This window comes from Dactylosporangium sp. NPDC049140 (assembly GCF_040648435.1).
Genome location: NZ_JBEZDS010000022.1, coordinates 1 through 45,259, shown reverse-complemented (window position 1 = coordinate 45,259; position 45,259 = coordinate 1). Strand labels below are relative to the sequence as shown.

Below are 45,259 nucleotides of genomic sequence, written 5' to 3'. Positions count from 1 at the left end.
GGCCCGGAAGCGGGCGGCTGGCCCGGGTGCCCCCACGCGGCCGGTGGGCCCGACGCGGCCGGTGGGCCCGACGCGGCCGGTGGGCCCGACGCGGGTGGCTGCCCCGGCTCGTGCCATGCCGGCGGTCCCGAGGCGGGCTGGGCGGCGGGCGGGGCCGACGCGGGCGAACCCCAGTCGGAGGGCGTCGACGCAGCGCCCGGCGCGGTCCAGGGGGCCGCGCCCGAGGTCGGGGCGGCCGGCGGCCCGGACGCGGGCTCGGGCGAGGACGGCGTCCCATTCGGCGGGAGTTCGCTCATGGGGCAACTTTATCCACGGTACCGTCGGGACAGGTCATGAGTGCCAGCGCACAGCCCCGGCTTGCTGGCCGGCAACCCTCGCGTTCGCGGCGGGGTGCCCCGGGTGATGACACGGTCCGGCACGCGGTGTGTCCGGGCAAGCGCGAGCGGAGGGGTCTACCCGTGTCCGAAATTCTCACGCCCGGCGAGGTCAAGCTGTCCGACGGCCGGTCCGTCGACTTCGCCAACCTCGACATCGCCGCGACCGCGCCGTGCCTTCGGGTCGTCGCGGACGCGGTCGCCGAACTGCTGCCCTACTACGGCAGCGTCCACCGCGGCGCGGGCGCGCTGTCCGAGCGGTGCACGCGGGAGTACGAGCAGGCGCGCGAGACCGTCGCCGACGTCCTCGGCCACGGGCCGGGCGACACGGTGATCTTCACGCGCAACACCACGGACGCGTTCAACCTGCTCGCGCGGGCGGCCCCGGCGGGCACCACGGTCGTCACGTTCGACGCCGAGCACCACGCCAACCTCCTGCCCTGGCGCGACACGATCCGGCTGGCGGCGCCCCGGTCGCCGGAGGAGGCCGTCGAGGCGCTGGACTCGTGTCTGTACCGCCGGCAGAACCCCGACATCCTCGTCAGCGTCACCGCGGCGAGCAACGTGACCGGCGAGGTGTGGCCGGTGGAGCGGCTGGCCGAGGTCGCGCACCGCCACGGCGCCCGCATCGCCGTCGACGCCGCCCAGCTGGCCCCGCACGCGCCCGGGCGCCTCGCCGGCCTCGGCGCGGACTACATCGCGTTCTCGGGGCACAAGCTCTACGCGCCGTTCGGGGCGGGCGTCCTCGCCGGGCGGGCGGACTGGCTGGACGCGGCCGAACCGTACCTGGCCGGCGGCGGCGCCAGCGCCCACGTCGCCGACGACGGCACGACACGGTGGGCCACCGGCCCGGCGCGCCACGAGGCCGGCACCCCGAACCTCATCGGCGCGGTCGCGCTCGCCACCGCGCTGCGCACGCTGCACCACCGCGACCTCGCGGCGACCGAGCAGGCGCTGCTGCACCGCCTGCGTACCGGCCTGGCCGCGCTGCCGCACGTGGAGGAGCTGCGCCTCTTCCCGGCCGCCGCGGAGCGGGTCGGCATCGTCTCGTTCACCGTGCCCGGCCGCGACCCGGGCGAGCTCGCCACGACCCTCGGCCGCGACCACGGCATCGGGGTGCGCGCGGGCCTGTTCTGCGCGCACCCGCTGACCCGCCGCCTGCTGTCCGAGGCCACGGCCCGGCTCACGGGTACACCCGAAACAACTGGGGCGGCCGGGTGCGAGCCGGGCGCCGACCAGGCGATCCGGGCCAGCTTCGGGATCGGCACCACCGAGGGGCACATCGACCGCCTGCTGGCCGCGCTCGGGTAACCCGGCATATACGAAATATCCGATAAGTCGCGGCGCGAAGCGCCCGACTTATCGGCGGCCGGGCGCAAGCGTCAGACTTTTGGCCGCGCGGAGTCGATCCGACGCCGCGCGGCGAGTCGATCCGACATTGCGTGCGAGGCCGCCCCGAGGTGGTGCGCACGGAGTGCGGTCTGACGTGCGCGGGCGAAGGCGTGGCCTGGCGTTGCGCAGGCGAGGTGCGGCCTGGCGTTGCGCCCGGAGTCGGCTTCGGAGTGGGTGCGACAGCGTCCGGCGGTCGGGTCAGTCGGACAGGCGTACGCGGACGCGGCGGTTGGCCTTGCCCTTGCTCTCCACCTTCACGACCTGCAGGCGGCCGATCTGCGCCGTCGACGCGACGTGCGTGCCCCCGTCCGCCTGGGTGTCCAGGCCGATGATGTCGACGATGCGGATCTCCTGCTCCTCGGCCGGGATCAGGTTCGACTGGGTGCGGATGATGTCGGGCAGGGCCAGGGCCTCCTCGCGCCCGAGCACCTTCGTCACCACCTTGCGGTCGGCGATCACCTCGGCGTTCACCAGCTCCTCGAGGCGTGCCTTGAAGTCCGGCGGTACCTCCGGCAGGTTGAAGTCCATGCGTGCCTCGGCCGGCTCCATCGAGCCGCCCGTCACCAGGGCGCCGAAGTCGCGGAACACGACCCCGCACAGCACGTGCAGGCCCGAGTGGGTGCGCATGAGCTTGGTGCGCCGGTCGTCCTCGACCGCGCCGGTCACCTCGGTGTCCACCGGGGGGAGCGGGTCGCCCTCGACGGGCAGGAGGTACAGGTCGTCGGCCTTGCGCGTGCCGGCGATCCGTGTCTGGACGCCCTGCCAGAGCAGGACGCCGTGGTCCGGGGGCTGGCCGCCCCCGCCCGGGTAGAACGCCGAACGGTCCAGCACGATCCCGTCCTCGGCCGACGCGTGCAGGACCTTGGCGGTCCAGTCGCGCAGCGTCGGGTCGGCGAGGTCGAGCCGGTACGTGCGGCCGTGATGTGTGACACCCATGAAAACCGACTATATGCGGCGGGTCGGCCCCGCCCAGCACCACGAAGTAGTCATGCAATACAGAATCCGTCGGGGGCCGTTCTGATACGCGTCACGGGCTCGGCCGTTCGGTCACTCCTGGCGGGCCGATCGAGGGGTCAGGCGTTCAGGAAGTCCGAGATCCGGCTGCGCAGGTCGGCGCGCTGGGTCCACAGGATGCCGGGGCGGTCGTAGATGTGCAGGTCGGCCTTTGGCAGGGCGGCGGCGAGCTGCTCGGCGACGACGGACGGGTGCAGGTCGTCGCCGCGGCAGCCGATCACCAGGCACTGGGCGCTCACGGCGGCCAGGCCGGCACGGTCGTCGAGGGCGGCCTGCTCGGGCAAGCCGGCCAGGCCGGCGGCGAGGCCGTCGCGCATGAGCTGGTCGAGCCGCTGGCGCAGGAACGCCCAGACCGGCGGGGAGTTGCGCAGCTGGGCCGGGACCTCCTGGGAGATCACGTCGGCCACGGCGGCGGCGTCGCCGACCTCGATCGCGCTCAGCAGGGCGGTCAGCCGCTCGTGGGCGGCGGCCGGGCGGGGCGTGTCGAGCACGGCGGGCAGGAAGAACACGACCCGCTCGAAGCGGCCGGGGTTGTCGGCGAGCAGCCGGGTCAGCGCCCCGGCGCCCAGGCTCACGCCGAGGGCCCGGGTGGCGCCGGCGAGGTCGGCGATCGCGCGCAGGTCGCGGGCCAGGTCGAGGTAGGTCCACGTGCCCCCGGGCGCGGCCGACTGCCCGTGGCCGCGGAACTGGAAGAACACCTTGCGGCCCCGCACGGCGCTGCCCAGCGGGCGGGTCTCGGCGATTCCGCTGCCGAGGCCGTGCGCGAACACCGTCACCGGGTCGCCCTCGCCGGTCACCAGCTGCTCCAGCTCGACGCCGTGCGGCGTGGCGACCAGCTCGGTGGGCGGGGCGGGGAGGGTGGGGCGGCCGGTCTGTGGGCCCCGGGTCACGGGCGGCCGGAACCGGTCGGGGCGCCCGTCCGGCGGGGGCGGCCAGCGGAAGTCCATCACCAGGAGCCGTGGCCGTCGACCGCGTCGCGCAGAGCGGGGCGGATGTCGAGCAGGTACACCGCGAAGATCCCGGCCGCGATGAGCGAGAAGATGCCGAGGTAGCCCAGCTGGAGGTTGGGCGAGATCGCGGTGAGCAGCTCGCCGCCGCCGATCAGGGCCAGCCAGATCGACTTCGACATGGTGCCGATCGCCGGGAAGGCGTCGGTGCGTTGCACCACGCAGTGCAGGAAGGCTGCGGCCCCGAGCACCAGGCAGAAGATCCACACGGTGATGGAAATGTAGTTCTCGACCTGGGCGTAGAAGATCGGGACGGCACTCACCATGCAACGAGCTTAAGCCGAAGCCCTCCGGCCCGTGTACGACGGTGCCGGAGGGCTTCGCAGAATCGGTGTTACTTCTTCGGGGCGGCCTTCTTCGCCGCGGTCTTCTTGGCCGCGGCCGTGGCCGCAGTGGCGGGAGTGGCCGGCGTGGCGGGCTCCTCGACCGTGGTGACCTCGGCGGTCACGGCCTTGTGGGCCGGCTCGAGCTCGACCCGGGCCTCGGCGGTGCGGGCGGTGCTGACGACCTTCTCGCCGCGGGCGACGAGCTCGGTGTAGACGGCCAGGGCCCGGTCCTGCGCGATCTGGGCGCCCTGCTGGGCGTTGGCCAGCAGGTTCGCGGCGTTGCGGCGCGCGGCGCCCCGCAGCCGGTCGAGGTTGGTGTCGGCGACGGCCGGACGCAGCTCCTCGACCCGGGCGCGCAGCTGGGCGACCTGCTCCGGCAGCTTGCGCAGCTGCTGGTAGGCGAGGTCACCCGCGCCCGCGGCGGCGTAGAGCGGCGTGGGGATCTTGCGCGTGGTCTTCGTGGTGGTTTCGGTGGTCACTGCGACTCCTCGTGGGAACGTGTCGGCTCGGCGTCGGGCGCTTCGTGCGTCGCGCCAGGCTGTTCGGCGCCATCGGTACCCCGGACGGCTTCGTCGGCCGGGGCCGGGTTGTTCCGCGCGTTCTCCCGGCGGAACGTTTCGTAGATCTGGGTGAGCGACTGCTTCTGGGCCACGGTGAGATCACTGTCCGCGGCGATCGCGGCCAGCACGTCGTGACCCTCGCGCTCCAGCAGCCCGGCCCGCAGGTACATCAGCGGGGTCGAAACCCGCAGTGCCCCGGCGAGCTGAGCCAGGACCTCGGCGCTGGGTTTCCGCAGGCCGCGCTCGATCTGGCTCAGGTACGGGTTGCTCACCCCGGCCTGCTCAGCGAGCTGCCGGAGCGAGATGCGCGCGTTGCGGCGCAGGTCACGGATGAACCCACCCAGGTCGCGCGGCTCTTCGGTCACGCTTACTGACGGTAGCGCGCAGTGCTAGCTGTTGCAAGCAAAACGCTAGCTCTGGTTAGCGTGAACCCGGTCACCGCCGCTCACCACACCGAGCGAACCACGCCCACCTCGCGGCCGCCGCCGAAAACCGGAACCTGGCCCGGGAGGTTCACCCCGAGGCGCGCGAAGGCCGCCGCGAGCACCGGCAGCCGCGCCCGCATCCCGCCGTCGTCGATCTTGAGCGCGACCGCGCCGACGCCGGGCAGCGCGGCCGCCGCGACCCCCTCGGCGCCGCCCTTGAGCAGCAGCCCCGGCACCGCGCGCATCAGGCGCGTGTCGTCCTCGCCCGGGTCGTCGCCGGAGACCAGCAGCGGGTACCGCCGCATCGCATCGGCCACCGCACGCTCCCCGCTGCCCTCGGGCGCGCTCACCAGCCGCAGGAACGCCCCGGCCAGCCCGCGCAGCGAGAACGCGAACACCGGCGCGCCGCAGCCGTCGACCCCGGTCGCCCGGATCGGCTCCCCGGCCAGCTCCTCGACGGTGGCGGCCAGGCGCTGCTGGAGCGGGTGGGCCGGGTCCAGGTAGGTCTCGAGGGGCCAGTCGTTGGCCCTGGCGGTGCGCAGCATCCCGGCGTGCTTGCCCGAGCAGTTCATGAAGATCCGCTCGCGGCGGTGCCCGGCCCGCACCACGGCGTCGCGGGCGTCCTCGGCGAGCGGATAGTCCGGCGGGCACCGGAGGTCGTCCGCCGTGATGCCCGACTTATCGAGAATCTCCCGTACGCCGGAGATGTGCGCTTCCTGCCCGCGGTGGCTCGCCGCGGCAAGCGCGAGATCCGGGCCGGCGAGGTCGAGGCCGGCGCGCAGCATCCCGACCGCCTGCAGCGGCTTCACCGAGGAGCGCGGGAACACCGCGCCGAGCACGTCGCCGGCCCAGGCCGCGACCTCCCCGTTGGCGTCGAGCACGACGACGGACCCGTGGTGGCGGCTCTCCACGAACTCGCTGCGCACGACCTCGGCGAGCAGCTCCCCGCCCGCGTAAAGGTCAGACACGGTCGATCCCCAGCGTGGTGCGGGCCTCGGCGGCGCTCATCGGGGGTCGCTGGGCGAGCCGGGCGAACCCGCTCGCCCGGGCCACGAGCTGGGCGTTGCTCTCCACCGGCCGGCCCTTGGCGTAGGTGACCGTGTCCTCCATCCCGACGCGCAGGTGCCCGCCCGCGGCGAGCGAGGCCAGCAGCACCGGCAGGGAGGAGCGGCCGATGCCGGTCGCCGAGAACGTGGTGCCCGCGGGCAGGTCCCGCAGCGCGGCCTCGCAGGCGGCGAGCGCGGCGACGGTGCCGGGCATTCCGCCGGGTACCCCCATCACGAGGTCGACGTGCACATGGCCGCCGGCGGGCAGGCCGTGCTTGTCCAGCAGCCGCGCGAGGGTGGCGAGCTGGCCGAGGTCGAAGATCTCGTACTCGGGGACGATGCCCCGCTCCTGCATGCGGGTGTGCAGCTCGACGACGAACGCCCAGCGGTTGAGGAACACGTCGTCGCCGAAGTTGACGGTGCCCATGGTGCAGGAGGCCATGTCGGGCTGGGCGTCGAGCACCCGCAGGCGGTCGGCCTCGGGGTCGGTCACCGCGCCGCCGGTGGACAGCTGCACGACGAGGCCGGTCGCCTCGCGCAGCGCGGCCACGGCGTCCTTGAGCCGGCCCAGGTCCAGCGTCGGCTCCGCGTCGTCGTCGCGGAGGTGGACGTGGATCACGCTCGCCCCGACCGCCTCGCAGTCCCGTGCCGTAGTCACCAGTTCGTCCAGCGTCACGGGCAGCGCCGGCACGTCCGTTTTGCGGGTCTCCGCACCGGTCGGGGCCACCGTGATCAACGTCGTCGTCATCACGACGATGAGGTTACGGCTCCGGGTCGATGCGGGCTGTGGAAGGCCCCACACGCAGGGCGGAGTCGGGGGTCAGGTTCTGCTTCACCACGGCCAGGGCGATCATCCCCAGCTCGTGGTGGCGCACCGCCGTGCCCACGAAGCCGACGGGCCGTTCGCCGCCCTCCAGCAGCACCGGCGTGTGCCGGGCCGGGAGCTCGTCGGTGGTGATCCCGTCCAGGTGCAGCAGCGCCAGCTTGCGCGGCGGCCGGCCCAGGTGGTGCACGCGGGCGATCGTCTCCTGGCCGCGGTAGCAGCCCTTCTCCAGGTGCACGGCCGGCCCGGTCCAGCCGACCTCGGCCGGGAGCGTCTTGTGGTCGGTCTCGAACCCGGCCCGGGGCCGGCGGGCCGCGACCCGCAGGGCCTCGAACGCCCAGATGCCGGCCATCGGCAGCCCGAGGTCCTCGACCACCGCCGGCACGACCGGGCGGGGGACGAGCAGATCGGCGCCGTACGGCATCCGGCGCGCCCAGCCGCCCTGGGCGAGGCGACCGGCGGCGTAGACGGCCGTCGGGCGCGGCGGGACGGAGCCGGTGGCGAACTTCGCCTCCGGTACCGAGAGCAGGTCCGGCGGCAGCAGCGGCCCGACGCCGAGGGAGATGAGCACCTCGTCGGTCTGCGGCCCGACGATCGACAGCAGCGCCCAGTCCGCGGTCACCTCGGCCGGCTCGACCCGCATCAGGAAGCGCATCCGCTCCAGGAACCCCAGCAGCCCGGGCGCGTCGCCGGTGTCGAGCCAGGTGGTCTCGCCGTCGTCGGTGAGCACCGCGTGGTGCTCGACGTGCCCGTGCGGGGAGAGCACGAGCAGCTCCGAGCCGGTCCACGGGGCCAGCCCGGCGAGGTGCTGGGTGGTGAGGCTGTGCAGCCAGCCGAGCCGGTCGGCGCCCGGCACGCCCAGCACCCCCGTGTGCGAGCGGTCGACCAGGCCCGCGGCGGTGTCGAGGAGACGTTGCTCACGCGCCGGGTCGCCGTAGTGCGCCACGGCGCCGGCGTCGGGGTCGTTCGGATCGAGGGCGGCGACCGGTACTGCGCTCAGCATGCTGCTCCCTTGCTCGTCCCGCATTCGCCGCACAGCCCGAACAGCGCCACGTGCCCGATGTCCAGGCGGAACCCGCGGCTCTCCAGCAGTTCGCCGGCGAGCTGGTCGAGGACCGGCGACGGCAGCTCCCGCACGGAGCCGCAGCCCCGGCACACCAGGTGGGCGTGCTGGTGCTCGTCGACCGCGTGGTAGGTGGGGGCGCCGTGCGACAGGTGCGCGTGCGTGATCAGCTCCAGCTCCTCCAGGAGCTCGAGCGTGCGGTACACGGTGGTGATGTTGACCCCGGCGGCCTTGCCCGCCACCTCGGCATGGATCTGATCCGGGGTGGCGTGGCGCAGCCGGTAGACCGCCTCGAGCACGAGCTGCCGCGGCGCGGTCAGTCGTAACCCGCGCGACCGGAGCATCTCCGCGAGGTCCACGGGACTAAATCTAGCCCGCTACTCGCTCCAGACGCGCGGACAGGTGTACCTGGAGGGGCTGGCCGACCGCGGCCATGTCGAAGGTGTACAGCAGCGCGCCCTCGACGATCCCGTAGAGGCGCTGCCCACCGCGCACTTCCTTGGCCGTGCCGGTGCGCCCGACGCCGTCCGTGGCCATCTGCCACTGGGTGCTGGAGCGGGCCTGCCCGGTGTACAACTCGACGATCCCGGTCGGCGCGGACAGCAGCACCTCGAGCTCGTCGGTGGCCTTGCCGTCCACGATCACCGGCCGCCACCAGCCCACCTCGCGGTGCGACGGCCGGACCGGGTTCGCATCGGCGTCGATGAGCCACGAGCGCGACTCGTAGTACAGGAACGGCCGCCCGTCGTGGCTGAACCGGACCTCCTGGCCGTAGTGGAAGCCCTCGATCGTGGGGTAGTCGCCCTGGCCGCGCCCGCGCCAGACGCCCACGAGCGGCAGCAGCCCCAGCAGGGCCGGGTGCAGGTCCGGCCCCGATCGCAGGTCGTGCGTCTCCTCGTATGGATACCCACCGACCTGGGCGAGCCCCGCCCACGGCGGCTGCACGTCAGTCACCAACGCCCCCTCGACACCCGAACCGCAAGGTAGACGAGCCCGCCCGCCAGCGCGCCCATCCCGGCCACCAGCAGGCTCACGAACCCGATCTCCGTTACCATCACCGGAATTCTATGCTGCGAAGCATGGCCCGTTCTCTCGTCGTCAAGGCAACCGCCGGATCCGATGCCCCGGAGCGCTGCTCCCAGGCCTTCACCGTGGCCGCGACCGCCGTCGCCGGCGGCGTGCCGACCTCGCTGTGGCTCACCGGTGAGTCGGCGTGGTTCGCCGTGCCGGGCCGCGCGGCCGAGTTCGACCTGCCGCACGCGGCGCCGCTGCCCGACCTGCTGGAGGCGATCCTCGCCGGGGGCACGGTGACGGTGTGCACGCAGTGCGCCGCGCGCCGCGGCATCGGCCCGGAGGACGTCCTGCCGGGGATTCGCATCGCGGGGGCGGCGGCGTTCGTCGAGGAGGCGCTCGCGGAGGGCGCGCAGGCGCTCGTGTACTAGAGCCGCCGCACGATAAGCCGGGCGCTCCGCGCCACGACTAGCCGCCGCACGATAAGCCGGGCGCTCCGCGCCGCGACTTATCGCATTTATCGCCCGACGGGGCATAAATCCGAAAAATCTGGTGCGGAGCGCCGGATTTTTCGCAAACGCCCAGTTCAGCAGCCCGCGGACGAGCTCACCACGAGCGTGTCGCCGTCCTTGCGCAGCGCGACCCCCGCGGACCCGGCCCGGTAGGCGAAGACCTTCGCCGTGTCGAGCACCACCGCCGAGGCCGGAACGGTGCCCCGCGCCGCCGCGCCGTCGCCGGTGGTCACGGCCTCCACGGTCCACAGTGCCCCGCAGGCCGGCGAGGTGAGCCGGTGCGTGCGCCACTGCGAGGCGGGCTTGCCCAGCGTGTCGAGCACGGCCTGCACCGGCGCCCGGTTCGCGTCCTGCGACTGCGGCGTGGCCTCCGTGACCGCCGCCTTCTGCACCCGGCACCCGGTGTCTGCGCTGAAGCGCAGCACGCCGGGCTCGGTCACCGAGCCCCGCACCGCCACGAAGTTGCCGGCGTCGGCGGTGAGCAGGTCGGTCGTGCCGCTGTGGGCCACGTTCGGCTCGTACGCGGCCGGGAGCGCCGACTTCACGCGGTCGAGCGCGGCCGCTTCGGAGCCCGGCCTGACGTACACCATCAGCTCCCGGTTGAAACGGGTGCCCTCGCGCGCCGAGGTCACCCGGCAGCTCACCTCGGTGCGCCGGTACCCGCCGAGCGCGGCCACCGACGTGGCCGGGTCGAGCGCGGCGTAGATCCGCCCGAGCGCGGTGTCGACGGTCGGCAGGGCGTCGGCGATCGTGGTCTGCTCGCGGGCGGTGGGCGGGTCGCTGGAGTACGAGTACAGCGCGAACCCGGCGATGACCACGGCCCACGCGACGACCCCGGTGACGATCCAGCGACGCTTCACGGCGGTCATCCTCGCAGCCATATAGTGAGACGCCGCCCGCCGGGTTGATCCCGGCGAGCGGCGTCACGTCCGAGCGCGTCAGCCGACGGTGACGGCGACCTCGTTGAGGCCGCGGCTCGCGGCGAGCGTCGCGTCGCCGTTGCCCTGGCGGGACAGGGCGCGCAGCGTCCAGTTGCCCGGGGCGGCGAAGAAGCGGAACTGCCCGGCCGGCGAGGTGACGACCTCGGCCGTGAACTCGCCGGTGGAGTCGAGCAGGCGCACGTACGCGCCGCCGACCGGGTCGGCGCCGGAGCGCACGACGCCGGTGATGACGGTCTCCTTCTCCACGTCGACGGACGCGGGCAGCGGGGCGCTCTGGTCGGGCGCGGCGCAGCTGTCAGTGCTCATGATTCGGTTTCCCCTCTTCAGGCCTGGCCGGGCTCGTCGCCCAGCGCCACCGGCACGCCGACCAGCGAGCCGTACTCGGTCCACGAACCGTCGTAGTTGCGCACGTCGGAGTGGCCGAGGATCTCCTTGAGCACGAACCAGGTGTGCGAGGAGCGCTCGCCGATGCGGCAGTACGCGATCGTCGCCTTGCTGTCGTCGAGCCCGGCGGCGCCGTAGATCGAGCGCAGGTCGTCGTCGGACTTGAAGGTGCCGTCCTCGTTCGCGGCCTTGCTCCACGGCACCGAGATCGCGGTCGGGATGTGGCCCGGGCGCTGCGCCTGCTCCTGCGGGAGGTGCGCCGGGGCCAGGAGGCGGCCGGCGAACTCGTCGGGGGAGCGGACGTCGACCAGGTTCTGCACGCCGATCGCCTTCACGGCGTCGTCGCGGAACGCGCGGATCGACAGGTCCTGGTCGTGCACGGCGACGTAGTTGGTCGCGGGGCGGTCGACCTCGTCCTTGTTCAGCGGGCGGGCGTCGAGCTCCCACTTCTTGCGGCCGCCGTCGAGCAGCTTCACGTCGCCGTGGCCGTAGAGCTTGAAGTACCAGTACGCGTAGGCGGCGAACCAGTTGTTGTTGCCGCCGTAGAGCACGACCTTGTCGTCGTTGCCGATGCCCTTGGCGGACAGGAGCGCCTCGAACTGCTGCTTGTTGACGAAGTCCCGGCGCACCGGGTCCTGCAGGTCGGTCTTCCAGTTGATGCGCACGGCGCCGGGGATGTGGCCGCCGTCGTACGCGGTCGTGTCCTCGTCGACCTCGACGAACACGACGCCGGGGGTCTCGATGTTCTGCTCGGCCCAGTCGGCCGTGACCAGGGCGGATTCGCGACTCATGGGTGTTCTCTCTCCCAGGAACGAGTGGTGGGTTCGAGTCGTCACACGGGCATGCAGCCGCGCGCGACCCGAGGGGGACGGATCACGGTTTCGGCGATGAGTCTGTCGGAATGCCCGCGGAGATATGCCGAAATCGGCTCGCCGGCCAGACCCATCGGTCTGGGGCGCCGCTGCCTCGAGCCGTTACTAGAGCACGCTGCAGGGCCGCACCACTAGGGGCGGCAACACAGGCACGTGGTCACGCGGCAGAGGTCGACCGCGCGGCGCTTCGTGAGCAGCATGCTCATAGTTCCGGAGCCTAGCATTGCCGAGCGTGAAGGCCCAGGGTCCGCCGCGTCACTGTCCCGTGAGCTTGACGTCCGCGGCCGAGGCGGTGACCTGAAGGCCCGCGTCGGTCGTCTGCACCGAGTTGACCACGAGGTTGTACGGCAGTCCGGGCAGCTTGACGGTGACCTGCAGCTTGTTCTGGTACTGCTTGATCAGCGTATTCACCTGGGGCGGGAGGTTGCCCTTGTCGGTCGCGACCGATTCGAGCTTCAGCCGGATCTTGCCGGTCTCGACGACCATCGACCCCGTGGCGATGAGGGTGGCCTTGATCCCCTGGAACGCCAGCGGCACCCGCATCTCGATCTTGTTGTTGACCACCTTCAGGTCGACGTTGGAGGGGTCGATCGAGGACGGCAGCCCGGCGACATCCAGCAGCGGCCGCACGTTGTCCCAGCTCATCGACGCGTTACCGGCCACCACTCCGGCCACCACGTCGCCCTTGCCGTTCATGAGGTCCCGCGCGTCGGCCTTCACCGAGCGCGCCTCGACGTACAGGGTGTCGAGCTTGACGTTGTTGAGCTGCGGCTTCGCCAGCGTGATCGTGATCTTCTGGTACTCCCCGGCGACCACCTGGGTCAGGAACGGCCACCCGGTGATGTCCACCGCGGGCTCGCCCTCGTACTTGACGTTGTTCGCCGCCAGCTGCGTCTTGGTCTCCTGCGTGATCCGGTCGTCGGCCGCCCCGGCCGCGATCCGGTCCACCACGAAGAACACCCCGACCAGAATGATCGCCAGCACGACCAGCACGATGCCGATCTTGGCCCCTCGCCTCGCCGCCACTGACACTCCCTCCGACCGGTAGTTGTCTCGCTCGTACCCAAGCACGAGGATTTCGTACCCGCACAAGTCCGGGCGGGATGCCCGGCAAGCTTGGCGCGAATTGGCGGCTCAGTTACAGCAACAGCAGGACACTCGCGACATATGCCGCGGGCGCCGCGAAGGCGATCGCGCCGATCGGGCCCTGGATGTGCCGCGCCAGCCACAGCGCCGGCTCGTCGCCGTCGATGATCCGGCTCGCCTCGGCGTAGCCGACCGACAGGTCCACCATCACCGCCACGATCGCCGTCGCGAGCCCGGCCAGGGCGCTGGGCAGCGGGCTCAGCCCGTCGAGGTAGTTGCCGATCGCGCCGGCCGCCGCGGTGCCGACCATCGTGCCCAGCACCACGCCGGCGCCGCCGCGGGGCACCTGCGGGGCGATGCGCGGCAGGGCGGCGATCGAGTCGGCGAGCCGGGCGATGAACAGCGCCAGCCCGGCGGCCACGAGGCAGGCGACGATCGCCTGGGTGCCCTTCGGGCTGCGCCCCAGCACGACGAGGCTCGCGAAGGAGACCACGCCGAGGGTCACGACCAGCGAGGAGCCCAGGGACTCGGTGACCCGCTGGCGACCGGCCGGCCGCGTGAGCTGGCCGACGACGCCGATGATGAAGCCGGCGGCGGTGAGGTAGGCGAGCGGGGCGAGCGACGCCGGCCGGGTGAAGACGGCGGCCGCGTCGGTGCCCGCCGCCACGGCGATGCCCACCACGCCGACGACCCGCGGGGCCGGTGGACGGCTCGCGATTGTCCAGACGGCGACGAAGAGGACCTGGACGCCGAACATCACCACGGCGTACGACTCGTGGCGGGTCTGCGCGCCCACGATCAGCGCGATGGCGACCAGGGCCGCGAAGCCCGCGGTGCCGAGCGAGATCCAGCGGCGTACCGGCGCCAGGGCAGCCTGGCCCTGGGTAGCGCCGTCGTCACCCGATTGGGGGTCACCCTCCGAGTGGTCTGGGCCCGCATCGCGGCGGCGGCGGGCGGCCGGCTCGGTGGCCTGGGGCCAGGCACCGAAGTCCTCGGCGGGCGGCGGGGTTGTCGGCACGCACCGATCGTGCCAGAAAGCACCGGATCCGGCCTCGGCGGGGATCCGCGAACCGCTATAGCACGTCGGCGGAAACGGTGGGGTGTGGCTCAGCCGACTGTCTCGAACTGCGGTTCGACCGGACGCAAAACGTGAATACTCCGATATTCTCGTTGGGGATACGTCCATAACCTCCCGCCAGAGCTGCCGGGACGATAGCGAGCCGCCGCCCCTTCCGGGGGCGCCACAGCGCCCTCTCGCGAGGAGCGCAGCGGCCACGGAGGTGACTCGTGGAGATTCTGCTGCTGACCGCGGCTCCCGCGGGCCAGGTGGTCCTGCCGGGCCTCGACCTGCTGCCCCACGCGGTGCGCACCGCCCCCCGTGACGTCCGCACGCTGGTGAACGGCCCCAGCCCCGACGCCGTCGTGGTCGACGCCCGCACGGAGCTCGCCGACGCCCGCGCCACCTGCCGCATGCTGCACGCCACCGGGCTGGGTGTGCCCCTGCTCGCCGTGGTCACCGAGGCCGGCCTGGTCGCGCTGCACGCCGACTGGGGCGTCGACGACGTCGTCCTCGCCACCGCCGGGCCCGCCGAGATCGAGGCGCGCCTGCGCCTGGCGGTCGGGCGGCTCAACTCCGCGGCCGCGGCCAGCGGCGGCATGATCAAGGCCGGCGAGCTGACGATCGACCCGGACACGTACGCGGCCAAGCTCAAGGGCCGCCCGCTCGACCTCACCTACAAGGAGTTCGAGCTGCTGAAGTTCCTGGCCCAGCACCCGGGCCGGGTGTTCACCCGCGACCAGCTGCTGCGCGAGGTCTGGGGCTACGACTACTTCGGTGGCACGCGCACCGTCGACGTCCACGTGCGGCGGCTGCGGGCCAAGCTCGGCTCCGAGTACGAGTCGATGATCGGCACCGTGCGCCAGGTGGGGTACAAGTTCGTCGTTCCGCCGTCGCGCCCGCTGCACGACTCGGAGCCGGTCCGGGTCTGAAGATCCTCCGGCTAGATTGATCGGATGAGCTCCTCGCCCCCGGTGCGCCGCGCCGACCGTCTGTCTCCCGACCAGGTCGAGCAGGTGCTCGCCCTCATGCGGGCGGCCGGCGACACCGACGGCGTCGTGCCGCTCTCCGAGCACGTCGTGCTGCACCTGCGGCACGGAGGTGAGGCTCCCGCGGTACACCTGCTGGGGTATTCCGGGGAAACCGTCGTCGGCTATGCGCATGTGGACACGACCGACGCGGTCGAGGGGGCCTCCGCGGAGCTCGTGGTGCACCCGCTGCACCGGCGGCACGGCCTCGGGCGCGCGCTGGTCACCGCGGCCATGCAGGTCGCCGACGAGCGCGCCGCCGGTCGGCTGCGGCTGTGGGCGCACGGCGACCACCCGTCGGCGTCGGCGCTCGCCATCGGCCTGGGCTTCGATCGGGTCCGGGTGCTGCTGCAGCTGCGGCGCTCGCTGTTCGCGCCGCTGGACGAGGTGGCGCTGCCCGAAGGGGTACGCCTGCGCGCCTTCGAGCCCGGCCGGGACGACGCGGAGTGGGTGGCGCTCAACGCGGCCGCCTTCGCCGAGCACCCCGAGCAGGGCAAGTGGACCCTCGACGACCTGCACGTGCGGCTGCGCGAGCCGTGGTTCGAGGCGGCCGGCTTCCTCCTGGCCGAGCGCCAGACCGACGGCCGGCTGCTCGGGTTCCACTGGACCAAGGTCCACGGCGAGGAACATGTACATCCGCACGAGGCCGGGGAGCCGCATGCACATGAGCCGATCGGCGAGGTGTACGTTCTCGGCGTGGCCCCCGACGCGCACGGCGGCGGCCTCGGCCGGGCGCTGACCCTGGCCGGGCTCTGGCACCTGCGCAACCGCGGGCTCGCCCAGGTCATGCTGTATGTCGACGAGAGCAACACCCGTGCCGTCGCGCTCTACCAGCGGCTCGGGTTCGTCCGCTGGTCGAACGACGTTTCGTACCAGCGCGCGCTGTGATTCACGCCCGGTAACGGCGATCACGGTACAAAAGCGGACACCAGGCAACACCGCTGGGCAGTTCACCCAATGGACAACTCTCCTCCGACCAGGCGTCATCTGCGCCCAGTGACCTGTTCACCCTGCGTTCACCCTTCTCCACGGGCCTGTTTCCCTGGTCCTTTTAGCGTGCCTTTCAGTCGACGACGTCCGTCGGCCTTCCGAAATCCTCCCCAGGCATCGGAAGTCGGTTCATCCCCGACGAAGGGACCGCAGTGAACTTCAAGCGGCACGGCCTCATCGCCGGCATCGCGCTCACCGCGACGCTCGCGCTCGCCGCGTGTGGCTCGGACAACAACGAACCCTCGAGCTCGGCGTCCGGCGGTGCTTCCGGTGGTACCGGCAGCGACGTCGCTTGCGCGAGTGGCACCCTTACCTCGCAGGGCTCCAGCGCCCAGGGCAACGCCATGGCCGAGTGGGCGAAGGCCTACCAGCAGAAGTGCTCCGGCGCCCAGGTCAACTACCAGGCGACCGCGTCCGGCGCGGGCATCACGGCGTTCCAGGGCGGCACGGCGGACTTCGCCGGCTCCGACTCCTCGCTCAAGAGCGGTGACGAGCAGACGAAGGCCGACGCCCGCTGCGGCGGCGCCCCGGCGCTCAACCTGCCGATGGTGACGGGCCCGGTCGCGATCGCCTACAACCTCACCGGCGTCAAGGACCTGCAGCTCAAGCCGGAGACGATTGCCAAGATCTTCTCGGGCTCGATCAAGACGTGGGACGACGCCGCGATCAAGGCCGACAACCCGAGCGCCTCGCTCCCGTCGACCGCGATCCTCGCCGTGCACCGCGGTGACTCGTCCGGCACCACGGACAACTTCACCGCCTACCTGACCGCCGTCGCCCCGTCCGCGTGGACCTTCGGCCACGACAAGGTGTGGAAGGCCCCGGGCGGCTCGGCCGAGCAGAAGTCCGACGGTGTTGCCGGCGCCATCAAGAAGACCGCCGGCGCCATCGGCTACGTCGAGCTGTCGTTCGCCAAGACCAACGCGCTGTCGATGGCCAAGGTCCAGAACGGCGCCGGCGAGTTCACCGCGCTGACCGGTGAGTCGGCCGGCAAGACCATCGCGGGTGCCAAGATCGCCGGCACCGGCGACGACCTGAAGCTCTCGATCGACTACGCCACCAAGGAGGCCGGGGCCTACCCGATCGTCCTGGTGACCTACGAGATCGTCTGCAGCAAGGGCACCGACGCCGCCAAGCTCCCGCTGCTCAAGGGCTTCCTCGGCTACACCGTCAGCAAGGACGGCCAGGCGCTGCTCGACAAGCTGGGCTACGCCCCGCTGCCCGAGACGGTTCGCGCCAAGGTCGAGACCGCTGTCAAGAACCTGGCCTGACAGGAAGACTCGTTGAGCCAGTCGACTCTGCCCGCCACCTCCGCCGGTACGCCCGGCGGGGGTGGCGGTCTTCCGCCGCGCAAGCGGTTCAGCGGTGACATGCTCTTCCGCGGAACCGCGACAGCCGCCGGCTCGATGGTGCTCGTCATCATCGCGGCCATCGCCATCTTCCTTGTCGTGAAGGCGCTCCCCGCCATCAACAAGGACACCGAGAACTTCCTGACCTACAAGGACTGGTTCACCGACGGCGACCAGCCGAAGTTCGGCGTCGCGGCAACCGCCTTCGGCACCGTGCTGACGGCCGTACTCGCGCTGATCATGGCCGTTCCGGTGGCCCTGGGCATCGCGCTGTGCCTGTCGCACTATGCCCACCGGCGGGTCGCCACCACGCTGAGCTTCGTCATCGACCTGCTCGCGGCGGTTCCGAGCGTCGTGTTCGGTCTGTGGGGTCGTGACTACTTCTACGAGCCGATCGCCAACTTCTCGCAGTGGCTGCACGATGTGGCCGGCTGGCTGCCGATCTTCGGCAGCAACGGCCCGTACGGCAAGTCGGTCCTGCTGGGCTCGGTCGTGCTGGGCATCATGGTCCTGCCGATCGTCACCTCGCTGTCCCGCGAGGTGTTCCTGCAGACGCCCCCGGAGAACCAGGAGGCGGCGCTCGCGCTCGGCTCGACCAAGTGGGAGATGATCCGCACCGCGGTCATCCCCTACGGCCGCGCCGGCATCATCGCCTCGGTCATGCTCGGCCTCGGCCGCGCGCTCGGCGAGACGATCGCGCTGGCCCTGACCCTCGGCAGCGTCTTCGCCGTGAACTTCGACCTGCTCGGCCCCGGCGGCGTCACCATCGCCTCCAACATCGCCAGCCGGTTCGGCGAGGCCAACGAGTTCGGCCGCAGCGCGCTGATCGCCTCCGGTCTCGTGCTGTTCGCCATCACGCTCGCGGTCAACATGGCCGCCCGCGCGATCGTGTACCGGCGTCGTGAGTTCGTGGGAGGCTCCGCGTAATGGCCGTCCAGACCCCCGTCCGCAGCCTGGCCGTGCAGGACGCGTCCCAGCTGCGGGCCAAGCAGCTGCCGAAGTGGACACCGTTCGCGGTGGCCGCGGCGGCGATCGTGCTGTCGTACGCGCTGATCAACCTCACCGGCGCCGGCGGCATGGTGCTGACCGGCGTCGTCGCGGCGGTGCTGTTCGTGATCCTCATGGGGGTCGCGGCGGCCATCGTCGAGGGCGGCCGGTCCGCGCGCAACCGCATGGCGACCGTGATGATCTACGGCGCGTTCATCCTCGCCCTGCTGCCGCTGCTGTCGGTGGTGTGGACCCTGGTCGACAAGGGCAGCGCCCGCCTCGACGGCAACTTCTTCAACTCCTCGATGAACAACATCGGCCCGTTCGACGAGCAGGGCGGCGCGTACCACGCGATCATCGGCACGATCGAACAGGCGGGCATCGCCACGCTGATCACCGTGCCGCTGGGCATTCTGGGCGCGATCTACATCGTCGAGTACGGCCGCGGCTTCTTCGCCAACCTGATCCGCTTCTTCGTCGACGTCATGACCGGTATCCCGTCGATCGTGGCGGGTCTGTTCATCCTGTCGTTCTGGGTCTTCACGATCACGCCGCTGTACAGCTCCGACGGCTTCGCCCACTACTCGGGCTTCGCCGCCGGCCTGTCGCTCAGCGTGCTGATGCTGCCGACCGTCGTCCGCTCCAGCGAGGAGATGCTGCGGCTCGTGCCGACGGCGCTCCGCGAGGGCTCCTATGCCCTCGGCGTGCCGAAGTGGAAGACGATCATGAGCATCGTGCTGCCCACCGCCGGCCCCGGCATCGTCACCGGTGTCATGCTGGCCGTGGCCCGGGCCTGTGGCGAGACCGCTCCGGTCCTGCTCGTGGCCGGCGGCGCCTCCGCCATCAACTTCAACCTGTTCGACGGCAACCAGTCTTCCCTGTCGCTGTTCGTGTACCAGCAGGCCGGCGTCGCCTCGGAGTTCGCACCTGGGCGGGCCTGGACGGCCGCTCTGACCCTGGTCGTCCTCGTCCTGGTCCTCACCGTTGCGGCGAAGATGCTCGCCCGCCGCAACAAGATCGCCCGATAATCACTGGAGCGCCAACATGGCAAAGCGGATCGAAGCCCACGGCGTCACCTCGTACTACGGATCGTTCAAGGCGATCGACTCCGTGTCGATGACGATCGAGCCCAAGTCGGTCACCGCCCTGATCGGACCGTCGGGTTGCGGCAAGTCCACGTTCCTGCGGTCGATCAACCGCATGCACGAGGTGCTGCCCAACGCCCGGATCGAGGGCCAGCTCCTGATCGACGGGCAGAACATCTACGACCGGGACGTCGACGTCACGGCCGTGCGCCGGATGATCGGCATGGTCTTCCAGCGGCCGAACCCCTTCCCGACGATGTCGATCTTCGAGAACGTCGTGGCGGGCCTGCGCCTCAACGGCGTGCGCCGCAAGTCGGTGCTGGAGGAGGTCGCGGAGAAGGCGCTGCGCAGCGCCAACCTCTGGAACGAGGTCAAGGACCGGCTGGGCCGCCCCGGCGCGGGCCTGTCCGGCGGTCAGCAGCAGCGGCTGTGCATCGCCCGGACGATCGCGGTCGAGCCGCAGGTCGTGCTGATGGACGAGCCCTGCTCGGCCCTCGACCCGATCTCCACGCTCGCGATCGAGGACCTGATCACCGAGCTGAAGAACCAGTTCACGATCGTCATCGTCACGCACAACATGCAGCAGGCCGCCCGCGTGTCGGACCGCACCGGCTTCTTCTCGATCGACAAGACCGGCGAGCCGGGCCGGCTCATCGAGTACGACGACACGGCGAAGATCTTCACCAACCCCTCGGTGAAGAAGACCGAGGACTACATCACCGGCCGCTTCGGCTGAGCCGGTTATGCAGTAGGGCGGATGGCGTCGGCCGGGTCCCGGTCCGGCGCCGCCGCCAGCGCGGCGTCGATGCCGCCGGCCTCCGCCAGCTCCAGCAGCGTGTGGCGGGTCGGCGGCAGCATCGTGTAACGGCCGTCGGCCGCCTCGGCCGGCGAGCACCACTCGGTGGCGTCGGCCTCGCCGCCCACGTCCCGGGTCAGCTGGCCCTTGGGCAGCAGGGCGAGGAAGAAGTACGTGTCGAAGCGCCGCGGCTCGAACTCCGGCGTGATCCAGCGCGACCACGGCACCAGCAGGTCGCTGCGCAGGACGAGCCCGTTGCGGCTGAGAAACTCGGCGAAGCCCAGGTCCCGGGCGATCAGCGCCAGCCGCGCCTCCTCCCAGTCCGGCCCGCTCACGTCGCCGACCACGCTGTCCGCGTCGGGCCCGGCCAGCAGGACGCCGGACTCCTCGAACACCTCGCGCACGGCCGCGCAGACCACCGAGCGGGCCACGGACTCCTCCAGCCGCAGGCGCGCCGCCCACTCCGCCGGGGCCGGGCCGGCCCAGCCGGGCAGGACGCCGGCGTCGCGCGGGTCGACGCCGCCGCCCGGGAAGACGTACATCGAGGCCGCGAACGCCATCGTGGCGACCCGGCGCAGCAGGTACGCCTCGAACGGCTCGCGCAGCAGCACCACCGTGCTCGCCAGCCTCGCCGGCACCGGTACCCCGCCCTCCCGCTCGAAGCGGCGGGCCATCTCGGCCAGTTCCGGCGGGAGCTTGTACTCGACCATCAGTCCACGCTATGCGCCGAATTCGTTCGGCACAGCCTCGTGTCCTGTTTGTCCATGGGTCCGGCGTTGCTCCTTCATCTCCGCCTCGTACAGGTGGCGCCGCCCCCCGGCGAGCTCCTCGCGGGCCTCGCGCTCGACGTTGCGGAAGGCGGCGTAGTACCCGTCCTCGAAGTCCTCCACGATCTGGAACGTCCACCGCCCGGCGATGACGTTGCGCCCGACGACCTCGTCGCGCACCCGGTCGGCCGTCCTGCCGTGCCCGGCTGCGCGCAGCAGCGCCACGGCGTCATCGAGCATGAGGTCGGCGTGGCCGATCAGCTGGTGCAGGTCGAAGAGGCGGCCCCGGGCCCGCTCGACGGTCTCCAGGGCCTCGCTGAGCTTGCCCAGCGCCTCCACCGTCTTGTCGCCGAGGCCGGCGGGGCGGGTGTGGGCGGCGTCGGGGCCGTCGGCGTTCCGGTCGTCGTTCATGAGCCCCTGCATACCCACCTAAGCTACGGCCATGAGTGATCGCACCCGCTGGGGCATCCTTTCGACCGGCTCCATCGCCGCCACGTTCGCCGAGGACCTCCGGCTGATGCCGGATGCGGAACTGGCCGCGGTGGGGTCCCGCAGTACGGAGTCCGCGGAGCGTTTCGCCGCCCGGCACGGCGCCGCGCGGGCGCACGGCTCGTGGCAGGCCCTCGTCGACGACCCGGGGGTCGACGCGATCTACGTCGCCACCCCGCACAGTGCGCACTACGAGGCCTCGATGCTGGCGCTGCGGGCCGGCAAGGCGGTGCTGTGCGAGAAGCCGTTCACGCTCGCCGTCGCCGAGTCCGAGGAGATGGTGCGCACGGCCCGCGCGTCCGGCGTGTTCCTCATGGAGGCCATGTGGATGCGGTGCATCCCGGCCATCCGGCGCATGGGCGAGCTCGTGCGCGACGGCGCGATCGGCGACCTGGTCTCGGTCCACGCCGACTTCGGCATGCAGGGCCCGTTCCCGGAGACCTCGCGGCTGCGCGACCGCAAGCTGGGCGGCGGGGCGCTGTACGACGTCGGCATCTACCCGGTCACGTTCGCCCACCTGTTCCTGGGCGCGCCGGCCTCGGTGCAGGCCTGGGCCCGGATGAGCGCCGGGGGCGTGGACGAGAACACCGGGATGCTGCTGGGGTACGACTCCGGCGCCCTCGCCGCGCTGAGCTGCTCGCTGCTCGGGGACACCGCCCGCACCGGCGCGGTCACGGGCACGCTCGGGCGCATCGACGTGCGGCGGGACTTCTTCCACCCGCACGGCTTCACGCTGTGGCGCGGCGGCGAGACCGAGGAGTTCGAGCTGCCCTACGAGGGCCACGGGTACCAGTTCGAGGCGGCCGAGGTCCAGCGCTGCCTGCGCGAGGGGCTGACCGAGAGCCCCCTGGTACCGCTGGACGAGACGCTCGACATCCTGCGCCTGCTGTCGCAAATTTCCGGAATTATCGGACTTGACTATTCGAGCTGAGGGCTGAACGGGGCGGACGTAGCGTCCCGGCCCCACTACGGTCCGGCGTATGGCTCAGGAGCTCCGGGCCGACCCGGACGAATTGATCACGCTGGCCGCCGCCTGCCTGGCCGCGGCCGACACGCTGGGCGAGCACTACCGCACCGGGCTGGGCGAGCTGGACCTGCCCGCCGACGCCTTCGGCAACACCGGGGCGTCGGCGGGCCTGGCCGGCGCGGCCGCCAACATCGGCGCGGACGCCCAGGAGGCCGTCTCGGCGCACGTCGAAATCCTCGAGGAGGACGCCGACGCGCTGCTGCAGACGGCCTTCGCGTATCTGGCCGCCGACCGGCAGGCCGCCCGGACGGTGGGCAACGCACGGCGAGCGCCGCTCTGAGCGCTCTCGACACACGGGGGATCACATGGTGCAGACGGTTGAGGCGCCCACCGTCACAGTGGACGACATCTGGGACCTGCAGGCGCGGCCGGAGCTGCTCGGGCGGGCCGCCGCGGCCTGGCGGGCGGTCGGCGCCGACGTGCGCGCCGCCCACGACACGCTCGCGCGCGCCGCGGCCCCGGTCGTCGGCGGCGACTGGGAGGGCGAGGCCGCCGACGGGTTCCGGGGGCATTACCGGCAGTACACGGACGGCCTGAACGACCTCGACGCGGTCGTGCGGGACACCGCCACGGCGCTGGACGGCGCGGCCGCCCTGCTGCGCGGCGGCCAGGACCAGCTCGCCGACGCCTTCGCCGGCGCCGCCGGGGTGCCGCACCGGCGCGGCGGCGGGAGCGTCACCTTCACGCCGGCCGACGCCGCCCAGGAGGCGGCGGTGCGCGCCGCGCTCGCGACGGCGGGCGAGATCCGCGCCGACGTCGAGCAGGGGCTGGCCGGGCACCGCGCGGCGCTGGCCGGGGCCGGGGCCCGCTGGGAGGTGCTCGCCGCCGTCTGGACCCCGGTCATCGGCCGGACGGTCCCGGCCTGGGTCCCGCCGGCGGCGACCGGCGGCGTCGACGCGCGCCTGGCCGGCGACCTCTTCGTGGTGCAGGCCGGCGGCATCGCGGACGTCGTCGTGGTCGACGACGGCCACGTGACGGTGAACGGGCAGCGGCTCACCATCCCGCCCGGCGCCCGGCTCGTGCTGCGCACCGGCGCCGGTGACGACACCGTCCGGGTCGACGGCGCCGCGGGCGTCACCGTGCTCGGCGGCGACGGCGACGACCGGCTGACCGGCGGGCGCGGCGACGACGTGCTCATCGCGGGCCTGGGCGTGGACACGGTGGCCGGCGGGGCCGGGGCCGACCGGGTCAGCCTCGGGGCCATGGTGACCGCGGCCCAGGCGCCGCCGAAGGACGCCACCGAGCGCGCCGACCTCGGCGACGGCGACGACCGGCTGTGGGGCAGCCAGGGCGCCGACACCGCCGACGGGGGCGCGGGCGCCGACCTGCTCTTCGGCGGCTCAGGCGGCGACCGGCTGCGGGGCGGGGCGGGCGACGATACCCTCGCCGGCGGCGCGGACGGCGACCAGCTGCTGGGCGGGGACGGCTTCGACCTTCTCGACGGCGGCGAGCACCGCGACTACCTCGACGGCGGGGCCGGCGACGACCGGCTCGAAGGCGGCCGCGGCGACGACACGCTCTACGGCGCCGGCGGTGCCGACACGCTGCGCGGCGGCGTGGGCGACGACTTCCTCGACGGCGGGGAGGGCGCCGACCGGGCCGCCGGGGACGACGGCGCGGACGTGCTCTCGGGCGGCCGCGGCGACGATGCGCTCGACGGCGGGGCCGGCGACGACGTGGTGTACTCCGGCGCCGGGCGCGACGCGGTGACCGGGGGCGCCGGCGCGGACACGCTCTACGGGCAGGGCGAGGACTCGGCTGCCGGGGTCGAGCGGATGACCGCGACCGGGGACGACGACGTGACCGGGTTCATCCGGGTCGGCGGCGACGCCGAGTACAAGGCGCGGGTGCACGCCGACCTCGACCTGCTCGCCGCCTCGCCCGCGGGCCGCGCGATGCTCGCCGACCTGCAGGCGTCCGGGCAGCGGTTGTACATCGAGCCGCTCGACGAGCCCAACGGTCACGCCACCTACGACGACGGGGTGCCGCGGATCCAGTACAACCCGGCCTACGACGCCCGGACGCCGGTGACGACGCTGTTCCACGAGATGGCGCACGTCTACGACTACGAGCACGGCACCGACGACGGGCACGCGTACAACGAGGCGAGCGGGCCCGACTACCAGTACCGCGGCGGCCCGGCGGTGCTGAACTTCGAGCGCCAGGCGGTGGGGCTGCCGATCGACGACGACGGCGACCCGGGCACGCCCAACCGCATCGACCCGAGCCATCCGCTGACGCTCACCGAGAACGGGCTGCGCCGGGAGATGGGCCTGGCCGACCGGCCGCGATACGGGTCGGCCTAGAACAGCGCGTGCGTGAGCAGGTACGTCACGATCGCGATGACCGCGGCGGCCGGGAACGTCAGGACCCAGGCGATCAGGATGTTCCCGGCGACCTGCCAGCGCACCGCCGAGAGCCGCTTCGTCGCGCCGACGCCCATGATGGCCGACGTGATGCTGTGCGTTGTCGAGATCGGCAGGCCCAGCTGCGAGGTGGTGAACAGCACGCCGGCGGCGACCGTCTCGGCCGCGAAGCCCTGCGGCGGGTCGAGGTCGATGACCTTGCGGCCCAGGGTGCGGATGATGCGCCAGCCGCCGGAGTACGTGCCGAGCGCCAGCACCGTCGAGCAGGCGAGGAACACCCACTCCGGGATGTCCGTCTTGTCGGCGTGGTAGCCGCCGGTGTACAGGGCCAGCACGATGATGCCCATCGTCTTGGCGGCGTCCTGCATGCCGTGGCCCACGGCCATGGCGGCGGCCGAGACGGTCTGCGCGCGGCGGAACCGGCGGCCGAGCACGCGCGGGTTGGACCGGCGGAACGTCCACATGATGGCGATCATCAGCAGGCCGCCCAGTAGGAAGCCGACCACCGGCGAGGCGACCATCGGGATCAGGACCTTGTCCACGATGCCGGACCACAGCACCTTCGCGTCCAGGCCGAACCACACGGCGCAGATCGACGCGCCCACCAGCCCGCCGAAGAGCGCGTGGGAGGACGAGGAGGGCAGGCCGAAGTACCACGTGACGAGGTTCCAGGCGATGGCCCCGACGACGCCGGCGAAGACGATGCCGAGCCCGCCCATGCCGGTCGGCGGGTCGATGATGCCGCCGCCGACGGTCGCCGCGACGTGGCCGCCCAGGTGGGCGCCGATGAAGTTGCCCAGCGCGGCCATGATGAGCCCGGCGCGCGGGGTCAGCGCGCGGGTCGACACCGACGTGGCGATGGCGTTGGCGGCGTCGTGGAAGCCGTTGGTGTAGTCGAAGATCAGCGCCACCGTGATGACGGCGAGGACCGCGACGAGCTGCGCGCTGATGACTACGACTCCTTGACCACGATGGTCTCGACCGTGTTGGCCACGTGCTCGAAGGCGTCGCAGGCGGCCTCGAGCTCGTCGACGACCTCCTTCATCTTGAGCACGGTCAGCGCGTCGTACTCGCCGGAGAACAGACGGACCAGGGCCATGCGGTAGGCGCTGTCGCCCTCGTTCTCCAGGCGGTTGCACTCCACCCAGTACGACTCGAGGTCCTTCATGGACTTCAGGCGGGGCATGGCCTCGGCGGTGAGCCGGGACTGCTGGTCGAGCACCTTCACGATCTCGTGGATCTCGCGGGGCAGCGACGGGAGCTTGGTGAGGCCGTAGAGGTACAGCAGGCTGCCCACCGCCTCCAGGTGGTCCATCACGTCGTCCAGCAGCGACCCGAGGCGGTAGATGTCCTCCCGGTCGAAGGGGGTGATGAAGCTGGAGTTGATCTTCTTGTACAGCTCGTGCGTGATCGCGTCGCTGTCGTGCTCGACGTCGACGAGCCGCTCGCTGATGGACTGCACGTCGGCGTCCGGGAGGGCGAGCTCGGCGAGCAGGTCGGTGCCTTTGACGAGGTTGCGCGCCGCGCGGCTGAAGAACTCGTAGAACGAATCGTCGCTAGGACGCAGCCTGAACCGCACAGTCGACCCCGATACCTCGATGAAGAAGCGCCGAAACACCTGAAACGTGAATGTTAAGGCTCACGATCCACCGCAGTACCAGTGAGATACACCGCACGCTGCTGGTTCACCTGGCGTTCATCTGCCGTTTACCTCAGATGCCGGGGTGTACCGGACCGACGCCGCACGGTGTTTGTGGGTGCGCTGCACCGGCTTGCGCAGGAAGCGCGCGAGTGCCCCCGGCGCCGGCTGGCGATCACGTCCACCTCGGCCGCGCGCATCTCCCGCCAGAACGCGTTGCGCACGCGCCGCGGGCCCTCGGGCACGTCGGCGCCGAGCAGGTCGGCCCGGGACCAGTGCGCCCCCGTGAGCACGACGGTGATCGCGCCCGGCACGACCCGGCCGCCGAGGAACTGGGTGAGGATCGGCGCGTGCGGCCGCAGCAGCCGGTCGAGGGTGTCGTACTCGCTCCCGGCGGCCCGGACCGCGCCGGTCTCCGGGTCCGGCTCGGGCTCGGCCCGCACCATGAGCAGGAACGGCTCGGCGCGCCGGGCGTGCACCCGCCCGAGCGGGTTTGCGGCGGCGCGCGTGGCCAGCGGGGTCAGCACCGCCGGGTCGAACGTGGGGCCGGCTCGCCGGGCGGCATCGCGCAGGTCAGGCGGAGCGCGGGCCGGGTCGTGTCGGGGTCGGTGCGCACGCCGACCTCGACGCCGGCGAGCCCGGCGCGGGCCGCGGTGGCGGCGGGGTCGACCGGGCCGTCAAGCGCGACGAGCAGGCCGTTCGCGAGGTACGGCCGGCCGCGCCGGACGCTGGATGCGGCCACGGTGCCGACGGCTCCGCAGGTTGCGAGCCCGGCAAGTCCTACGGCAACGGTCGCCAGGCGTTGTCCATGGGAAAATGGTACTTAACGTACATTTCGCACGGCGCCGAACGCCGCGCCTTGCGCTCTTCAGAAGCAGGCCCTACACAACCTCGTCGAGCCACCGCCGGTAGGCCGTGCCGAAGGGCTCCACGTGCCCGCCCACCGCGCCCATCAGCCAGTCGGCGCTCGTCAGGGCGGAGGTCACGACCTCGGAGGGGTACTGGTAGCGCACCTGGTGGACCGCGAACTCGTCCTCGTCCAGCAGCTCGACGTCGCCGGTACGCCGCCGGCGCACGTCCAGGTCCAGGTCGATCGCGGTCACCTCGGTCGCGCTCGGCCAATGGGGCACGCTCGTGATGTCGCAGTAGACCTCGGTGCGGTGGGGCTCGGCGTTGAAGCAGGCCGTCCACCAGGCCTGGCGGGGGAAGAGCAGCACGTGCGGGGACTCGGGCGCGCCCTTGAGGGTGGTGCCCTTGAAGACCTGCGTCGCCGGGCCGGCGCCGACCCACACGCCGTACTCGTCCTCGCCCAGGAGCTCCGTCTCGTAGTTCCAGTGGAGCGAGCCGTCGTACTTGCGGTACACGACCCGGATACGTTTCATGCCGCTCACGGTACCGACCGGGTGCGCCCGGCCGATTCTGTCGTACGCAAGGGGTAGCGTCCCCACCGTGACAGCCACCCCTCAGCTCCGCCGCCCCAAGCCGGAAGTGATCGATCTGCTCGCCGCCGCCGTCGGCGCGGTGCCTGACGGGGCCGAGCGGCCCGGTCAGCAGAGCATGGCGACGGCGATCTCGGCCGCGGTGGAGAAGGAGGAGCACCTGCTCGTGCAGGCGGGCACCGGCACGGGCAAGTCGCTGGCCTACCTCGTCCCGTCGCTGCTGGTCGACGGGCCGGTGGTGATCTCGACGGCCACGCTCGCCCTGCAGTCGCAGCTCGTCGACCACGACCTGCCCCGGCTCGCCGACGCGGTGCAGCCGCTGCTGGGGCGCCGCCCGACCTATGCGGTGCTCAAGGGGCGCCACCACTATCTCTGCCTGGCGCGGCTGGAGGGCACGTCCGCCGACGAGCCCGACGACGGGCTGTTCGACGTCGGGGAGGCCCGGCCCACGAAGTGGCTCGGCGAGGCGGGCCGGATCGGCAAGCACATCGAGCGGCTGCGCGGGTGGGCGATGGAGACCGAGACCGGCGACCGGGACGAGCTCGACCCCGGGGTGGAGGACTCGGCCTGGAAGATGGTGTCGATGCCGGCCCGCGAGTGCGTCGGGGCGCAGCGGTGCCCGTATGGCGCCGAGTGCTTCGCCGAGGCCAGCCGCAGCCGGGCGCGCGAGGCCGACATCGTGGTCACCAACCACAGCCTGCTCGCCGTGGACATGCTCACCGGGCGGCAGATCATCCCGCCGCACGAGCTGCTGGTCGTCGACGAGGCGCACGAGCTCGCCGACCGGGTCAGCTCCGCCTCGCAGGCCGAGCTCACGCCGGAGACGCTGGAGCGGGCCGCCCGCCGGTGCCGGGCCTATGTCGACGACGACGTGGCCGACCGGCTCATGGAGGCCGGCGACCTGCTGACCGTCGCGCTCGCCGAGGTGCCCGCAGGCCGGGTCGTGGGCGCGCTGCCGACGGTGCTCGGCGAGGCGCTCACGCTGCTCGACGCGGGCGGGCGCAAGGCGCTCGACGCGATCGGCGAGGTGCGGGCCGACGACTCCGACCCGGTGCGCAAGCAGCAGGCCAAGACCATGATCGGCGACCTGGTGAAGGTCGCCCAGCGCATGATCGCCAACGTCGAGCACGACGTCACCTGGGTCGAGCGCGACGAGCGGGGGCGCCGGGCCGTGGTCATCGCGCCGCTGTCGGTCGCCGGCACGCTGAGCAGCCACCTCTTCAGCGAACGGACCGTAGTGGCCACCTCGGCCACGCTCGCCCTCGGCGGCCAGTTCGACACCGTCGCCCGCTCGCTCGGGCTGCCGATCCCCGTCGAGCGCCCGAGCGTCGCGGCCGGCCCCGCCGAGGCGGCCCGCGAGGCCGTCGTGCGGGCCGACGCGGCGCGGGACACAGCCGGGCTGGCCTGGAGCTCGCTCGACGTCGGATCGCCGTTCGACTACCAGAAGCAGGGCATCCTCTACGTCGCGGCGCACCTGCCCAAGCCGCAGAGCTCGGGGCTGTCCGAGCCGGCCGCCAACGAGATGGTCGAGCTGGTGCAGGCGCTCGGCGGCCGGGCCCTGGGCCTGTTCTCCTCGCGCAAGGCGGCCGAGCGGGCCGCGGAGGTGCTGCGCGCCCGCACGCCCGGGATCACGATCCTGCTGCAGGGCGAGGAGTCGCTGCCGATCCTGGTCCGCAAGTTCCGCGAGGACCGCAACAGCTGCCTGCTCGGGGTCATGTCGCTGTGGCAGGGTGTCGACGTGCCGGGCGACGCATGCCAGCTCGTCATCATCGACCGGCTGCCGTTCCCGCGCCCCGACGAGCCGCTGTCGGCCGCCCGCTCCGACGCGGTGCAGTCGGCGGGCGGCTCCGGCTTCGCCGCGGTGAGCGTGCCGATCGCCGCCGTCCGGCTGGCCCAGGGCGTGGGCCGGCTGATCCGCTCCAACGCCGACAAGGGCGTGGTGGCGGTGCTGGACTCCCGGCTGGAGCGCGCGCCGAGCTACGGGCCGTTCCTGCGCAAGTCGCTGCCCCCGTTCTGGTACACCACCAAGCCCGAAGTCGTCCGCGGCGCCCTGCAGCGACTCGCCGGCTCTTAGGGCTGTGTCGAAGTGGATGGCCGGGCTGCGGCGGACTCAGGCGTCGCCTCGCTCCGACCCCCACTTCGACACAGCCCCTAACCGAGGGGCCGCTTGACCTTGCGCGGCAGGGTGAGGATCACGCCGATCAGCAGCAGGCCGCACACCACCTGCTCGACCTTCATCCACACCGGGAACAGCCCGGGCACCGCGACGATCACGGTGATCGCCACCGTCATGACGATGGCGATGATGCGCAGCCGGCGCACGTCGCCGCGCGCCGCCAGGATGTTGCACACCGCCGCGCTGGCGACGACGATCGTGCCGCGCACCCAGACCGCGTCGGTCACCAGGTTCGCGTGGTGGCGCAGCAGGTAGGCGACGCCGAGGGTGGCCAGGCTGAGGATGAGGTACAGGGCCGTGAGGAGCCGTGGGGTCCGTGGGGTCCGTGTCATGGCCAACAGCCTGTCCGGCGGCCCCGCTCAACCGCATCGGCGCACGGTTGGAGCCGCGAGCTATAACCACGGTTGGATGTGGATCACCGCCGGAACGGATTGAATGGGCGTCATGAGCTCCTCCGCGCTCGCCACGCTCGACCGCTCCCGGGCCCAGCGCGCCGCCGTCATCCGCTGGCTGCGGCCCCTGGCCCCGCTCATCATGGCCGTGGTCGTGTGGTCCGCCTGCACCGCGCGGCCGGCCCCGGCGCTGTCCGGGTCCGGGCTGGCGGTACTGCTGGCCCTGGCCGCGTTCGTCGTCTCCGGTGCGGGCGGGGTGCTGACGCTGGCCCGGTCGCCGCGCACGCACATCGCGTGCACCGCGGTCATGCTGGCCGCGTCGGCCGCGCTGGCGTGGCTGCAGCCCGACGGCGCGGCCGTGGCCGGCATCTTCGTCGGCGTGTCGTTCCTGGCCCCGCTGCTGCGCGGGCACATCTCGATCCCGATCACCGCCGTCGCGCTGATCCTGCTGGCCGTCGGCGTCGCCTCGGCGCACCACGGCTCGATCATCGACGCGCTCCTCGACGCGGTGATGGTCGGCGCCTTCTACGGCATGCTGGTCTTCGCCATCCGCCTCGGCGAGGCCAACGAGCAGGCCGAGCAGCTGGTCGAGGAGCTCGAGCGGGGCCGCGCGGCCCAGGCCGAGGCGGCGCGCCTGTCGGAGCGCCAGCACCTGGCCCGGGAGATGCACGACGTGCTCGCCCACTCGCTGTCGGGGCTGATGCTGCAGCTGGAAGGGGCGCGCCTGCTGGCCACCCGCACGCCCGACGACCCGCGCCTGCCGGCCGCGCTCGAACGGGCCCAGCAGCTCGGCCGGGCCGGGCTCGACGAGGCCCGGCGCGCGATCGGGGTGCTGCGCGACGACGAGCTGCCGACCCTGACCGAGCTGACCAGATCCTTCGCCCACGACCACGGCATCCGGTGCGACTTCACCACCGACGGGCCCGCGCGCGAGCTGGAGTCGCCGGCGCGGATCGCGGTGTACCGGGTCGCGCAGGAGGCCCTGACGAACGCCGCCCGGCACGCGTCCCCGACTCTGGTGACCGTGCACCTGGAGTACCTGCCGAGCGCCGTCCGCCTGACCGTCGAGGACGTCGGCCCGCTCGCCGCGACCCCGAGCGCCGGCTACGCCCGGTCCGGCTCGATGACGCCTCGCGGAGATCGACCCGGACCGGGCGCCGGCTACGGCCTGTCTGGCATGCGGGAACGGGCCGAGCTGCTGGGCGGTACCCTCGCCGCCGCCCCCACCGCGAATGGCTTCCGCGTCCGGCTCGAGGTGCCGGCGTGACGATCCGCGTGCTGCTCGCGGACGACCAGCGGGTGGTGCGGGAGGGGCTGGCGCTCGTGCTCGGGCTGCTGCCGGACATCGAGGTGGTCGGGGCGGCCGCCGACGGGGCCGAGGCGGTGGACCTCGCGGTGCGGCTGCGCCCGGACATCGTCCTGATGGACCTGCGCATGCCCCGCTGCGACGGCGTCGAGGCGACCCGGCGGCTGCGGGAGCGGGCGCCCGAGGTGCGCGTGGTCGTGCTCACCACCTACTCCGACGACCGCTCGGTGCTGGAGGCGCTGCGGGCCGGGGCCAAGGGGTACCTCACCAAGGAGGCCGGCGGCGAGGAGATCCGGGCCGCCCTCCAGCGCGTCCTCACCGACGGCGCCGCGCTCGACCCGGCGGTGCAGCACCACGTCCTCAACGCGCTGACCCAGCCCCCGCCGCCGCCGAAGGCGGACGACCTGACGCCGCGGGAGGTCGAGGTGCTGCGGCTCATCGCGGCCGGGCTCACCAACGGCGAGATCGCGGCCCGGCTGTTCATCAGCGAGGGGACGGTCAAGAGCCACATCAACCACCTGCTGGCCAAGATCGGCTGCCGGGACCGGGCGCAGGCGGTGGCCTACGCGTACCGCAACGGCCTAGCGCCCGCCGAGCACCCCGACGGTTCCTAGCTTGGCGCCGGCTAGGCCGCGCCCACTAGACACCGGCCCCCGAGCGGCCCGCCCCGCCCGGCCCCGCGCGGGAGCGCCTGCAAAAGTGGCCGCGGAGCGGCCATGGGGGGGGGAATCCCCCGCCGCGTATCCGGCGAAGCCGGCGCCAAGCCAGGAACAGTGCGGACGAGTAGGCTGCCAAGCCGTGGGTCAGCTGAAGACGACCGGGTCCGAGTTCGCGATGGGGCTGCGGCTGCTGGGCAAGGGGTTCGCGCGCTACGGGCGCAGTCCGCGCCTGCTCCTGCTCGGGGCGATCCCGGCGGTCATCACGTGCGCGCTGTTCGGCGTCGCCTGGACGTTCCTCATCATCTACATCGACGACATCGCGTCGGCCGCCACCTGGTTCGCCGACGACTGGTCGGACTTCTGGCGCGGGCTGATCGAGTTCGGGGCGGGCGCCGCCATCCTCGTCGCCGCCGCGCTGCTCTCGGCGCTCACGTTCACCGCGCTGACGCTGCTGATCGGCGACCCGTTCTACGAGGTCATCTCCGAGCGCGTGGAGGACGGTCTCGGCGGCACGCCCGGGGCGGTGGACCTTCCGTGGTACCGCACCCTCTGGCCGAACCTCGTCGACTCCCTCCGCCTGATCCTGCTGGGCGTGGTCCTGGCCATCCCGCTGTTCCTGATGGGTTTCATCCCGGTCGTCGGGCAGACCGTGGTGCCGGTGCTGAACGCGATCGTCGGCGGCTGGCTGATCACCGTCGAGCTCACCGGCATCCCGTTCAACCGCCGGGGGCTGCGCCTCGCCGAGCGCCGCAAGATCCTGCGGGCCAACCGCGCGATGGCGCTCGGCTTCGGCATCCCGGTGTTCCTGGTGCTGCTGGTCCCCATCGTGGCGATCATCGTGATCCCGGCCGCGGTGAGCGGGGCGACGCTGCTGACCCGGCGGAGCCTGGGCCTGCGCATCGACGACGGGCCCGGCCCGGCGCTCAGGCCAGCAGACCCCGCAACAGCGTTGCGTCCCCGCTGACGAGCAGGGTGTCGAACGGCACCCGGCCCCACAGGGCCAGCGCCAGGTCGCTCGCGCTGCCGCTGGCCGTCGCCCGCTCGTGGTGCTCGTCGGAGTCGAGCAGGGTGTCGGTGTCCAGCAGCGCGATGCCGGCGCCGCGCAGCCGGACGTACCAGACCTGGTCGGAGTCGGTGGCGTGCAGCGCGATCATGCCGGCCCGGTCGGTGGGCCCGCTGCGGCGCCCGGACGGGATCCAGGTGTCGAGCACCTCGGTGACGTTGTCGCTGGCCAGCCGCGCCTCGATCGGCTCGGCCAGGCCGCCGGCCATCTGCGCGTCCCAGCGGTGGATCACCGTCTCGTGGGCCATGCGCCGGTGCCAGAACGACGCCTTCTTCGCCTGGGGCGCGAAGTTCCAGGCGGGCAGCTCCGGGTCGACGGCGTCGAGGGTCGCCACGAGCTCGGTGAACGCGTCGGTCCAGGCCGTCGCCGCGTCGACGCCCTCGGGCCGCGGGTCGGTCGAGCGGGGCGCCGGCTTGTCGAGGACGCCCCGGGCGACGTGTCCGGTGACGTACACGTACACCTGGCTCACATGCCACGCGAGATCGGCCAGGCTCCAGCCCGGGCAGCTCGGCACCGGCGCGTCGAGCGGCACGCCGCTGCTCAGAGCGGTGCGGAAGGCGCCGCCCTCGGTGCGCAGGGCGGCCAGCCAGATGTCCTTGGCGAGCTGTGGCTTGCTCATAGCCAACAAGATTAGGGCACCGCTTACTCTGGTGCGGTGCCCGAACCACGCACGCTCGCCGCGTTCACGACCCTGCGCCTCGGCGGCCCGGCCGGCCGCCTGATCGAGGTGACCACCGAGGCGGAGACGCTCGCCGCCCTGCGCTCGGGCGGCGACCAGCTGATCCTCGCCGGTGGCAGCAACGTCGTGGTGGCCGACGAGGGCTTCCCGGGCACCGTGGTGCTGCTGCGCCGGCGGGGCCTCACCAGCGACATCCGCGACGGCGAGGTCACCCTCACGGTCGCCGCCGGTCACCCGTGGGACGACGTCGTCGCCACGGCCGTGTCCAGCGGGTGGTCCGGGATCGAGTCGCTGTCGGGCATCCCGGGCTCGGCCGGCGCGACGCCGATCCAGAACGTCGGGGCGTACGGCCAGGAGGTCGCCGAGACCATCGCCGAGGTGCGCGCCTACGACCGGGAGCGCGACGAGGTCGTGACCATCCCGGCGGCCGGGTGCGGATTCGCGTACCGGACGAGCATCTTCAAGCACAACGCCCGCCATGTGGTGCTGTCGGTGGTGTTCCGCCTGAAGGTGTCGGGGCGGTCGACGCCGATCGCCTACGCCGAGCTGGCCCGCACCCTCGGGGTCGAGCCGGGCGCGACGGCCCCGCTGGAGGAGGTCCGCGCGGCGGTGCTGAAGCTGCGCGCCGGCAAGGGGATGGTGCTCGACCCGGCGGACCCGGACACGTACTCCGTGGGCTCCTTCTTCACCAACCCGGTCGTCCCGGCCGCCGACTTCGAGCGCGTCCGCGAGCTCGCCGCCGAGCTCGGCCCCCCGCCGTCGTGGCCGGCCGGCGACTCGGTGAAGCTGAGCGCGGCCTGGCTCATCGAGCGCGCGGGCTTCGCCAAGGGCCACGGGGACGGGGCGCGCGGGGTGGCGCTGTCCGGCAAGCACACCCTGGCCCTGACCAACCGCGGCACCGGCAGCACGAGCGCCCTGCTGGACCTGGCCCGCGAGATCCGGGCCGGCGTCGAGGCCCGCTTCGGCGTGACGCTCCATCCGGAGCCGGTCCTCGTCAACTGCTCGCTCTAGGGCGCGACGGCGGCGTACGGCACGGTGATTTCGCCCAGGCGCCAGCGCGCCGGGCGGTCCAGCACCGGCCACCCCGCGCCCCGTGCCGCCTCCACCGCGGCCCGCCATCGCTGCCGGGGCCCGAACACCGACAGCGGCGCCGCGGCCCGCCAGCCGGCGTCGAGGGCGTCGAGCAGGGCGTGGATGCGCGCGCCGGGGACGTTGTGGTGGATGAGGGCCTTCGGCAGCCGCTCGGCCAGCGTGCCCGGCGTGTCGAGGTCGGCCAGGCGGGCGGCCAGGGTGAGCGTGCGCGGGCCGGTGGGGGAGACCAGCGCCCAGGCCGCGAGCCGGCCGAGTTCGTCGCAGGTCCCCTCCACGAGCAGCGCGCCCGTCGCCGTCATCGCGGCCCAGGCGCCCGGCACGTCGGCCTCGTCGTACTGGCGCAGTACGTTGAACGCCCGCACCAGCGTCGGGCGCAGGCTGGCCAGCTCGAAGCCGCCGAGCTCGAAGCGCAGGCCGGCGGTCTCGTAGGGGCGCGCGGCGGCCACGCGGTCCGGGTCGATCTCCAGGCCGACGACCGGCACGCCGAGGCGGGCGTGCAGCTCGATCGCGGTGATCGGCGAGGCGCCGAAGCCGAGGTCGACCACCAGCGGGTCCGCCGCCCGGCGCAGCGCCCCGCCGAGCGTCGCCGCGATCCAGTTGTCGACGCGGCGCAGGCGGTTGGGGTTTGTCGTGCCCCGCGTGATCGACCCGACGGGCTTCACAGCACCCGGTGGACCTTGTGCTGGGCGGCCTGGGCGAGCGGGCGGACCACGAGCCGGTCGATGTTCACGTGGTGCGGGCGGGTCGCGGTCCAGGCGATGCAGTCCGCGACGTCGTCGGCGACGAGCGGCTCGGCGACGCCCGCATAGACCGCGGCCGCCTTCTCGGCGTCGCCCTCGAAGCGCTTGAGGGCGAACTCGTCGGTGCGCACCATGCCGGGGTCGATCTCCACGACCCGGATCGGGCGGCCGCTGAGCTCCAGGCGCAGGGTCTCGGCGACGGCGGTCTGGGCGTGCTTGGCGGCCGTGTACCCGCCGCCGCCCTCGTAGACGACCAGCCCGGCGGTCGAGCTGAGCACGACGACGGTGGCCCGGCCCGAGCGCTCCAGCAGCGGCAGCAGCGCCTTGGTGACCCGGACGGTGCCGAGCACGTTGACGTCGAACATCCACTGCCAGTCACCGAGGTCGGCGTGCTCGACGTACTCGGCCCCGATCGCCCCGCCGGCGTTGTTGACCAGCAGTTCGACCGGGCCGCCGAGCGCCTCGACCGCGGCCGCGAGGGCGGCGACGGACTCGTCGGACGTGACGTCCGCCACGATCGCGGTGCCGGAGCGCAGCGATCCGACCAGCTCTTCGAGGCGGTCCGCGCGGCGGGCGACGGCGACGACGTGGAAGCCCTCGGCGTCCAGGCGGCGGGCGGTGGCGGCCCCGATGCCGCTGGAGGCGCCGGTGACGACGGCGATTCGAGTAGACATGTGGCCATCCTGCACGAAGTTGCCCGGGATGCAGTGACCAACGCAACGGTGGGTAGACCGCCCTCGGCGAGGGAACATGGACGGTTGGGAAGATGTAACAGCCCGGCAACAGAAGGAGCACGACGTGGCGCGGGTCGATTCGCTGCACGGCCATACCCCGCAGTCCCGCCGTACGCTCCCGAGGCGCGTCGCGACGCTGTCGGTGCACACCTCGCCGCTGGACCAGCCGGGCACCGGCGACGCCGGCGGGATGAACGTGTACGTCGTGGAGGTGGCCGAGCGCCTCGCGCGGGCCGGCGTCGAGGTGGAGATCTTCACCCGCGCGACAAACAGCGAGCTGCCGCCGACCGTGGAGATGGCCCCCGGCGTGCTCGTGCGCCACATCATCGCCGGGCCGTTCGAGGGCCTGGCCAAGGAGGACCTGCCAGCGCAGCTGTGCGCGTTCACCGGCGGCGTGCTGCGCGCGGAGGCGTCCCGCCCGTCGGGCTGGTACGACCTCGTCCACTCCCACTACTGGCTCTCCGGCCAGGTCGGCTGGCTCGCGAAGGACCGGTGGGGCGTCCCGCTGGTGCACACCGCGCACACCCTGGCCAAGGTCAAGAACCAGGCGCTCGCCGACGGCGACAAGCCCGAGCCGATCGCCCGCGTGATCGGCGAGGAGCAGGTGGTCGCCGCCGCCGACGGCCTGGTGGCCAACACCCCGGCCGAGGCCGCCGACCTCATCGACCTCTACGACGCCGACCCGCGCAAGGTCAGCGTCGTGCCGCCCGGCGTGGACCTCGACCGGTTCGCGCCGCGGCCGCACCGCAAGCTCGCCGCGCGGGAGCGCTTCGGCCTGCCCGCCGACGCCCGGATCGTCGCTTTCGCCGGGCGCATCCAGCCGCTCAAGGCCCCCGACATCCTGCTGCGCGCCGCCGCCGAGCTGCGTGCCACCGACCCCAAGCTGCTCGTGGTCATCTGCGGCGGCCCCAGCGGCTCCGGCCTCGACCGGCCCACCGCGCTCATGGACCTCGCCCGCGACCTCGGCATCGCCGACATCGTGCGGTTCCTGCCGCCCCAGCCGCGCGACGCGCTCGCCGAGCTGTTCCGCGCCGTGGACGTCGTCGCCGTGCCCAGCTTCAACGAGTCGTTCGGGCTTGTCGCGATCGAGGCCCAGGCCTGCGGCACGCCGGTCGTCGCGGCGGCGGTGGGCGGCCTGGTGACCGCGGTCCGCGACGGTGTCTCCGGCTTACTGGTCGACACGCACAAGCCGGCCGACTGGGCCGCCCTGCTCGGGCCGCTGCTGGCCGAGCCGGCCCGGCGGGCGGCGCTGTCGCTGGGCGCGGTGCGGCACGCGCGCGAGTTCTCGTGGGCGCACACGGCCAGCGGCCTGCTGGCCGCGTACCGGGACGCCCTGGAGTTCCATCGGGAGGTTGTGGCGGCATGAAGACTTCCGTGAGTGCCCTGATCGAGCGGGTCGCGGCCGAGCGTGAGATCCCGTGGGAGAAGACCGGCGAGCACGCGTACGTCGTGACCCTGCCCGGCACGCACAAGCAGAAGACGAACTGCAACCTCATCGTCGGCGAGCACGCGCTGCGGATCGAGGCCTTCGTCATGCGCCACCCGGACGAGAACCGCGAGGCGCTGTGGGAGTGGCTCCTGCAGCGCAACTCCCGCATGTACGGCGTGGCCTTCAGCATCGACGCGGTCGGCGACGTGTACCTCATGGGCAAGCTCCCGCTGCACGCCGTGACCGAGGCCGAGCTCGACCGCCTGCTGGGCGCCGTGCTGACCTACGCCGACGAGAGCTTCGACCCGATGCTGGAGATCGGCTTCGGCTCGGCGATCCGCCGCGAGTGGGAGTGGCGGGTCAAGCGCGGCGAGCCTCTCGACAATCTCCGGGCATTTACGGACTTCGTGAATCGACCGGCTTAGCTACGATCTCGGAGGTGACCCCTCGGGCGCCTCTGGCCTGGAAGCCCGTCGGCGCAGTCGCCGGCGCTGCTTTCCTCGTGTTGTTACTGACCATCGGCCGTTACGACTACCACCGCGACGAGCTCTACTTCCGCATGGTCGGCGCGCACCCCAAGTGGGGCTACGTCGACCAGCCGCCGTTCACGCCGCTCATGGTGCGCGGCTGCATCGAGCTGTTCGGCGACACCGTCTGGGCCATCCGTATCCCGGGCCTGTTCTTCATCGCGGGCGCGGCGTTCCTGCTGGCGCTCGTGGCGCGCGAGATCGGCGGCGGCGCGCTCGCCCAGACCCTCGCCGCGGCCGGGGTGCTCACCACGTTTCCGCTCGTGGCCGGGCACATCACCATCACCGCCGCACCCGACCTGGTGATGTGGCTGCTGGTCATCCTGAGCCTGATGCGCGCTCTGCTGCGGGATTCGCCACGGTACTTCCTGTGGGCCGGCCTGTTCGCCGGGATCGCGCTCTACAACAAGCACCTCGTGATCCTGCTCCTGCTGACCTTCGCGGCCGGGCTGCTGGCCGTCGGGCCCCGCGGTGTGCTGGCAACGAAGTGGCTCTGGGCCGGGGCCGGGATCGCGGTGATCGTCGGGCTGCCCAACCTGCTGTACCAGATCGCCAACGACTTCCCCCAGATCCACATGGCCGGCGCGCTCGCCGAGAACAAGGGCGACGACGCGCGCATCACGCTGCTCCCGCTGCAGCTGCTGTGGCTCGGCCCGTTCTTCGTCCCCGTCTGGGTCGCCGGGCTCGTGACGCTGTGGCGGCGCCCGGAGCTTCGGCCGGTGCGCGCGTTCGCCGTGGCGTACCCGCTGATGCTGGTCCTGCTGTTCGTCATCGCCGGCCAGCCGTACTACAGCTTCGGCCTGCTGGCCGCGCTCTTCGCCATCGGCGCGGTGCCGACCGTGCGCTGGCTCGGCGACCGCACCGCCCGGCGCTGGCTGCTCGGCGCGGCCGTGGTCGTCAACTGCGGCGTGGCGATCGTCTCGTCGCTGCCCGTACTGCCGATCGGCGTCGTGGGCGACACGCCGGTCCCCGCCATGAACCAGGGCATCTCCGACGAGATCGGCTGGCCCCGCTACGTCGCCCAGGTCAAGGCGGTGTACGACGCGCTGCCGGCCGAGGACAAGCCGCGCACGGTGCTGCTCACCGGCAACTACGGCGAGGCGGGCTCGCTCGACCGCTACGGCAAGCCGCTCGGCCTGCCCGATGTCTACAGTGGACAGAACGAGCTGTGGTACCTCGGCCCGCCGCCGGAGTCCGCGACAGTCGTGGTGCTCGTCTCCCAGGGCGACCCCGCCCGCTCGAAGGCGTTCGGCTCCTGCGAGGAGCGGGCGCACCTCGACAATGGTTACGGCGTGGACAACGAGGAGCAAACAGCGCGGGTGTACGTCTGCCGCGACCGGACCGGAACATGGGCTGAGCTGTGGCCGCGCTTCCAGCATTTCGATTGATTTCAATTGTTTCCGGTGTGTGAGCGAGGCGACATCGGGTTTACTTGGCGGTCCAATCGACGCCGCGTAACGTCGTTTACGGATCCGGCGATTCCTTGAAGTTGGGGAGCGGCGGGGGTGTTCCGGGCCGAAAGGCCCACTCGCGATGACACGTCCGGGCGGGGCGTGTCATCGCAACCGGCGGCATATAGCGGGTGCTGTGGACTGGGGGTGCACCGCACCCGCTGCCGCCGGTTACGAGATGTGTTTCGCGGTCGTTTGCTCCCTCCCGCACGTTTCGCATCTCGCCGCTGGCAAACTTAAGGCGGCCGTAAAGACGCCGGGGCTTTGAAGCCCGTAATTTCCTCACATGCGCAGGCGTCTGCTGATGGCCGCCCTTCTGCTGGCCTCGCTCGCCGGTTGTGGCACCCAGGCCGCCAACGGTGCCCCCGGCAGCGTCGAGAGCGCGGTCCCGGCCGGCTCCGATGGAAGTTTCACCGAGGACGGCAGCGGCGCCCTCGCGGCCCGGGCCGGCGCCAGCGCGACCGCCAAGGGCGCGACGACCACCGCGCCCGCCGCGAGCTCCGGCAAGGCGCCGACGCAGACGTTCGCGACCACGAGCAGTCAGTTCACCTTCACGCGCGCGGGGCGGACGCTGCGCACCGTCGTCTGGTATCCGAAGACCGCCGGGCGCTACCCGCTGGTGCTTTGGAGTCACGGGCTGCACGGGTCGCCGGAGGGGTACAGCGGCGTGACCCAGAAGATCGCGGCCGCCGGCTTCGTCGTCGCCGCGCCCGCCTACCCCGGCACCAACGACAAGGCGAACCCGTTCAACCAGAACGACATGTCCAACCAGCCGGCCGACGCCTCCGCCGTCATCACCGAGGTGCTCAAGCTCGACGCCCAGGCCGGCTCCCCGCTCGCCGGGCGCATCGACACCGCCCACGTCGGCGCGGCCGGGCACTCCGCCGGCGGGTACACCACCGCCGGTCTGCTCTCCGGCTCCACCCGCGACGCCCGCCTCAAGGGCGCGGTCGTCGTGTCGGGCGGCTCGATGGGCGGCAAGTTCTCCGGGACCGCGACGCCGGTGCTGTTCATCCATGGCGACGCCGACGCCACCGTGCCGTACAGCAGCGGTAAGTCGCTCTACGACAACTGCACGTGGCCCAAGGGCCTGCTCACGCTGCTCGGCGGCGACCACGGCGCGGCCCTGTTCGGCACGACCCCGGCCGCGAACGCGGTGAGCCGTTCCATGCTCGACCTGTTCCGCTACGGCCTGTACGGCGACGCGGCGGCCCGCTCCCGGCTGCGCGCCGACGGCACCGTGAGCGGCGCCGCGAAGTACGACGGCACGCTCTAGGACAGCGCTCTTTCAGGACAGGGCTCTTTCAGGACAGGGCAAACACGTCGAGCAGGCCCGTTAGCTCCAGCTGCGCGTAGGCCAGGGGGCGCGGGTTGCGCAGCCGCAGCACGCACCCGGCGCCCGCGGCCAGCTTCCAGCAGCCGACCAGCGCCCCGATCCCGGCCGAGTCCAGGATCGTCACCGCGTCGAGGTCGAGGATGAGGGCGTCGGGACGGAACGTCGGCAGCACCGCCCGGACCGCCTCGGTGACCTGCTCCCGCGTGGCCAGGTCGAGCTCGCCCGCCAGCCGGATGACGACCGTGTCCGGCGGCGCGGGCTCGAGAGTCGCGGACAAGCCGTCCAAGGCCGTCTCCCATCTGAGGTGATCAGCGCCACTACCCGGCGACCGGTACCGCAAACTCCTTCTCCGCCGCGAGTTCCTTCGCCACCCGGCGTTCCCGCGCCGGCTGGATGAGCAGGTGGCCGGCCGCCGCCAGCACGCCCAGCGCGCCGCACACGACCCAGTGCCAGTCGCCGAGGTACTGCAGGCTGACCCCGCCGGCCGCGGGCGCGATGAAACCCGCCGCCGGGAAGGTCAGGTAGAACACGCTCTGGTACCGCCCGCGCAGCGCCTCCGGGGAGAGCTCGGCGATGACCGCGGCGTTGGGCGGGGCGGCGATCATCGAGCCGACGGTCCACACGGTCGCCGCGGCCAGGTAGCCCGGCAGGCCGTCGGCGAGCGCGACGGCGGCGAAGCCCAGGCCCAGGAAGACGTTCGCGACCGCCAGGGCGGTGCCCTTGCGCCAGCGGCCGATCAGGCGCGGCACGAACAGCTGGCCGACGACGATGAGCAGGGCCGCGTACGCCACCACGGAGCCGTACGCCGACGGCCGCAGCCCGTCGCCGGTGATCGCCAGCGGCAGGATCGTCGACGTCTGCGTGCTCACGATCGCCAGCAGCAGCGACAGCCCCACGAAGCCCATGTACGCGCGGTCGGTGAGCGCCGTGTGCAGCCCGCCCGCGGCCTTCGTCGCGACCCGGTGCGCCGGGCGGGTCTCGCGGACCTTCCACAGGATGAGCAGCGCGGTCACCAGGGTGCCGCTCGCGTCGACGGCGAAGAGCAGGGTGAAGCTCACCTCGGCGAGGGCCCCGGCGAGTACCGACGCCACCGCCATGCCCAGGTTGAACGCCCAGAACTGCAGGTTGAACGCGCGGCTGCGGTCGTCGGCCGGGGTCACGTCGACGATGGCGGCCACGAACGCCGGGCCGGGCATCGAGTGCATCACGCCCAGCAAGGCCGCGAGCACCGCGATCGCCGGGATGGGCCGGGCCAGGGTCAGGCCGGACAGCACGGCTACGGCCCCGAAATGGGCGAGCAGCAGGGTCGGGCGGCGGCCCCAGCGGTCGGCCAGCACGCCGCCGAGCAGCACCCCCGCGATCCCGCCGATGCCGTAGACGCCCACCACCAGGCCGGCTCCAGGTATCGCGAGGTGGCGCGCGGAGGTGAGGTACAGCGACAGGACCAGCGCCACGAAACCGCCGACGCGGTTGATGAGCATGCCGGTCCAGAGGTACCAGTAGAGCCCGGGGAGCCCGCCGATCGTGGATCGGTACCAGTTGCGCACGTGCTTCCCCTTTAGTTAAGACCCCTTACAGTTTCGATCTTATCCACCTCGCGCGCCGTCAATGCGTTCACCCGGTGCTCCCGGGCCGGCGCGGCCACCAGGCTCCAGACGGCGGCGACGAGCGTGGCGCCGAGGCAGCCGAGCCAGAGCGTGGTGTTGTCGAGGTGGCCCCGCACCAGGCCGCCGAGCGTGGGCGCCAGGAACGACGCGCCCTGCCAGGACAGGCCGAACACGCCCTGGTAGCGGCCGCGCATGTGGACCGGGGACAGCCCGGCCAGCAGGGCCGAGTTGGACGGGGCGTTGAGCATCTCGCCGGCCGTCCAGACCAGGACCGTTCCGGCGTACAGCAGCGGCGTGTGCGCGAACGCGGTCAGCCCGAACCCCAGGCCGATGATGACGGCCGACACCGGCATCACGAACGCGGGCCGCCGCTTGGCCAGCACCCGGCTCACCAGCATCTGCCCGGCCACGATCATGACCCCGTTGAGGGCGATCACCACGCCGAAGGTCCGGCTGGACAGGCCGTCGTCGATCATCGCCAGCGGCAGCATCGACATGTGCTGGAGCATCACCAGCGCGATGAGCAGGTTGCAGGCCACGAAGCCGAGGAAGACCCGGTCGCGCAGGACCGTGGCGAGGCTGCCGCGCTCGTGCTCCTCGTGCGGGGCCACGGCCGGCTTCGTCTCCCGGATGCGCCAGGCGACGAGCACCGCGGCGAGCGCGGTGGTGGCCGCGTCGCCGGCGAACAGCGTGAAGTACCCGGCCGACGCCGCGAACCCGGCGACCACGGCCGAGACCGCGAAGCCGAGGTTGATGGCCCAGTAGTACGTGCTGAACGCGCGCATCCGGTCCTCGGTCGGCACGATGTCGGCGATCATCGCGCCCAGGGGCGGGCGGGCCGACTCGGCGGCGGCGCCGAGCAGCAGGGCGGCCACCATGATCTCGGCCGGGCTGCGGGCCAGGCCGAGCAGGAGCATCAGCACCGAGGTCGAGAAGAGCGACAGCAGCGCGGCCGGGCGGCGGCCCCAGCGGTCGGCGAGGTGCCCGCCCGCGGTCACGCCGACCGCGCCGCCGACGCCGTAGAGCCCGATCACCAGGCCGGCCGCCGACTCGCTGAAGTGGCGCTGCGTGGTCAGGTAGATGGTCAGGAAGATGATGACGAAACCGCCGGCCCGGTTGACCAGCGTGGCGGTCCACAGAACCCAGAACTGACTCGGCAGCCGTCGTTTCCCCGTAATGACTGGCACGGTCTGGCATCCTTACACCCGGGACCGTGTGATGTCGAAGTGATTCGGTGCGGGAGGATTACCGCATGAGCGGTCCGCAGCGCGGCGGAGGGGCCGCTCATCATCGGCGCAGCCTGAAAGCTCAGGCGGCCGGAGCGAAGCGGAGGACGAATGAGCTCGGAAGTCGGGACACTGGTGCTCTTGCGGCACGGTGAGAGCGAGTGGAACGCCAAGAACCTGTTCACCGGCTGGGTCGACGTGGACCTCAGCGCCCAGGGAGAGGCCGAGGCCCGGCGGGGCGGCGAGCTGATCCGTGATTCCGGTCTCCGGCCGGATGTGGTGCACACGTCAGTGCTGCGCCGTGCCATCCGTACCAGCGAGATCGCCCTGCACACCGCCGACCGGCACTGGATCCCCGTCCAGCGCTCGTGGCGGCTCAACGAGCGCCACTACGGCGCCCTGCAGGGCAAGAACAAGAAGCAGACCCTGGACGAGTTCGGCGAGGAGCAGTTCATGCTCTGGCGCCGCTCGTACGACACGCCCCCGCCGCCCATCGCCGACGACGACGAGTGGTCGCAGGCGCAGGACGCGCGGTACGCGGCGCTGCCGCCGGAGCTGCGGCCGAAGACCGAGTGCCTCAAGGACGTCGTGGCCCGGATGCTGCCGTACTGGTACGACCAGATCGTGCCCCAGCTGCTGGACGGCAAGACGGTGCTGGTGGCGGCGCACGGCAACTCGCTGCGGGCACTCGTGAAGCACCTCGACGGGATCTCCGACGAGGCGATCGCCAAGCTCAACATCCCGACGGGCATCCCGCTGCGCTACGACCTCGACGCGGCGCTCAAGCCCGTCACGGCCGGCGGCACCTACCTGGACCCGGAGGCGGCCAAGGAGGCGGCCGCCGCGGTGGCCAACCAGGGCCGTTAGTTCGTCGACAAAAAGGGGGGTCGGGTGAAGCCGAACGGCGTCGTTGACGCCCATGCTGCCGCATCGATCGGCGGGATCGTGGGGGCGTTGCCGCCGGGGATGGATCTTCTGGTCCCTGGT

Annotated in this window: 51 protein-coding genes, 2 pseudogenes and 1 riboswitch; of the genes and pseudogenes, 22 read left to right on the top strand and 31 right to left on the bottom strand. The window is 72.5% G+C overall.

Annotation, left to right across the window (positions count from 1 at the left end):
* Positions 1 to 336 (top strand): annotated as a pseudogene (locus tag AB0B76_RS30740) (hypothetical protein); the annotation flags it as partial.
* Positions 329 to 445: riboswitch (SAM riboswitch) on the top strand. It overlaps the preceding pseudogene by 8 nt.
* Positions 446 to 467: 22 nt before the next feature.
* On the top strand, positions 468 to 1,685 hold the full coding sequence (locus AB0B76_RS30735; RefSeq protein ID WP_360382203.1) for an aminotransferase class V-fold PLP-dependent enzyme: 1,218 nt from the start codon (positions 468 to 470) through the stop codon (positions 1,683 to 1,685).
* Positions 1,686 to 1,964: 279 nt separating this feature from the next.
* Here AB0B76_RS30735 and AB0B76_RS30730 read toward each other — a convergent pair whose 3' ends face one another.
* The 11 genes and pseudogenes from AB0B76_RS30730 to mtfM form a co-directional block, all read right to left on the bottom strand.
* Complete coding sequence (locus AB0B76_RS30730; RefSeq protein ID WP_360382032.1) at positions 1,965 to 2,702, bottom strand: alanyl-tRNA editing protein; 738 nt, start codon at positions 2,700 to 2,702, stop codon at positions 1,965 to 1,967.
* Positions 2,703 to 2,839: 137 nt separating this feature from the next.
* A complete protein-coding gene (locus tag AB0B76_RS30725) occupies positions 2,840 to 3,730 on the bottom strand; it encodes an alpha/beta hydrolase (RefSeq protein WP_360382030.1) in 891 nt (296 codons plus the stop codon).
* On the bottom strand, positions 3,727 to 4,053 hold the full coding sequence (locus tag AB0B76_RS30720; protein ID WP_360382028.1) for a DUF2516 family protein: 327 nt from the start codon (positions 4,051 to 4,053) through the stop codon (positions 3,727 to 3,729). The genes AB0B76_RS30725 and AB0B76_RS30720 overlap by 4 nt, the downstream gene beginning before the upstream one ends.
* 68 nt (positions 4,054 to 4,121) lie before the next feature.
* Positions 4,122 to 4,592, bottom strand: a complete 471-nt coding sequence (locus tag AB0B76_RS30715) for a hypothetical protein (RefSeq protein ID WP_360382026.1) — start codon at positions 4,590 to 4,592, stop codon at positions 4,122 to 4,124.
* Between the two features lie 113 nt (positions 4,593 to 4,705).
* Positions 4,706 to 5,038, bottom strand: a pseudogene (locus tag AB0B76_RS30710) (helix-turn-helix transcriptional regulator); the annotation flags it as partial.
* 80 nt (positions 5,039 to 5,118) lie between these two features.
* A complete protein-coding gene (locus tag AB0B76_RS30705) occupies positions 5,119 to 6,066 on the bottom strand; it encodes an asparaginase (RefSeq protein WP_360382024.1) in 948 nt (315 codons plus the stop codon).
* The gene (locus tag AB0B76_RS30700) at positions 6,059 to 6,892 is read right to left on the bottom strand and encodes a 3-keto-5-aminohexanoate cleavage protein (protein WP_360382023.1); all 834 of its coding nucleotides are present in this window, start codon (positions 6,890 to 6,892) and stop codon (positions 6,059 to 6,061) included. The genes AB0B76_RS30705 and AB0B76_RS30700 overlap by 8 nt, the downstream gene beginning before the upstream one ends.
* Positions 6,893 to 6,905: 13 nt before the next feature.
* Positions 6,906 to 7,970, bottom strand: a complete 1,065-nt coding sequence (locus AB0B76_RS30695) for a folate-binding protein (RefSeq protein ID WP_360382021.1) — start codon at positions 7,968 to 7,970, stop codon at positions 6,906 to 6,908.
* Positions 7,964 to 8,374 carry a Fur family transcriptional regulator gene (locus AB0B76_RS30690; RefSeq protein WP_360382201.1) on the bottom strand — a complete coding sequence of 137 codons (411 nt, stop codon included), beginning with the start codon at positions 8,372 to 8,374 and terminating at the stop codon, positions 7,964 to 7,966. The genes AB0B76_RS30695 and AB0B76_RS30690 overlap by 7 nt, the downstream gene beginning before the upstream one ends.
* Before the next feature lie 25 nt (positions 8,375 to 8,399).
* A complete protein-coding gene (locus AB0B76_RS30685) occupies positions 8,400 to 8,984 on the bottom strand; it encodes an FABP family protein (RefSeq protein WP_360382020.1) in 585 nt (194 codons plus the stop codon).
* Positions 8,981 to 9,085 carry a small membrane protein MtfM gene (gene mtfM, locus AB0B76_RS30680; RefSeq protein ID WP_350612303.1) on the bottom strand — a complete coding sequence of 35 codons (105 nt, stop codon included), beginning with the start codon at positions 9,083 to 9,085 and terminating at the stop codon, positions 8,981 to 8,983. Before mtfM ends, AB0B76_RS30685 begins: the two co-directional genes overlap by 4 nt.
* A 12-nt stretch (positions 9,086 to 9,097) precedes the next feature.
* Here mtfM and AB0B76_RS30675 point away from each other — a divergent pair, with 12 nt between their 5' ends.
* Positions 9,098 to 9,472 carry a DsrE family protein gene (locus AB0B76_RS30675; RefSeq protein ID WP_360382018.1) on the top strand — a complete coding sequence of 125 codons (375 nt, stop codon included), beginning with the start codon at positions 9,098 to 9,100 and terminating at the stop codon, positions 9,470 to 9,472.
* Between the two features lie 155 nt (positions 9,473 to 9,627).
* Here AB0B76_RS30675 and AB0B76_RS30670 read toward each other — a convergent pair whose 3' ends face one another.
* From AB0B76_RS30670 to AB0B76_RS30645, 6 genes are all read right to left on the bottom strand, one after another.
* Positions 9,628 to 10,413 (bottom strand): hypothetical protein, encoded by a 786-nt coding sequence (locus AB0B76_RS30670; protein WP_360382016.1) that lies wholly within the window; start codon positions 10,411 to 10,413, stop codon positions 9,628 to 9,630.
* 78 nt (positions 10,414 to 10,491) lie between these two features.
* Positions 10,492 to 10,800 carry a DUF1416 domain-containing protein gene (locus AB0B76_RS30665; RefSeq protein WP_360382014.1) on the bottom strand — a complete coding sequence of 103 codons (309 nt, stop codon included), beginning with the start codon at positions 10,798 to 10,800 and terminating at the stop codon, positions 10,492 to 10,494.
* A gap of 17 nt (positions 10,801 to 10,817) precedes the next feature.
* Positions 10,818 to 11,669, bottom strand: coding sequence for a sulfurtransferase (locus AB0B76_RS30660; protein WP_360382012.1), 852 nt, complete (start codon positions 11,667 to 11,669; stop codon positions 10,818 to 10,820).
* A 212-nt stretch (positions 11,670 to 11,881) separates the two neighbouring features.
* On the bottom strand, positions 11,882 to 11,956 hold the full coding sequence (locus AB0B76_RS30655; protein WP_360382199.1) for an Ms5788A family Cys-rich leader peptide: 75 nt from the start codon (positions 11,954 to 11,956) through the stop codon (positions 11,882 to 11,884).
* Positions 11,957 to 12,005: 49 nt separating this feature from the next.
* Positions 12,006 to 12,776: a DUF2993 domain-containing protein gene (locus tag AB0B76_RS30650; RefSeq protein WP_360382010.1), complete on the bottom strand. Its 771-nt coding sequence runs from the start codon at positions 12,774 to 12,776 to the stop codon at positions 12,006 to 12,008.
* A gap of 112 nt (positions 12,777 to 12,888) precedes the next feature.
* Positions 12,889 to 13,854 carry a hypothetical protein gene (locus AB0B76_RS30645; RefSeq protein ID WP_360382008.1) on the bottom strand — a complete coding sequence of 322 codons (966 nt, stop codon included), beginning with the start codon at positions 13,852 to 13,854 and terminating at the stop codon, positions 12,889 to 12,891.
* 269 nt (positions 13,855 to 14,123) lie between these two features.
* On the opposite strand from AB0B76_RS30645, the gene AB0B76_RS30640 reads away from it, so the two are divergent.
* The 6 genes from AB0B76_RS30640 (at position 14,124) to pstB (ending at position 20,068) form a co-directional block, all read left to right on the top strand.
* Positions 14,124 to 14,825, top strand: coding sequence for a response regulator transcription factor (locus tag AB0B76_RS30640; RefSeq protein WP_360382006.1), 702 nt, complete (start codon positions 14,124 to 14,126; stop codon positions 14,823 to 14,825).
* A gap of 24 nt (positions 14,826 to 14,849) precedes the next feature.
* Complete coding sequence (gene mshD / locus AB0B76_RS30635) at positions 14,850 to 15,809, top strand: mycothiol synthase (protein ID WP_360382005.1); 960 nt, start codon at positions 14,850 to 14,852, stop codon at positions 15,807 to 15,809.
* 254 nt (positions 15,810 to 16,063) lie between these two features.
* Positions 16,064 to 17,182 (top strand): phosphate ABC transporter substrate-binding protein PstS, encoded by a 1,119-nt coding sequence (gene pstS, locus AB0B76_RS30630; RefSeq protein ID WP_360382004.1) that lies wholly within the window; start codon positions 16,064 to 16,066, stop codon positions 17,180 to 17,182.
* 99 nt (positions 17,183 to 17,281) lie between these two features.
* Entirely contained in the window at positions 17,282 to 18,187 is a 906-nt protein-coding gene (gene pstC / locus AB0B76_RS30625; protein ID WP_360382197.1) for a phosphate ABC transporter permease subunit PstC, read from the top strand.
* Positions 18,187 to 19,275, top strand: coding sequence for a phosphate ABC transporter permease PstA (pstA, locus tag AB0B76_RS30620; RefSeq protein WP_360382003.1), 1,089 nt, complete (start codon positions 18,187 to 18,189; stop codon positions 19,273 to 19,275). Before pstC ends, pstA begins: the two co-directional genes overlap by 1 nt.
* A 16-nt stretch (positions 19,276 to 19,291) precedes the next feature.
* Positions 19,292 to 20,068: a phosphate ABC transporter ATP-binding protein PstB gene (gene pstB / locus AB0B76_RS30615; protein WP_360382002.1), complete on the top strand. Its 777-nt coding sequence runs from the start codon at positions 19,292 to 19,294 to the stop codon at positions 20,066 to 20,068.
* A 5-nt stretch (positions 20,069 to 20,073) separates the two neighbouring features.
* On the opposite strand, the gene AB0B76_RS30610 is transcribed toward pstB, so the two are convergent.
* Together AB0B76_RS30610 and AB0B76_RS30605 are read right to left on the bottom strand one after the other, a co-directional pair.
* Positions 20,074 to 20,838 carry an NUDIX hydrolase gene (locus AB0B76_RS30610; RefSeq protein WP_360382001.1) on the bottom strand — a complete coding sequence of 255 codons (765 nt, stop codon included), beginning with the start codon at positions 20,836 to 20,838 and terminating at the stop codon, positions 20,074 to 20,076.
* Between the two features lie 9 nt (positions 20,839 to 20,847).
* Entirely contained in the window at positions 20,848 to 21,318 is a 471-nt protein-coding gene (locus AB0B76_RS30605; protein WP_360381999.1) for a hypothetical protein, read from the bottom strand.
* Between the two features lie 19 nt (positions 21,319 to 21,337).
* On the opposite strand from AB0B76_RS30605, the gene AB0B76_RS30600 reads away from it, so the two are divergent.
* The 3 genes from AB0B76_RS30600 to AB0B76_RS30590 are packed head-to-tail and all read left to right on the top strand — an operon-like array spanning position 21,338 to position 24,717.
* Entirely contained in the window at positions 21,338 to 22,315 is a 978-nt protein-coding gene (locus tag AB0B76_RS30600; protein WP_360381998.1) for a Gfo/Idh/MocA family oxidoreductase, read from the top strand.
* Positions 22,316 to 22,364: 49 nt separating this feature from the next.
* Positions 22,365 to 22,691, top strand: coding sequence for a type VII secretion target (locus tag AB0B76_RS30595; protein WP_360381997.1), 327 nt, complete (start codon positions 22,365 to 22,367; stop codon positions 22,689 to 22,691).
* Positions 22,692 to 22,716: 25 nt separating this feature from the next.
* A complete protein-coding gene (locus AB0B76_RS30590; protein WP_360381995.1) occupies positions 22,717 to 24,717 on the top strand; it encodes a M91 family zinc metallopeptidase in 2,001 nt (666 codons plus the stop codon).
* Here the strand turns inward: AB0B76_RS30590 and AB0B76_RS30585 are convergent.
* The 5 genes from AB0B76_RS30585 to AB0B76_RS30565 form a co-directional block, all read right to left on the bottom strand.
* Complete coding sequence (locus AB0B76_RS30585) at positions 24,714 to 25,727, bottom strand: inorganic phosphate transporter (RefSeq protein WP_360382196.1); 1,014 nt, start codon at positions 25,725 to 25,727, stop codon at positions 24,714 to 24,716. The two genes, AB0B76_RS30590 and AB0B76_RS30585, sit on opposite strands and share 4 nt — an antisense overlap.
* 2 nt (positions 25,728 to 25,729) lie before the next feature.
* Entirely contained in the window at positions 25,730 to 26,356 is a 627-nt protein-coding gene (locus AB0B76_RS30580) for a DUF47 family protein (RefSeq protein WP_360381993.1), read from the bottom strand.
* Positions 26,357 to 26,484: 128 nt separating this feature from the next.
* Positions 26,485 to 26,943 (bottom strand): hypothetical protein, encoded by a 459-nt coding sequence (locus AB0B76_RS30575; protein WP_360381992.1) that lies wholly within the window; start codon positions 26,941 to 26,943, stop codon positions 26,485 to 26,487.
* Positions 26,937 to 27,158 carry a hypothetical protein gene (locus tag AB0B76_RS30570; RefSeq protein WP_360381991.1) on the bottom strand — a complete coding sequence of 74 codons (222 nt, stop codon included), beginning with the start codon at positions 27,156 to 27,158 and terminating at the stop codon, positions 26,937 to 26,939. Before AB0B76_RS30570 ends, AB0B76_RS30575 begins: the two co-directional genes overlap by 7 nt.
* A gap of 139 nt (positions 27,159 to 27,297) precedes the next feature.
* Positions 27,298 to 27,798 carry a DUF402 domain-containing protein gene (locus tag AB0B76_RS30565; protein ID WP_360381990.1) on the bottom strand — a complete coding sequence of 167 codons (501 nt, stop codon included), beginning with the start codon at positions 27,796 to 27,798 and terminating at the stop codon, positions 27,298 to 27,300.
* Between the two features lie 175 nt (positions 27,799 to 27,973).
* Between AB0B76_RS30565 and AB0B76_RS30560 the strand changes: the two genes are divergently transcribed.
* Positions 27,974 to 29,929 carry an ATP-dependent DNA helicase gene (locus AB0B76_RS30560; protein WP_360382194.1) on the top strand — a complete coding sequence of 652 codons (1,956 nt, stop codon included), beginning with the start codon at positions 27,974 to 27,976 and terminating at the stop codon, positions 29,927 to 29,929.
* Between the two features lie 77 nt (positions 29,930 to 30,006).
* Here the strand turns inward: AB0B76_RS30560 and AB0B76_RS30555 are convergent, their stop codons facing one another.
* Positions 30,007 to 30,363 carry a hypothetical protein gene (locus AB0B76_RS30555; RefSeq protein WP_360381988.1) on the bottom strand — a complete coding sequence of 119 codons (357 nt, stop codon included), beginning with the start codon at positions 30,361 to 30,363 and terminating at the stop codon, positions 30,007 to 30,009.
* Positions 30,364 to 30,475: 112 nt separating this feature from the next.
* Here AB0B76_RS30555 and AB0B76_RS30550 point away from each other — a divergent pair, with 112 nt between their 5' ends.
* The 3 genes from AB0B76_RS30550 (at position 30,476) to AB0B76_RS30540 (ending at position 33,352) form a co-directional block, all read left to right on the top strand.
* Positions 30,476 to 31,690 carry a histidine kinase gene (locus AB0B76_RS30550; RefSeq protein ID WP_360381987.1) on the top strand — a complete coding sequence of 405 codons (1,215 nt, stop codon included), beginning with the start codon at positions 30,476 to 30,478 and terminating at the stop codon, positions 31,688 to 31,690.
* Positions 31,687 to 32,343 (top strand): response regulator transcription factor, encoded by a 657-nt coding sequence (locus AB0B76_RS30545; RefSeq protein ID WP_360381985.1) that lies wholly within the window; start codon positions 31,687 to 31,689, stop codon positions 32,341 to 32,343. Before AB0B76_RS30550 ends, AB0B76_RS30545 begins: the two co-directional genes overlap by 4 nt.
* Before the next feature lie 184 nt (positions 32,344 to 32,527).
* Entirely contained in the window at positions 32,528 to 33,352 is an 825-nt protein-coding gene (locus AB0B76_RS30540; RefSeq protein ID WP_360381983.1) for an EI24 domain-containing protein, read from the top strand.
* On the opposite strand, the gene AB0B76_RS30535 is transcribed toward AB0B76_RS30540, so the two are convergent.
* On the bottom strand, positions 33,312 to 34,070 hold the full coding sequence (locus AB0B76_RS30535; RefSeq protein WP_360381981.1) for a maleylpyruvate isomerase family mycothiol-dependent enzyme: 759 nt from the start codon (positions 34,068 to 34,070) through the stop codon (positions 33,312 to 33,314). The two genes, AB0B76_RS30540 and AB0B76_RS30535, sit on opposite strands and share 41 nt — an antisense overlap.
* Positions 34,071 to 34,106: 36 nt before the next feature.
* Between AB0B76_RS30535 and AB0B76_RS30530 the strand changes: the two genes are divergently transcribed.
* The gene (locus tag AB0B76_RS30530; protein ID WP_360381979.1) at positions 34,107 to 35,141 is read left to right on the top strand and encodes a UDP-N-acetylmuramate dehydrogenase; all 1,035 of its coding nucleotides are present in this window, start codon (positions 34,107 to 34,109) and stop codon (positions 35,139 to 35,141) included.
* Here AB0B76_RS30530 and AB0B76_RS30525 read toward each other — a convergent pair.
* Complete coding sequence (locus AB0B76_RS30525) at positions 35,138 to 35,884, bottom strand: class I SAM-dependent methyltransferase (protein ID WP_360381977.1); 747 nt, start codon at positions 35,882 to 35,884, stop codon at positions 35,138 to 35,140. The two genes, AB0B76_RS30530 and AB0B76_RS30525, sit on opposite strands and share 4 nt — an antisense overlap.
* On the bottom strand, positions 35,881 to 36,636 hold the full coding sequence (locus AB0B76_RS30520) for an SDR family oxidoreductase (protein WP_360381975.1): 756 nt from the start codon (positions 36,634 to 36,636) through the stop codon (positions 35,881 to 35,883). The genes AB0B76_RS30525 and AB0B76_RS30520 overlap by 4 nt, the downstream gene beginning before the upstream one ends.
* A 124-nt stretch (positions 36,637 to 36,760) precedes the next feature.
* Between AB0B76_RS30520 and mshA the strand changes: the two genes are divergently transcribed.
* The 4 genes from mshA to AB0B76_RS30500 all read left to right on the top strand — a co-directional run bounded on the left by mshA (position 36,761) and on the right by AB0B76_RS30500 (position 41,379).
* On the top strand, positions 36,761 to 38,062 hold the full coding sequence (mshA, locus tag AB0B76_RS30515; protein WP_360381973.1) for a D-inositol-3-phosphate glycosyltransferase: 1,302 nt from the start codon (positions 36,761 to 36,763) through the stop codon (positions 38,060 to 38,062).
* On the top strand, positions 38,059 to 38,550 hold the full coding sequence (locus AB0B76_RS30510; protein WP_360381971.1) for a YbjN domain-containing protein: 492 nt from the start codon (positions 38,059 to 38,061) through the stop codon (positions 38,548 to 38,550). The genes mshA and AB0B76_RS30510 overlap by 4 nt, the downstream gene beginning before the upstream one ends.
* Before the next feature lie 14 nt (positions 38,551 to 38,564).
* Positions 38,565 to 40,040, top strand: coding sequence for a glycosyltransferase family 39 protein (locus AB0B76_RS30505; RefSeq protein WP_360381970.1), 1,476 nt, complete (start codon positions 38,565 to 38,567; stop codon positions 40,038 to 40,040).
* Between the two features lie 349 nt (positions 40,041 to 40,389).
* On the top strand, positions 40,390 to 41,379 hold the full coding sequence (locus tag AB0B76_RS30500; protein ID WP_360381968.1) for a dienelactone hydrolase family protein: 990 nt from the start codon (positions 40,390 to 40,392) through the stop codon (positions 41,377 to 41,379).
* Between the two features lie 28 nt (positions 41,380 to 41,407).
* Here AB0B76_RS30500 and AB0B76_RS30495 read toward each other — a convergent pair whose 3' ends face one another.
* The 3 genes from AB0B76_RS30495 to AB0B76_RS30485 are packed head-to-tail and all read right to left on the bottom strand — an operon-like array spanning position 41,408 to position 44,233.
* Positions 41,408 to 41,725, bottom strand: coding sequence for an STAS domain-containing protein (locus tag AB0B76_RS30495; RefSeq protein WP_360381966.1), 318 nt, complete (start codon positions 41,723 to 41,725; stop codon positions 41,408 to 41,410).
* A 31-nt stretch (positions 41,726 to 41,756) separates the two neighbouring features.
* Positions 41,757 to 42,986 carry an MFS transporter gene (locus AB0B76_RS30490; RefSeq protein ID WP_360381964.1) on the bottom strand — a complete coding sequence of 410 codons (1,230 nt, stop codon included), beginning with the start codon at positions 42,984 to 42,986 and terminating at the stop codon, positions 41,757 to 41,759.
* A gap of 11 nt (positions 42,987 to 42,997) precedes the next feature.
* Positions 42,998 to 44,233, bottom strand: coding sequence for an MFS transporter (locus AB0B76_RS30485; protein ID WP_360381962.1), 1,236 nt, complete (start codon positions 44,231 to 44,233; stop codon positions 42,998 to 43,000).
* Positions 44,234 to 44,383: 150 nt separating this feature from the next.
* Here AB0B76_RS30485 and AB0B76_RS30480 point away from each other — a divergent pair, with 150 nt between their 5' ends.
* Positions 44,384 to 45,139: a phosphoglyceromutase gene (locus tag AB0B76_RS30480; protein ID WP_360381960.1), complete on the top strand. Its 756-nt coding sequence runs from the start codon at positions 44,384 to 44,386 to the stop codon at positions 45,137 to 45,139.
* Positions 45,140 to 45,259 lie beyond the last annotated feature (120 nt).

Bases quoted from the DNA above. Each gene is read 5' to 3' on its own strand.
- AB0B76_RS30730 (WP_360382032.1), bottom strand. From the start codon at position 2,702: ATGGGTGTCACACATCACGGCCGCACGTACCGGCTCGACCTCGCCGAC.
- AB0B76_RS30720 (WP_360382028.1), bottom strand. From the start codon at position 4,053: ATGGTGAGTGCCGTCCCGATCTTCTACGCCCAGGTCGAGAACTACATT.
- AB0B76_RS30700 (WP_360382023.1), bottom strand. From the start codon at position 6,892: ATGACGACGACGTTGATCACGGTGGCCCCGACCGGTGCGGAGACCCGC.
- AB0B76_RS30695 (WP_360382021.1), bottom strand. From the start codon at position 7,970: ATGCTGAGCGCAGTACCGGTCGCCGCCCTCGATCCGAACGACCCCGAC.
- AB0B76_RS30690 (WP_360382201.1), bottom strand. From the start codon at position 8,374: ATGCTCCGGTCGCGCGGGTTACGACTGACCGCGCCGCGGCAGCTCGTG.
- mtfM (WP_350612303.1), bottom strand. From the start codon at position 9,085: ATGGTAACGGAGATCGGGTTCGTGAGCCTGCTGGTGGCCGGGATGGGC.
- AB0B76_RS30675 (WP_360382018.1), top strand. From the start codon at position 9,098: ATGCTGCGAAGCATGGCCCGTTCTCTCGTCGTCAAGGCAACCGCCGGA.
- AB0B76_RS30665 (WP_360382014.1), bottom strand. From the start codon at position 10,800: ATGAGCACTGACAGCTGCGCCGCGCCCGACCAGAGCGCCCCGCTGCCC.
- AB0B76_RS30660 (WP_360382012.1), bottom strand. From the start codon at position 11,669: ATGAGTCGCGAATCCGCCCTGGTCACGGCCGACTGGGCCGAGCAGAAC.
- mshD (WP_360382005.1), top strand. From the start codon at position 14,850: ATGAGCTCCTCGCCCCCGGTGCGCCGCGCCGACCGTCTGTCTCCCGAC.
- pstC (WP_360382197.1), top strand. From the start codon at position 17,282: ATGCTCTTCCGCGGAACCGCGACAGCCGCCGGCTCGATGGTGCTCGTC.
- pstA (WP_360382003.1), top strand. From the start codon at position 18,187: ATGGCCGTCCAGACCCCCGTCCGCAGCCTGGCCGTGCAGGACGCGTCC.
- pstB (WP_360382002.1), top strand. From the start codon at position 19,292: ATGGCAAAGCGGATCGAAGCCCACGGCGTCACCTCGTACTACGGATCG.
- AB0B76_RS30610 (WP_360382001.1), bottom strand. From the start codon at position 20,838: ATGGTCGAGTACAAGCTCCCGCCGGAACTGGCCGAGATGGCCCGCCGC.
- AB0B76_RS30605 (WP_360381999.1), bottom strand. From the start codon at position 21,318: ATGCAGGGGCTCATGAACGACGACCGGAACGCCGACGGCCCCGACGCC.
- AB0B76_RS30600 (WP_360381998.1), top strand. From the start codon at position 21,338: ATGAGTGATCGCACCCGCTGGGGCATCCTTTCGACCGGCTCCATCGCC.
- AB0B76_RS30595 (WP_360381997.1), top strand. From the start codon at position 22,365: ATGGCTCAGGAGCTCCGGGCCGACCCGGACGAATTGATCACGCTGGCC.
- AB0B76_RS30590 (WP_360381995.1), top strand. From the start codon at position 22,717: ATGGTGCAGACGGTTGAGGCGCCCACCGTCACAGTGGACGACATCTGG.
- AB0B76_RS30565 (WP_360381990.1), bottom strand. From the start codon at position 27,798: ATGAAACGTATCCGGGTCGTGTACCGCAAGTACGACGGCTCGCTCCAC.
- AB0B76_RS30560 (WP_360382194.1), top strand. From the start codon at position 27,974: ATGGCGACGGCGATCTCGGCCGCGGTGGAGAAGGAGGAGCACCTGCTC.
- AB0B76_RS30555 (WP_360381988.1), bottom strand. From the start codon at position 30,363: ATGACACGGACCCCACGGACCCCACGGCTCCTCACGGCCCTGTACCTC.
- AB0B76_RS30550 (WP_360381987.1), top strand. From the start codon at position 30,476: ATGAGCTCCTCCGCGCTCGCCACGCTCGACCGCTCCCGGGCCCAGCGC.
- AB0B76_RS30535 (WP_360381981.1), bottom strand. From the start codon at position 34,070: ATGAGCAAGCCACAGCTCGCCAAGGACATCTGGCTGGCCGCCCTGCGC.
- AB0B76_RS30520 (WP_360381975.1), bottom strand. From the start codon at position 36,636: ATGTCTACTCGAATCGCCGTCGTCACCGGCGCCTCCAGCGGCATCGGG.
- AB0B76_RS30510 (WP_360381971.1), top strand. From the start codon at position 38,059: ATGAAGACTTCCGTGAGTGCCCTGATCGAGCGGGTCGCGGCCGAGCGT.
- AB0B76_RS30500 (WP_360381968.1), top strand. From the start codon at position 40,390: ATGCGCAGGCGTCTGCTGATGGCCGCCCTTCTGCTGGCCTCGCTCGCC.
- AB0B76_RS30480 (WP_360381960.1), top strand. From the start codon at position 44,384: ATGAGCTCGGAAGTCGGGACACTGGTGCTCTTGCGGCACGGTGAGAGC.